The 56,284-nt window shown below is 59.4% G+C and carries 51 protein-coding genes and 1 pseudogene (1 of these 52 cut by a window edge); 23 read left to right on the top strand and 29 right to left on the bottom strand.

What is annotated here, in order from left to right:
- A protein-coding gene (gene gvpJ / locus ACVWXZ_RS07245; RefSeq protein WP_457403175.1) for a gas vesicle protein GvpJ crosses the window boundary here: on the top strand, positions 1-1,165 show its 3' portion. The gene continues 110 nt to the left of window position 1, outside the view; 1,165 of the gene's 1,275 nt are visible here — the last part of the coding sequence; its start codon lies beyond the left edge, outside the window; the stop codon is at positions 1,163-1,165.
- 124 nt (positions 1,166-1,289) lie between these two features.
- The gene (locus ACVWXZ_RS07240; protein WP_457403174.1) at positions 1,290-2,873 is read left to right on the top strand and encodes an NAD(P)H-quinone oxidoreductase subunit N; all 1,584 of its coding nucleotides are present in this window, start codon (positions 1,290-1,292) and stop codon (positions 2,871-2,873) included.
- Between the two features lie 11 nt (positions 2,874-2,884).
- Here ACVWXZ_RS07240 and ACVWXZ_RS07235 read toward each other — a convergent pair whose 3' ends face one another.
- The 14 genes from ACVWXZ_RS07235 to ACVWXZ_RS07170 all read right to left on the bottom strand — a co-directional run bounded on the left by ACVWXZ_RS07235 (position 2,885) and on the right by ACVWXZ_RS07170 (position 14,569).
- Positions 2,885-3,130 (bottom strand): alanyl-tRNA editing protein, encoded by a 246-nt coding sequence (locus tag ACVWXZ_RS07235; protein WP_202943694.1) that lies wholly within the window; start codon positions 3,128-3,130, stop codon positions 2,885-2,887.
- 7 nt (positions 3,131-3,137) lie between these two features.
- Entirely contained in the window at positions 3,138-3,593 is a 456-nt protein-coding gene (locus ACVWXZ_RS07230; protein WP_457403173.1) for an alanyl-tRNA editing protein, read from the bottom strand.
- Positions 3,594-3,653: 60 nt separating this feature from the next.
- Positions 3,654-4,466, bottom strand: coding sequence for a phosphonate ABC transporter, permease protein PhnE (gene phnE / locus ACVWXZ_RS07225; RefSeq protein ID WP_457482338.1), 813 nt, complete (start codon positions 4,464-4,466; stop codon positions 3,654-3,656).
- On the bottom strand, positions 4,466-5,275 hold the full coding sequence (gene phnE, locus ACVWXZ_RS07220; protein WP_457387130.1) for a phosphonate ABC transporter, permease protein PhnE: 810 nt from the start codon (positions 5,273-5,275) through the stop codon (positions 4,466-4,468). The genes phnE (ACVWXZ_RS07225) and phnE (ACVWXZ_RS07220) overlap by 1 nt, the downstream gene beginning before the upstream one ends.
- A gap of 69 nt (positions 5,276-5,344) precedes the next feature.
- Positions 5,345-6,157 (bottom strand): phosphonate ABC transporter ATP-binding protein, encoded by an 813-nt coding sequence (gene phnC / locus ACVWXZ_RS07215; protein WP_457441923.1) that lies wholly within the window; start codon positions 6,155-6,157, stop codon positions 5,345-5,347.
- 141 nt (positions 6,158-6,298) lie between these two features.
- Complete coding sequence (gene phnD / locus ACVWXZ_RS07210) at positions 6,299-7,276, bottom strand: phosphate/phosphite/phosphonate ABC transporter substrate-binding protein (RefSeq protein ID WP_457403171.1); 978 nt, start codon at positions 7,274-7,276, stop codon at positions 6,299-6,301.
- A 349-nt stretch (positions 7,277-7,625) separates the two neighbouring features.
- A complete protein-coding gene (gene phnD, locus ACVWXZ_RS07205; RefSeq protein WP_457403189.1) occupies positions 7,626-8,582 on the bottom strand; it encodes a phosphate/phosphite/phosphonate ABC transporter substrate-binding protein in 957 nt (318 codons plus the stop codon).
- Positions 8,583-8,839: 257 nt separating this feature from the next.
- Positions 8,840-10,072, bottom strand: coding sequence for an ABC transporter substrate-binding protein (locus tag ACVWXZ_RS07200; RefSeq protein ID WP_414356713.1), 1,233 nt, complete (start codon positions 10,070-10,072; stop codon positions 8,840-8,842).
- 211 nt (positions 10,073-10,283) lie between these two features.
- The gene (locus ACVWXZ_RS07195) at positions 10,284-10,853 is read right to left on the bottom strand and encodes a photosystem I assembly protein Ycf4 (RefSeq protein ID WP_457403169.1); all 570 of its coding nucleotides are present in this window, start codon (positions 10,851-10,853) and stop codon (positions 10,284-10,286) included.
- Positions 10,854-11,158: 305 nt separating this feature from the next.
- Positions 11,159-12,226 carry an S-layer homology domain-containing protein gene (locus tag ACVWXZ_RS07190; RefSeq protein WP_457403167.1) on the bottom strand — a complete coding sequence of 356 codons (1,068 nt, stop codon included), beginning with the start codon at positions 12,224-12,226 and terminating at the stop codon, positions 11,159-11,161.
- A 45-nt stretch (positions 12,227-12,271) separates the two neighbouring features.
- Entirely contained in the window at positions 12,272-12,586 is a 315-nt protein-coding gene (locus ACVWXZ_RS07185) for a DUF3181 family protein (protein ID WP_011433076.1), read from the bottom strand.
- Between the two features lie 65 nt (positions 12,587-12,651).
- Entirely contained in the window at positions 12,652-13,284 is a 633-nt protein-coding gene (locus ACVWXZ_RS07180) for a hypothetical protein (protein ID WP_457403166.1), read from the bottom strand.
- Between the two features lie 35 nt (positions 13,285-13,319).
- Positions 13,320-13,904: an anti-sigma factor family protein gene (locus ACVWXZ_RS07175; protein WP_457403164.1), complete on the bottom strand. Its 585-nt coding sequence runs from the start codon at positions 13,902-13,904 to the stop codon at positions 13,320-13,322.
- A gap of 2 nt (positions 13,905-13,906) precedes the next feature.
- Complete coding sequence (locus tag ACVWXZ_RS07170) at positions 13,907-14,569, bottom strand: sigma-70 family RNA polymerase sigma factor (RefSeq protein ID WP_414343224.1); 663 nt, start codon at positions 14,567-14,569, stop codon at positions 13,907-13,909.
- A 276-nt stretch (positions 14,570-14,845) separates the two neighbouring features.
- On the opposite strand from ACVWXZ_RS07170, the gene ACVWXZ_RS07165 reads away from it, so the two are divergent.
- The 4 genes from ACVWXZ_RS07165 to ACVWXZ_RS07150 all read left to right on the top strand — a co-directional run bounded on the left by ACVWXZ_RS07165 (position 14,846) and on the right by ACVWXZ_RS07150 (position 19,358).
- Entirely contained in the window at positions 14,846-15,553 is a 708-nt protein-coding gene (locus tag ACVWXZ_RS07165) for a Crp/Fnr family transcriptional regulator (RefSeq protein WP_457482337.1), read from the top strand.
- Between the two features lie 19 nt (positions 15,554-15,572).
- On the top strand, positions 15,573-16,067 hold the full coding sequence (locus ACVWXZ_RS07160) for a DUF427 domain-containing protein (RefSeq protein ID WP_011433071.1): 495 nt from the start codon (positions 15,573-15,575) through the stop codon (positions 16,065-16,067).
- A gap of 128 nt (positions 16,068-16,195) precedes the next feature.
- A complete protein-coding gene (locus ACVWXZ_RS07155; protein ID WP_457482336.1) occupies positions 16,196-18,274 on the top strand; it encodes an SH3 domain-containing protein in 2,079 nt (692 codons plus the stop codon).
- Between the two features lie 115 nt (positions 18,275-18,389).
- Positions 18,390-19,358 (top strand): energy-coupling factor transporter transmembrane component T family protein, encoded by a 969-nt coding sequence (locus ACVWXZ_RS07150; RefSeq protein ID WP_457482335.1) that lies wholly within the window; start codon positions 18,390-18,392, stop codon positions 19,356-19,358.
- 24 nt (positions 19,359-19,382) lie between these two features.
- Here ACVWXZ_RS07150 and ACVWXZ_RS07145 read toward each other — a convergent pair whose 3' ends face one another.
- From ACVWXZ_RS07145 to ACVWXZ_RS07135, 3 genes are all read right to left on the bottom strand, one after another.
- Positions 19,383-22,325, bottom strand: a complete 2,943-nt coding sequence (locus ACVWXZ_RS07145; RefSeq protein WP_457482334.1) for a GAF domain-containing protein — start codon at positions 22,323-22,325, stop codon at positions 19,383-19,385.
- Between the two features lie 350 nt (positions 22,326-22,675).
- Entirely contained in the window at positions 22,676-23,251 is a 576-nt protein-coding gene (locus tag ACVWXZ_RS07140; RefSeq protein ID WP_457403188.1) for an NADPH-dependent FMN reductase, read from the bottom strand.
- A gap of 188 nt (positions 23,252-23,439) precedes the next feature.
- The gene (locus tag ACVWXZ_RS07135) at positions 23,440-25,761 is read right to left on the bottom strand and encodes a spermidine synthase (RefSeq protein WP_457482333.1); all 2,322 of its coding nucleotides are present in this window, start codon (positions 25,759-25,761) and stop codon (positions 23,440-23,442) included.
- A gap of 183 nt (positions 25,762-25,944) precedes the next feature.
- Here ACVWXZ_RS07135 and ACVWXZ_RS07130 point away from each other — a divergent pair, with 183 nt between their 5' ends.
- Positions 25,945-26,898: an alpha/beta fold hydrolase gene (locus ACVWXZ_RS07130; RefSeq protein ID WP_457482332.1), complete on the top strand. Its 954-nt coding sequence runs from the start codon at positions 25,945-25,947 to the stop codon at positions 26,896-26,898.
- 66 nt (positions 26,899-26,964) lie between these two features.
- On the opposite strand, the gene ACVWXZ_RS07125 is transcribed toward ACVWXZ_RS07130, so the two are convergent.
- Positions 26,965-27,447, bottom strand: a complete 483-nt coding sequence (locus ACVWXZ_RS07125; protein ID WP_414357271.1) for a pyridoxamine 5'-phosphate oxidase family protein — start codon at positions 27,445-27,447, stop codon at positions 26,965-26,967.
- Positions 27,448-27,646: 199 nt separating this feature from the next.
- Between ACVWXZ_RS07125 and ACVWXZ_RS07120 the strand changes: the two genes are divergently transcribed.
- Positions 27,647-27,868, top strand: coding sequence for a high light inducible protein (locus tag ACVWXZ_RS07120; protein WP_414349692.1), 222 nt, complete (start codon positions 27,647-27,649; stop codon positions 27,866-27,868).
- 579 nt (positions 27,869-28,447) lie between these two features.
- Here ACVWXZ_RS07120 and ACVWXZ_RS07115 read toward each other — a convergent pair.
- The 3 genes from ACVWXZ_RS07115 to ACVWXZ_RS07105 all read right to left on the bottom strand — a co-directional run bounded on the left by ACVWXZ_RS07115 (position 28,448) and on the right by ACVWXZ_RS07105 (position 33,217).
- Positions 28,448-30,631, bottom strand: a complete 2,184-nt coding sequence (locus ACVWXZ_RS07115; RefSeq protein ID WP_457482331.1) for a CHASE2 domain-containing protein — start codon at positions 30,629-30,631, stop codon at positions 28,448-28,450.
- Between the two features lie 106 nt (positions 30,632-30,737).
- Positions 30,738-32,876, bottom strand: coding sequence for a polyribonucleotide nucleotidyltransferase (locus ACVWXZ_RS07110; RefSeq protein ID WP_457473827.1), 2,139 nt, complete (start codon positions 32,874-32,876; stop codon positions 30,738-30,740).
- A gap of 59 nt (positions 32,877-32,935) precedes the next feature.
- Positions 32,936-33,217: a MoaD/ThiS family protein gene (locus ACVWXZ_RS07105; protein WP_457482330.1), complete on the bottom strand. Its 282-nt coding sequence runs from the start codon at positions 33,215-33,217 to the stop codon at positions 32,936-32,938.
- Positions 33,218-33,475: 258 nt separating this feature from the next.
- Between ACVWXZ_RS07105 and ACVWXZ_RS07100 the strand changes: the two genes are divergently transcribed.
- Together ACVWXZ_RS07100 and ACVWXZ_RS07095 are read left to right on the top strand one after the other, a co-directional pair.
- Complete coding sequence (locus ACVWXZ_RS07100; protein WP_457403152.1) at positions 33,476-34,408, top strand: arylamine N-acetyltransferase family protein; 933 nt, start codon at positions 33,476-33,478, stop codon at positions 34,406-34,408.
- 71 nt (positions 34,409-34,479) lie between these two features.
- Positions 34,480-36,120, top strand: coding sequence for a 2-isopropylmalate synthase (locus tag ACVWXZ_RS07095; RefSeq protein ID WP_457387587.1), 1,641 nt, complete (start codon positions 34,480-34,482; stop codon positions 36,118-36,120).
- Positions 36,121-36,250: 130 nt separating this feature from the next.
- Here the strand turns inward: ACVWXZ_RS07095 and ACVWXZ_RS07090 are convergent, their stop codons facing one another.
- From ACVWXZ_RS07090 to ACVWXZ_RS07075, 4 genes are all read right to left on the bottom strand, one after another.
- The gene (locus ACVWXZ_RS07090; RefSeq protein WP_011433056.1) at positions 36,251-37,279 is read right to left on the bottom strand and encodes an ABC transporter ATP-binding protein; all 1,029 of its coding nucleotides are present in this window, start codon (positions 37,277-37,279) and stop codon (positions 36,251-36,253) included.
- 133 nt (positions 37,280-37,412) lie between these two features.
- Complete coding sequence (locus ACVWXZ_RS07085; RefSeq protein WP_011433055.1) at positions 37,413-37,616, bottom strand: phycobilisome linker polypeptide; 204 nt, start codon at positions 37,614-37,616, stop codon at positions 37,413-37,415.
- Between the two features lie 166 nt (positions 37,617-37,782).
- Positions 37,783-38,268, bottom strand: a complete 486-nt coding sequence (gene apcB / locus ACVWXZ_RS07080; RefSeq protein WP_011433054.1) for an allophycocyanin subunit beta — start codon at positions 38,266-38,268, stop codon at positions 37,783-37,785.
- Between the two features lie 63 nt (positions 38,269-38,331).
- Entirely contained in the window at positions 38,332-38,817 is a 486-nt protein-coding gene (locus tag ACVWXZ_RS07075; RefSeq protein WP_414331342.1) for a globin family protein, read from the bottom strand.
- A gap of 342 nt (positions 38,818-39,159) precedes the next feature.
- Here ACVWXZ_RS07075 and hslO point away from each other — a divergent pair, with 342 nt between their 5' ends.
- Together hslO and ACVWXZ_RS07065 are read left to right on the top strand one after the other, a co-directional pair.
- The gene (hslO, locus tag ACVWXZ_RS07070; protein ID WP_414328989.1) at positions 39,160-40,050 is read left to right on the top strand and encodes an Hsp33 family molecular chaperone HslO; all 891 of its coding nucleotides are present in this window, start codon (positions 39,160-39,162) and stop codon (positions 40,048-40,050) included.
- A gap of 47 nt (positions 40,051-40,097) precedes the next feature.
- Positions 40,098-41,102: a glycosyltransferase family 2 protein gene (locus tag ACVWXZ_RS07065; RefSeq protein ID WP_414349686.1), complete on the top strand. Its 1,005-nt coding sequence runs from the start codon at positions 40,098-40,100 to the stop codon at positions 41,100-41,102.
- Here ACVWXZ_RS07065 and ACVWXZ_RS07060 read toward each other — a convergent pair.
- Positions 41,094-42,356, bottom strand: a complete 1,263-nt coding sequence (locus ACVWXZ_RS07060; RefSeq protein WP_457482329.1) for a YcjF family protein — start codon at positions 42,354-42,356, stop codon at positions 41,094-41,096. The two genes, ACVWXZ_RS07065 and ACVWXZ_RS07060, sit on opposite strands and share 9 nt — an antisense overlap.
- A gap of 287 nt (positions 42,357-42,643) precedes the next feature.
- Between ACVWXZ_RS07060 and dpsA the strand changes: the two genes are divergently transcribed.
- From dpsA to ACVWXZ_RS07035, 5 genes are all read left to right on the top strand, one after another.
- Positions 42,644-43,195 (top strand): DNA starvation/stress protection protein DpsA, encoded by a 552-nt coding sequence (gene dpsA, locus ACVWXZ_RS07055; RefSeq protein WP_457403151.1) that lies wholly within the window; start codon positions 42,644-42,646, stop codon positions 43,193-43,195.
- 123 nt (positions 43,196-43,318) lie between these two features.
- Complete coding sequence (locus tag ACVWXZ_RS07050) at positions 43,319-43,597, top strand: Asr1405/Asl0597 family protein (RefSeq protein ID WP_457403150.1); 279 nt, start codon at positions 43,319-43,321, stop codon at positions 43,595-43,597.
- The gene (locus tag ACVWXZ_RS07045) at positions 43,581-44,201 is read left to right on the top strand and encodes a (2Fe-2S) ferredoxin domain-containing protein (RefSeq protein ID WP_457403149.1); all 621 of its coding nucleotides are present in this window, start codon (positions 43,581-43,583) and stop codon (positions 44,199-44,201) included. Before ACVWXZ_RS07050 ends, ACVWXZ_RS07045 begins: the two co-directional genes overlap by 17 nt.
- Positions 44,202-44,375: 174 nt before the next feature.
- Positions 44,376-45,350: a Gfo/Idh/MocA family protein gene (locus tag ACVWXZ_RS07040; protein ID WP_011433046.1), complete on the top strand. Its 975-nt coding sequence runs from the start codon at positions 44,376-44,378 to the stop codon at positions 45,348-45,350.
- Between the two features lie 312 nt (positions 45,351-45,662).
- Positions 45,663-46,949, top strand: a complete 1,287-nt coding sequence (locus ACVWXZ_RS07035) for an AmpG family muropeptide MFS transporter (RefSeq protein WP_457403148.1) — start codon at positions 45,663-45,665, stop codon at positions 46,947-46,949.
- Between the two features lie 59 nt (positions 46,950-47,008).
- On the opposite strand, the gene gap is transcribed toward ACVWXZ_RS07035, so the two are convergent.
- Entirely contained in the window at positions 47,009-48,025 is a 1,017-nt protein-coding gene (gene gap / locus ACVWXZ_RS07030; RefSeq protein WP_011433044.1) for a type I glyceraldehyde-3-phosphate dehydrogenase, read from the bottom strand.
- A 187-nt stretch (positions 48,026-48,212) separates the two neighbouring features.
- Between gap and surE the strand changes: the two genes are divergently transcribed.
- The gene (surE, locus tag ACVWXZ_RS07025; RefSeq protein WP_414374912.1) at positions 48,213-49,019 is read left to right on the top strand and encodes a 5'/3'-nucleotidase SurE; all 807 of its coding nucleotides are present in this window, start codon (positions 48,213-48,215) and stop codon (positions 49,017-49,019) included.
- On the opposite strand, the gene ACVWXZ_RS07020 is transcribed toward surE, so the two are convergent.
- Positions 48,942-49,589 carry a DUF3318 domain-containing protein gene (locus ACVWXZ_RS07020; protein ID WP_457403147.1) on the bottom strand — a complete coding sequence of 216 codons (648 nt, stop codon included), beginning with the start codon at positions 49,587-49,589 and terminating at the stop codon, positions 48,942-48,944. The two genes, surE and ACVWXZ_RS07020, sit on opposite strands and share 78 nt — an antisense overlap.
- Positions 49,590-49,837: 248 nt before the next feature.
- Between ACVWXZ_RS07020 and ACVWXZ_RS07015 the strand changes: the two genes are divergently transcribed.
- From ACVWXZ_RS07015 to ACVWXZ_RS07000, 4 genes are all read left to right on the top strand, one after another.
- The gene (locus tag ACVWXZ_RS07015; RefSeq protein WP_457403145.1) at positions 49,838-50,629 is read left to right on the top strand and encodes a GvpL/GvpF family gas vesicle protein; all 792 of its coding nucleotides are present in this window, start codon (positions 49,838-49,840) and stop codon (positions 50,627-50,629) included.
- A gap of 218 nt (positions 50,630-50,847) precedes the next feature.
- Complete coding sequence (locus ACVWXZ_RS07010; RefSeq protein WP_457403144.1) at positions 50,848-52,236, top strand: homoserine dehydrogenase; 1,389 nt, start codon at positions 50,848-50,850, stop codon at positions 52,234-52,236.
- 118 nt (positions 52,237-52,354) lie between these two features.
- Positions 52,355-53,890, top strand: a complete 1,536-nt coding sequence (gene hemG, locus ACVWXZ_RS07005; protein ID WP_457403143.1) for a protoporphyrinogen oxidase — start codon at positions 52,355-52,357, stop codon at positions 53,888-53,890.
- A 53-nt stretch (positions 53,891-53,943) separates the two neighbouring features.
- Positions 53,944-55,122, top strand: coding sequence for a DUF3326 domain-containing protein (locus ACVWXZ_RS07000; protein ID WP_457482328.1), 1,179 nt, complete (start codon positions 53,944-53,946; stop codon positions 55,120-55,122).
- 13 nt (positions 55,123-55,135) lie between these two features.
- Here ACVWXZ_RS07000 and ACVWXZ_RS06995 read toward each other — a convergent pair whose 3' ends face one another.
- Complete coding sequence (locus ACVWXZ_RS06995; protein ID WP_414349674.1) at positions 55,136-56,023, bottom strand: leucine-rich repeat domain-containing protein; 888 nt, start codon at positions 56,021-56,023, stop codon at positions 55,136-55,138.
- Between the two features lie 188 nt (positions 56,024-56,211).
- Between ACVWXZ_RS06995 and ACVWXZ_RS06990 the strand changes: the two are divergent.
- Positions 56,212-56,284: pseudogene (locus ACVWXZ_RS06990) on the top strand (IS607 family transposase); the annotation flags it as partial.

Raw genomic sequence — 56,284 nt, 5'->3', positions numbered from 1 at the left:
TGCTCAGCTAGAGCCGCTGCGTCCTGCTTTTGACCGTCTGCGCCCGCTGATCGAGACCGGCTGGGAGATGCCTCTGTTGTTGTGGGGGCTACAGGAAGGGATCCGGGAGGAAGACTTGCGCCAAGACTGGCCGGGCTGGCGTCAGCAGTTGTTGCAGCAGTCAGGGATCCCTGCCCTCTCTCTAATCCAAGCGTTGGATCGGGTGCGGGATCGCTGGATTGCAGAGGATCTGCAGGGGTGGCTGGGGCTGCACCGGTTTTATCCGGGGGTGGCGGCCTGGATGCGCCAGCTTCAGGCTGCCGGGGAGCCGCGCTTGGCCATCCTCAGCACCAAAGAGGGACGGTTCATCCAGCAGCTCTTGGGCCGAGCAGGGATCCAACTGCCACGCCACCGCATTCTGGGCAAGGAGGTGCGCGCCCCCAAGGCCACCACTTTACAGCGGCTACTGGCTGCCGCCCAACTGCCGGCTGAGGAGCTGTGGTTTGTGGAGGATCGCCTGCAAACGCTGCGCCAGGTGCAGAGGGTGCCGGAGCTGGAGCAGGTTCTCCTGTTTTTGGCCGACTGGGGCTACAACCTGCCGGAGGAAAGGGAAGAGGCCGCTCGGGATCCCCGTCTCCATTTGCTCAGCCTGGAACAGCTTTGTCAGCCCTTTGACCGTTGGATTGCTTCTCCTCCCCCGCCGCGCCTTTCGATTAGTCCCGCCAGCTCGGAAGACTTGAGCCAGACTCGGCCCACCCCTGGCCGGAAACGCCCGGAAGCCGGTTTGGCCTCTCTGGTGCTGACCTTGGTAGAGCTGTTGCGGCAGTTGATGGAGGCGCAGGTGGTGCGGCAAATGGAGGCCGAGCGCCTTTCTGCAGAGCAGATTGAGCGGGCCGGCAGCAGCCTACAAGCCTTGCGGGAGCAAATTCGACACATCTGCAGCCTGTTGGAGATTGACCCGGCGGATTTGAACCTGGAGCTCGGAGATCTGGGCACCCTCCTGCCCCGCCAGGGGGACTACTACCCCGGACAACCCCACCGCGAGGGATCCCTGCTGGAACTCTTGGATCGGCTGATCCACACCGGCATCGTCATCGATGGGGAGATCGACCTGGGGCTGGCGGACTTGGATCTGATCCACGCCCGCCTGAAGCTGGTGCTCACCTCCAGCGCCAAGCTCTACTGAGCCCGTGGATTGAGAGTGCTGATGGAGACGATTGGGAGAAGAGATGCCTGAAGCGGGGAGAGAGACCAGAAATCGCGGTATGCTGGCTGTGGATCCCCTTAATCTCTCTTCATAGTCTTCTCCTATGGATGTCTTTGCCCCAACCGGAAACCTGTATGCCGGTGCCATTTGGCCAGAAGTGGTGGTTACCCTCACCCTCTTGCTCGTCTTGGTGGTGGATTTGGTCGGTGGTTCGGCGGCGCGCAAAAGTCTTCCGGCCCTCTCCATCTTTGGCTTGATCGGGGCCTTGGTGACCTTGGTGTTGCAATGGCAGCAGCCCCAGTTGGAGAGCTTCTTGGGCAGCTTTGCAGCGGATCCCGTCAGCATTCTCTTCCGTGGCCTGGTGGTGGGGACGGCGATACTGACCGTGATGATGGCGGAGCGCTACATCTCTCAGTCCGGAGCGCCCACAGGCGAGTTTTATGTGTTGCTGCTCACGGCCACCTTGGGGGGCATGTTCCTCTCCGGGGCGACGGACTTGATCCTGGTGTTTGTATCTCTGGAAACCCTGGGCATTGCCAGCTACCTGATGGCCGGCTACACCAAGCGGGATCCCCGTTCTTCCGAGGCAGCCCTGAAATATCTCTTGATCGGGGCCAGCAGCACAGCCATTTTTCTCTACGGCATGTCGCTGCTCTACGGCCTTTCGGGTGGGCAAACGAAGCTGGAAGCCATTGCCTCCTCTATGGGGGATGCCGGCTTGGCAGGGATCATCGCTTTGGTGCTCTGCATTGGTGGTATCGGGTTTAAGTTGGCGGCAGTGCCCTTTCACCAGTGGACTCCTGATGTCTACGAGGGATCCCCAACGCCGGTGGTGGCCTTTTTGTCAGTGGGATCCAAAGCAGCAGGCTTTGCCTTGGCGGTGCGCTTTCTGGCCACCGTATTTCCGGCCATGACGGAAGAGTGGCGGGCGGTGCTCTCGGTGCTGGCCATTTTGACCATGGTGCTGGGGAACGTGGTGGCCATTGCCCAAACCCGCCTCAAGCGGCTGCTGGCCTATTCTTCCATTGGACAGGCGGGCTTCGTTTTGATTGGCTTGGTGGCGGGCACCGAGGCAGGCTATGCCAGCTTGATCTTTTACTTGATGGTCTATTTGGCCATGAACCTGGGGGCCTTTTTGTGCATCACCCTGTTCAGCCTGAAGACCGGCACCGATGAAATTAGCGAGTACAGCGGCCTCTACCAGAAGGATCCCTTCCTCACCCTTTGCTTGAGCATTTGTCTGCTTTCGTTGGGTGGGTTGCCCCCTCTAGCAGGCTTCTTCGGCAAGTTGTACCTGTTCTGGGCCGGTTGGCAGGCAGGGGCCTATACCCTAGTGTTGGTGGGGTTGGTCACCAGCGTCATCTCCATCTACTACTACGTGCGGGTGGTGAAAACCATCGTGGTGAAAGAGCCGCAAGAGATGTCGGTTTCGGTGCAAAATTACCCCGAGACCAACTGGCAGGCAGAAGGTATGCCTGCTCTGCGGGTCGGTATGGTGTTGACTCTGGTGGCCACCATCTTTGCCGGGATTCTCTCCAACCCCTTGTTTACCTTGTCCATCCAGGCGGTGGAGCAAAGCCCGTTCTTAGGGTTCCCGACAGCACAAGCGCCCATTCCAGAGTCCGCGAGTCTTCAGGTGGCAGTCGATGGATCTTTGGGTTCATTGACTCAGCCCAGCCAAGGGTAGTCTGTAGTTTTTCAGGGATCCACCAAGCTGACCACAATGCGTCGGTTTTGCTTGCCTTTGCTTTCGATCTTGCTCACCACCAACTTGCCAATTTCTCCTGTCGCCCGTACATGAGTGCCGCCGCAGGGTTGCAAGTCCACATTCTCAATTTCCAGCAAGCGCACTTGCCCCTGTCCGGTGGGGGGCTTGACCGACATGGTGCGCACCAGGCTGGGATTGGCTTTTAGTTCTTCATCGCTAACCCAGCGGGGGTTCACGGCGTGGTTACCTTGTACCAAAGCATTGAGACGCACCCGTCAGGGTTTCTTTGTCGGGTTTTTCTCCAGGGATGTTAAAGTCCAATCGGCTTTTGCTTTCACCCACCTGACCCCCCGTAACGCCACCTTCTACCACTGCACAGAGCAGGTGTAGAGCCGTATGCATGCGCATGTGCCGATAGCGACGTTCCCAGTCGATGCTGGCGCTGACTGACTCCCCCAGACTGAGGGGTGGGGATCCCTCTGCCGGGATGTGGAGGATGCCCGTTTCCCCCTTTTGGGTATCGACAATCGGGATGACACGACCGTCCGATGTAATCAGGGATCCCGTATCGCCGGGTTGTCCACCGCCGGTGGGATAGAATACCGTCCGATCCAACTGGATCCCGTTATCCACAAGGGCAATTACCCGAGCCTGGCAGGTGGTGAGATAGGCCTCCGCCCGAAACAGTTCTTCCGTCATGAGTCATACAGTTGTGCTGTTGCAAACTGCCCTTCACCGTAGCCTATCCGGATCCCTGGGCTAAATCAGAGCTTGCCGGGCCTTGGCGGAGATCCACTCGCTGATGAACACAGAAACGAAGATCACAAGCAGGATCATGCTCACCTGATTCCAGCGCAGGGTGTTGATGGAAGCATCTAGCTGTAGGCCAATTCCACCGGCACCGACCAATCCAACCACCGTAGACTCTCGCAAATTGATATCCCAACGGTAAACTGTTACCCCGAGGATGTTGGTGATCACCTGCGGCCAAATGGCATAGCTCAGTACCTGGGCACCGCTAGCCCCCGTGGAACGGATCGCTTCTACTGGTTCTTCGTTAATCTCTTCGATGCCTTCATAGATCAGCTTGCCCATAAATCCGACAGAGCGTAGGGCAATGGCTAAGGTTCCGGACAAGACCCCTGGCCCAAGAACAACCACCAGGATCAAAGCCCAAATCAGGGAGTTAACCGAACGGGTGCCGACGATGATGAACAGGGCGATGTAGCGCACCAGCAAATTGGGAGTGGTGTTGCGGGCTGCCAAAAAGGCCACCGGCACCGAAATCACAAAGGAAAGGGCCGTACCCAATGTGGCAATGGTGAGGGTATCCCAAAGGGGGCGCCAAAGCTGTGACATGTAGTCCCAACGGGGCGGTACCCCCCGCGAGAGCATTTCTCTTCCCTGGCGCGGTGCATCCAGCACAAAGCCCCAGGTGGTACGGTCTGCAATGAACTTAGCGCAGGCAAACATCAGTAACAGCAGAGCCAACCAGAAGGCATACTCAAGCAAAGTTTGCTTTTGATTGCGCCACTGCCAGGTCTTGATCCCACTGCTTTCCAGAACAGGCATTATTGCACCCTCTTGCGAATCCAACCAGAACTCAATTCCACCACCATCACCAGAGCGATAATCACAAGGATGATGGCAGAGGCCGTGTCATAGTCGTAGCGACGTAAGGAGGTGTTCAGGGTAGAGCCAATCCCACCGGCACCGACAATCCCCAGAATGGCCGCCTCCCGAATGTTGATGTCGAAACGATACAGAGTCAAGCCGATCATGCGGGGCAACACCTGCGGCACCACCGCGTAGCTGACCATTTGGAGCCAAGAAGCCCCCGTGGAGCGAATCGCCTCCACCTGTACTGCATCAATTTCTTCGATGTCTTCTGCCAAAAGCTTGCTGAAAAAACCCAAACTCCCAAAGGTGAGGGTGAGCACTCCAGCAAAAGGCCCAAAGCCAAACATGACCACAAACAAAATGGCGATGATCACCTCTTGGAAGGTGCGCGACAGGGCAATCAGGCCACGACAAACCAGGTAGACCGGCATTGGCACCAAGTTGCGTGCGGCCCCAAACCCCACCGGAACCGCGACAATAAATCCTGCCACGGTGGAAATGGCGGCCATGGTCACACTTTCCAGCATCCCGGTGAAAATCAAGTTGCCGCGGGTGGTGAAATCGGGATGCAAAAAGGCCAACAAGAGACGGCCACTACGCTGCATACCGCGGGCTACCCGGGCTGGATCGAAATTGAGAGTAGAAAGCGCAAAGATCAGGTAAATGACCGCCCCAAGAATCAGTCCCCAGCGAACCCAAGGATTTTTAATCAAAGGTGGTGGCGACCATTGGCGCCCGCTCAGTGTCGTTGCCTGTGCCATGGGTGTGCTCCGCACTACTGACTTCTATTGACTTCTACTGACTTCTGCAAGGGATCCCTTAGTGGGTGGCTACTCCAGCCGAGACGGCTTCGTTTTCTTCGGAGTCTTGGGCTGGGCCAGAAGCATTCCAACAGAAGCATTCCAATCTTCTTCGCCGTAGATTTCGTTTAAGACGCTGGGGGTGAGGCGATTGGGGGGGCCATCATACACCACTTCCCCAAACCGCAAACCGACGATCCGCTGGGCAAACATTTGCGCTAGAGGCACATCGTGAATGCTGATGATCACCGATAGGCCCCGCTCTGAAGCCAGCTCGTTGATCAGGCGCATAATTTGGCGGGAGGTTTTCGGGTCCAAACTGGCGGTCGGTTCATCCACCAATAGCAGCTCTGGGTTTTGCAGGAGAGCCCGGGCGATTCCCACCCGTTGCCGTTGCCCCCCAGACAAAGCATCTGCCCGCTTATCGGGAAAGTCCGACAATCCCACTCGATCCAGTAAGCGGAAGGCTTCGTCGATGGTGGCTTGGGGAAACTTGCGGAACCAGCTTTGCCAAAAATTGACGTAGCCCAACTGACCCGAAAGAACATTTTCCATCACGGTCAGGCGCTCCACGAGGGCATATTCCTGAAAGATCATGCCGATTTTGCGTCGTGCTTGCCGCAACTCCCGGGTGTTCAAGCGAGTGAGGTCGATTCGATTGAGCCAAATGCTGCCACTGGTCGGCTCCACCAAGCGGTTGATGCAACGGAGCAGCGTACTTTTCCCAGCACCCGAAGGACCAATCAAGGCCACCACCTGCCCATCGGGAACTTCTAAGGTCACCCCTTTCAGGGCCATATCGCCTGTGGGGTAACGTTTGCTGAGGGAGTCGATACGTAGCATCTTGATAACCTACTTGAAGTGGACATTTGCAATTGCGGGCCTTCTAGAACCAGATGTTTGCAATCTTGAGAGAATTTTGAAATCAGAAGGGATCCCCTATGGCTTGCCCTGAACAAGGGATCCCGATTCTGTTCAGCCCACCTATTGGGGAGGGGCATTTTCTTGAATCAGCCGGATCACTTCCCAATCTTCCTTGTAGGTGATGGGAGCAAAGGAAGCTCGGTCAAAGGCTTCTGCCAACTTAGTGCCTGCAAAGTCAAAGGTATAGAAGGCCTCGCGGATTTTCTCCTGCAGCTGTGGATCCAAATTGTGAGCATAGCCAAATGGGCCGCTGGGGAAAGTAGCCGATTTGTAGAGGGTACGAAACTGATCGCACTGCACTTGTCCGGCGATGCACATGCGGTTGAGCACATCGTTGGCAATGGGGGCCGCATCGTAGTCTCCGTTGAACACACCCAAAATGGAGTTTTCGTGCCCCCCAGAGAAATTGGCTTCGTAGTCCACACCGTCCTTAAAGCCAGTTTCCGCCTCGATCAAAATACGGGCGCTGATGTAGCCGGAATTGGAGGAGGGCTGGGTGAAAGCAATGCGGCGGCCTTTGATGTCTTCTAGTTTTTCCAAGTCACTATCGATGCGAGTGATCACTTCCATTTCGTAGCCAAAGCTACCATCTTCCTTGGCAAAAACGGCGAAAGGCACATAGCCTGCTTGGTTCACAGCGCGGGGGGTACAGCCGGTGCAGGTGCCCATGATGTGTAAACGTCCGGCCCGCAGTGCCTCGGTTTGGGCGGCCTCGGAATCAACTGGCACAAATTGCACATCTTTACCGGTCACTTGCTTGAGGTAGTCGGTAAATTCCTGCCAGGTTTCTGAATAAACGGCGGGATCCTCGGAAGAAGTGTAGGAGATGAGCAAAGTGTCAGGATTGACAATTTGAGCGGGATCCGTCGGAGTATCCGCCACCAGATCCCCATCGGCATCACAATAGCGCTCATCCATGCCTGCCGGACGAGGGCAAGATTGAGCTTGAGCAGATTGATAACCCACTAGCACAGCAACCAAACCAGCCAGGGCAAGGCTTTTGGATAACAGACGAGCCACAGAGCAAAACGCCAACATTGCAAAAACCCCCGAATGCAAGATGAAGCAAACCGTTATCAGCTAAAAAACACAAAAGTGGGCGAGAAGATCCAGCTAATCAAGAGACTTGATGTGAATTCATAAGCTACAGAATCCAAAGAAGAGCTGCAAAACTCACGTCGCCTAACGAAACTTAATAATATAGTAGCGCTGTTTGACCCCTGTAGAGTTAAGACAGGTTTAATAGGAAGTTAAGAGTGGGTTATCACATACTCGTCGAGATGGGGTATGGACGGAACCAGCCAGTGCGATTTCTCTAGATTCAGCTCTAGATTCAGAACTATGTAAATCAGGGATCCTCTCTGGGCAGGGGATCCCTGAGGACTGCCTAAAGCGTATATTCCACGCCCTCTTCTTCCTGAATGCGACGGATGATCTCCCAGTTTTCTTGATAAGTAATCGGTGCAAAAGCTACCCGGTTAAAAGCTTGTCGCATGGCTGTGCCCTCAAACTCAAAAGTAAAGAAGGCTTCTCGGATCCTTTCTGCCAGCTCAGGGTGGAGATTGTGGGCATGGCCGAAAGAGCCGCTGGGGAAGGTCTCCGATTTGTAGAGGCTGCGGAACTGGCTACAATCCACTTGCTCGTTGAGGCACATGCGATTAAGCACATCGTTGGCAATGGGGGCGGCATCGTAGTCTTCGTTGAACACACCCAAAATGGAGTTTTGGTGGCTGCCAGAAAACTCGGCGATGTAGTCTCCTGCCTCATCATCCAAGCCTGTCTCTTGTTTGATCAAAATGCGAGCACTGATATAACCGGAGTTGGAGGAAGGATGGGTAAAAGCTACACGACGACCGGCAATATCATCGAGGGCTTGAATATCGCTATTCACATGAGTGATCACTTCCATCTCGTAGCCGATGGATCCATCTTCTTGTTGGAAAATGGCAAAGGGCACAAAGCCGGCAACATTCACGGCTACAGGAGTACAGCCTGTGCAGGTACCCATAATGTGTAGACGTCCAGCGCGCATTGCCTCGTACTGAGCAGCCTGAGAATCGGCAGGGACAAATTGCACCCGTCTACCGGTGACTTCCTCTAAGTGAGCGGTGAATTCAGCCCAGGTATTGGCATAGACAGCTGGCTCTTCTGAGGAGGTATAAGACACCAACAGCACTTCCGGATCTACCCACTCCGAGGGATCCTCCGGCAAATCGGCAACCAGATCCCCCACCCGATCACAGTAGCGGGCATCCATTTGAGGAGGGCGGGGACAGTCTAGACGAGCCTGAGAAAGGCTGCTGCCCAACCCCAAGGTGACAGCTCCCGCCAATCCAGCTCCCATCACCAGCTTTCCCAACGGGATCCGAGTTCCAAAAGAAGATAGTGTCATCATGAATAAAAGCTCCCAACTATGGCAATCAACAAGAGCATCTGACGAACCCAGAAGAGGTAAAAATTCCTCCTCTAGGCCCTAGAAGTCTTGCCTGAAAAGCAAAAACCATCTCAAATTCATTGAGATGGTTCATTCATTTGTATTTATGTCATATTACAGTTAATAAATTTTTAAGAAGAGTCTAGGATCTCGTTAAGGTTGCTCCATTAGCGCCCGCCAATCACAGCGATGTAGTTGGTCACCCATTCGTAGTAGGGCACGCAATCCATACGTCCATCGCCACAATCGGCCACAGGAGTTTTCCAGAAGAAGATGCGCTCAAAATTGTCGATGCCATTGGTCTTGCATCCCTCTGGCCCCAGCAGCTCGCTGGCCTGACAAGCGGCGGGCACCACCGGCACCGAGCCAAACCAAGCCGCCAGATCCCCCTGCACCTTCGGGTTCAGAGAATGTTCCATCCACAGGTAGGCACAGTTGGGGTGTTTGGCGGTAGCGCTGAGCATGGTGGTATCTGCCCAGCCGGTGGCTCCCTCTTCCGGTATCACACTGGCGACAGGTTGACCTTCGGATCGCAACAGATTGACCTGGAAGGGCCAAGAGCTGGAGGCCACTACCCCTTCGTTGACAAAGTCATCCACCTGCACCGCCGCATCGTGCCAGTAGCGTCCAACCAGTTGCCGCTGCTGTCGCAATAGAGCTAGAGCAGCATTGAACTGTTCGCGGGTCAGCTCGTAGGGATCCGTGATGCCCAATTCTGGGCGGTGGGCCTTCAGGTAGAGGGCGGCATCGGCAATGTAGATGGAGCCATCGTAGGCTTGGATGCGGCCCTTGTTGGATTTGCCGTCTGGCAGGATTTTTTCTTCAAACACCACATCCCAACTGGTGGGGGGTTCCGGGAAAACCTTTGTGTTGTACATCAACACGTTGGATCCCCATTGATAGGGCACGCCGTAATGCTTGCCATCCACGGTATGCCAGGGAGCATCCCGCAGGCGCGGGTCGATGGTCTCCCAACTGGGGATCAGGCGGGGGTTAATCTGCTGTACCCGTTCCCCTTTGATCAGGCGTAGGGTGGCATCGCCGGAGGCCGTCACCAGATCAAAGCCGCCCTCATTCATCAGGGCTACCATCTCATCGGAGGTTGCCGCCACCTTAACGCTGACTTGGCAGCCGGTTTCTTTCTCAAACTCGGTCACCCAGTCATAGGCGGGATCCGTTTCTCCCCGTTCGATATAGCCTGCCCAGGCCACAATCGAGACCGCCCCCTCTGGGCGGCCCAAGCGATACAGGGGCCCGCGAGCAGCATGGGCGGAATGGGAGGTCAGCAGCAGCGTGAGCAAGGCCAAGCCCAATGAGAGCAGAAGAGTTAGCCAGAGGCGAAACAGAATAGACCCCAGCTTCTTGGCCTGTAGGGGAATGAAGGGGTTCAGGTTGGCCATCACAGGCTTCTCCCAGGCAACAACTGCGCTGGCATCAAGGGTAGATCATTCCTCGAAGAGATCCCGCTACATTGAAAACAATCTCGACAACTCTCTATTCGACTCCACAGTTCTGGATCCCCCTCAATGGTTTCACTGTTGCCCAAGGATGGGATTCCGTCTCGCTCAAGCGACCAGCAGGGCGGGGTCAAAGCAATGGCACCGCAGGGAATCAAATGCCCTCTAGGCTGACGTTGAGAAAGCGGGCGATCTCGGCTGCTTGGTTTTCGATCTCCATCAGGGGGGGAGGCTGGCCCACTCCGGTGAGGGGGATGTCACCGCGTCCTTTCACCCGCAAGTAAATGGCTCGGCGGGGGTTAAGCCCCTCTCTCAGCTCCACCCGCAGGCTCTGCACCTCGGCAAAGTCATACTCCAGGCGGACTTCACGGTTTTTGCCCGGAAAGCCTCGCCGTACCAGAGTTATCTTCTGCGTGCGCCGGTCGAACTCGTTGTAGCCGCCCCCCAGGTTCCAATACAAACTCAACCATTGGTACAGTCCCGCCAGGGATCCCAGCACCCCGTAAAAGAGCATGGCAATGCCTTGGGGAATAAACACCAGGCTGGCGGGATCGGAAAAGGGGAGCAAATTGCGGTGGAGATAGCTGGAAAGGCCAGCCAAGGTAAAGCCCAGCCCTCCCCCCGTCAGCGCCACCGCCCAAAAGTACACGCTGGGCCGCCGCGACCCAATCACGGTGTAGCGCAGCAAATCGGCAGAACGGATTTCAGGAACAATGGCGGACACAGTTGGGATCCCTGCGGGTTTTCCAAGGTTGGCTTCTCTCATTTTATTAGGTGGCAAGGGCTCTCCCCGGCAGAGGGGCGCTCAGGGGACTGTCAAGAGCTAGAGCCGCCTGGGGAATGGGGGCGGAAGTCCTCTGCGCTGTACAGCCCCTCTCCCGAAGGGAGTTAGGGATAGTTTTTATTGTTATGGCTCCTTTTGCTCCTTGTAAGAGCCGTAGCAGGGATCCCTGCTGGAGCTCTGAGGTGTTCCATCTGCTGATAAAACCTGGACAGTATACGCCGATGGGATCCTCGCTCACTTCAGGGTTAGGGCTTACCCGGCGTGACGATCCTACCCTCTCCTGGGGCGACTTCCGGGGGGTTGGGTCGGGTCTGCCCAGGGGGCTCATCAACGGCATCCGAGGGAGAGGCAGGGGTGGGATCCGGCTCAGGAGAGGCCGTTTGTTGCGGTTCTGCGGCAGGGGGAGAAGGCTGAGGCTCAGGGGTTGGGTCTGGCAGGGCTGGCGGCTGGGGTAGGGCGTCTTGGGCTGTTCGTTCCCCAAAAGCCGATAAGGCAATGGCAGCTTCCCCGCGGCTGACCGGCTCGAAGGGGTTGAAGGTGCGGATGGGGCCAAAGGTGCGCAGCACGGTGGAGGCATTCTCCAGACTGCGATCCGCTACCAGAGCAGGAACAACCTCAGGAGGAATTTGCGCCGCATCGGTAAACCCCCAGCGCTCCTCCAGCTCTGCTCGGGATCCCTTGATCTGGCCGGGAGGTAAGTCCAGGGGCACCTTCATGCGGATTAACTCCGCCCGGGACAGCAGGCTGTTGGGGCGAAACTCTCGATTGGCATCTCCGGCAATTATGCCGGCAGCTCCCAGGGCTTGAATGTAGCGAAAGTTGGGATCCTCTTCCGGCACATCCAAAAAGAGGGGGCGTTCCGAGGGGGATCCCAGGCGGATCTGCCGACTGGGCTCGTCGGCGTGGATGGCGTTGTTGGCCAGCACCAGCCAACGGGCAAATTCTCCGCGACGAACGCTGCGCTGCGGCTGAAATTCGCTGCCGGGGATATCGGCAAAAACTCCCAACCGATCTAGGTATCCCACCGAACGGGCCACCAGAGATCCGGGCTCCAAGTCTGTAAAGCGGCTGCTGTCCGGGCTGGGCAGAGGTGAAGAGGGGGCGGGAGCAGTGGGGATCGAGATAGAGGGTGGGATGGATCCCGGCAAAGGTTGAGGCGAGGGAGATGCCGGCAGCTCAGGTTGGGCTGTGGGCAGACCTACTGGGCGTACAGCGCGCTCTAGCTGTTCTCCCCACTCGGTTCCCTGACAGGCCGACAACAGCCAGAGCAGCGGAATAAGGCTGCCGAGCTTGAGCCAGGGGCCAGGCCGCATAGGTTTAGACTGATGATGCACCGCTCTACCTTTCTCTATTGGTCTCTATTGAGCCCATTTGCGGCTAAACTCCTCCAGCACGTCCAGCAGGTTAAGCAGGCTTTGCATCGGCAGGAGATCGGCCAGGGGCAATTCTTTGCGCCCACCCCCCACTTTCACCGGGATCCCTTGCAAGATCTCTGTGACGGCGTCCTCATCCACCTTGCCTGCCATCACCTGGGGTGCCAGTCGCTCCGCCAAAAGGGTATGCAGGTGGGCATCGCGCAGGTAAAGATGCCAGCGGGCCACATCGATGTAAACTTCTTTACCAATGGCAGCGGCCAATTGCTCAATGTCTGGGTTGCTGGGCACTTTGGCCATCCCTCAGCTCCGTTGGTGGTTGCGTCTGCCCCTCCCTCAGATCATAACCCGAACCCAAGGACTCCTCAGGGAGGGCTGGCAGCAGAGCGATTGGGTAGAGGTAGGGCGAAGTTCTCTTGCAGCTGCCGCAGCATCAACAGGTGTTCCAGAGCTAGGCGATCCCGTTCTGTCCGCAACTGGCTCAGTTGGGCCTGAATTTGGCGGATATCGGCCTCGTTGGAGTCCCAGGTTTGCAAAAGGCGGTAGAGGCGCTCTTGTTGGTCGGCAATTTGCCGGTTTAGGCGGGCTAGGCGGCGGCTGAACTCCACATCCATTTCCTCTGCCAGCTCGGAATCCGGCAGCAGGGCCAGGCGATCCCAATGGATGCCCAGGTCGGCCAAGCTTGGCGGGGACGGATCCAACTCCTTGAGGAGGGGGAAATCCGGAAAAAGCAATGGATCTGTTTGATCGGGGGCGGGGGGTTGAGAGCGAGCCACCGGAGGGGTGAGACGGGATCCGGGTGAAGGCAGGTTCGTGGGTTGGGGGGCAGGCTCCTGTCCACTGGGAGAGGAGTGCAACTGCTTCGGACTCCGTCCCGCCGGCGCGGACGGCGTTGCCAGATGGCTACTGCTGGGATCTGCCTGGGCCGACAGGGATCCCAGACTGCATAGCCAAAGGCAGACTCCTAGCCCACAAGCCCAGCGAACTGCTTTTTCCACCCTGCGCTCCTCAGTCTTTCTCAAGCCTGCTCAGGTCATTCCCAGCCCACCTCGGCCCTGGTCGCGTTGGCGGGGCGAGATCCACGGTCGGGCATTGCCTCAAACAAAATCGAGTAGGCATCTTGCTTTTGCCCCGGCTCGAAAAGATAGCGTTGGGCAACACGAGCAGAGGCAGGCACGATGGCCACACGCACCGGCGGATCTTCCAGCGATACCAAAGGCTGGGGATGAGACCAACGCCATCCCGCCCAGCCCGCCCCTGCCAAGGCCACTACAGCCGCTGCCACCCGTCCCCAAGGGGTGCCCTTGCGTCGCCGCCAGCCCAGGTCGAGCATTGGCCTCCGATCCAGCTCATCGAACACACGGCTAATCAACAGCTCCGTCTGGATGGGATCCAAGGTGGGGGCCTTGAGGTTGGCCAAACCGGCCTGTAAAGCTGCCAGTTGGCTGTACAGTTGCCGCGCTTGGGGATCGCTGGCCAGCCAATCTTCCACCTGCCGCGCCTCTTGAGACGACAATTCCCCATCCAAGTAGGCGCTCAACTGTTCAAAGCGCTCATCCACCACCGGCAGCTCTTGCTGGGGATCCCTGGGGTCGGGGTTGGGGTTGCCGCGAACCATGGTCATTCACCATTAAGGTAGGGTTTTAGGGTGGATTGTAGGCGGGCGCGGGCGCGCGCAATGCGAGACTTAACAGTGCCCAAAGACACCCCTGTGATCTCGGCAATTTCCTCATAAGCCATTCCCTGAATTTCCCGCAGCAGGATTGTCTGGCGAAAGGCCTGCGGCAAGTCGCGGACGGCTTGGTGCAATCGCTCGTAGAACTCGCAGGTGGCGAGGTGCTCATGGGGACTGGGGCTCTCGCTGGGCAGCTCCCATTCCATCTCGCTATCCCGCATCTGAATCGGCGCATCCAGAGAAAGGGGCTGCTGCTGTCGTTTGCGCTTGCGCAGCTCGTCGTAAAACAGGTTGGTGGCGATCCGCCCCAGCCAGCTGCGAAATTTCGCCGGCTCCTGTAGGCGTTTCAGGTGGCGGTAGGCCCGGATCCAAACTTCCTGGGCCAAGTCATGCCGGTCCTGCCAGTCCGGGGCAAGATGATAGAGCACCTTGTCCACATGGGCCTGATGGCGACGCATCAACTCGGCAAAAGCCTCCCGATGGGGCTGGGATCCCTGCTGACAGATCAGCACCAGATCCACATCAGCGAGCTTTTCGGGCCGCACAGGCACGTTCTTCACCAAGACGGACCAGCGCTGGCCACTGATGTCGCTGAGGGCAGCATCCATAGGCATCCATAGGTTGTAACAACAGCAACAGCGGAGGGATCCCCTCCCAGACAGAACCTCTGTTGCCCAGACGAAATGGCAGAGTTTGGGTTCCCCCCACCCTCAACCGCAGGGTAGCTCTAGAGGCTCTGAGGGCCATACCGGCAAGACTCCACAGCAAGACCACCTCCTCACTAGATCTTGGCGCACATGGCGGGGTGGTGGATTGCAGGATAGCTCTTGAGTTGGTAACTGGGCTACAGTGGGCTTGCGGTATGGTGAAACGTCCGACCCGCCATGGCTTCCGATGCTCCTGTTGCCGTCCTCTCCGAGCTCAAGGCGGTGCCAATGTTGGCCGAACTTTCGGCGACGTCCTTGCAATGGCTGGGATCCCAGGTCAAGCTGCGGGATATCCCGGCGGGACAGGCCCTCTTCATGCAAGATGCCTGGGGCAGCGTAGTTTATCTGATCCTCGCCGGCTGGGCTAAGGTGCGGCGGGCTTTGCGGGCGCAAGACAGCACCAAAACCCTTGCCTTGCTGGGGCCGGGCGCTTGGGTGGGGGAAATGGCGGTACTGGACGAAGCTCCCCGCTCCCGAGATGTGCTGGCCCTAACCCCGCTGCGGGTGGCCGGGATCCCGGCGGCAACCTTCAAAGCGCTGATGTTGCGGGAGCCGCAACTGTGTTACCAGCTGGCCTGCAGCCTCTCCCGTCGCCTGCGCCTGGCCAACTTGCAGGCGGATCTTGACCAGCAGAGCCCCCCGCTGCGAGTGGTGCATACGCTGGTGCAACTGGCGGAAGCTTTTGGCGAGAAGACCCCCCAGGGGATGCGCATTGTCTACCCTCCCCCCCAGGATTTGGCCGATATCAGCCAGGTTAGCCGGGAGACAGCCCTGGCGGTACTGAGCCGTCTGCAGCAGCAGGGGGTTATTCAGCCGCTGCCGGAGCAACAGTCTTTGCTGCTGATCCAGTACGCCAAACTGGTAGAGGCCACCCGTCTGCTTTAGATATTGAAGATATTGACCCATGTCTCCCCAACCGATTTCTCCCCATCCAGGACAAGAATCTGTCTGGGACTATCCGCGCCCACCTCGTCTGGAGCCCACCACAGAACTGGTGGAAGTTCTCTTCAATGGCGAGCTCATTGCCCAAAGCCGCCGTTGCTACCGCGTCCTGGAAACCAGCCACCCGCCCACCTACTACATTCCCCCCACCGACGTTCGACTGCAGTATCTCCGCCCCAGCTCTCGCACCTCTTTCTGTGAGTTCAAAGGGGCTGCCTGCTACTGGACAGTTCAGGTCGGATCCCAAACAGCCGTAGATGCCGCCTGGAGCTATCCGGATCCCAGCCCGGCGTTTTTGCCCATCCGCGACTACCTTGCCTTTTATCCAGGCCGTGTGCAGGAGTGCCGGGTAGGTGGAGAACGAGTCCGGCCTCAACCCGGAGATTTCTACGGCGGTTGGATCACCTCAAAGGTCGTAGGCCCTTTCAAAGGAGAGCCGGGTAGCTGGAACTGGTAGGGGCGGAGCAGCGATTCCCGAGGGGGGATCCCTTTTACCCACGAAAAGGACTACAGTTAAGTCGATGCGGGTCAGTTGTCCAAGGACTCCGTCCCGCTGGCACGAATCGGAGAGCGCGGACAAAAACCATGACGGTGCGGGTGCCCCTCGACTATTATCGGGTTTTGATGCTGTCGGCACGGGCAGATGAGCATCAGATTGAGCAGGCATACCGGGAGCGGATCGATCTCAAGCCGGGCGAGCGCTCCTGGCTGTCGGGGTTCTCGCCACAGGCTGTGGAAGCTCGCGCCCAGATGATCCAAGAGGCGGCTTCTGTGCTGCTTAACCCTGAGGCACGGCGAAACTACGACGAACATCTCATGCCGGCGGATCCCACCTTAACGGTGGAGGAAACACGCTTGCCGGGAGTGCTGTGCTTGTATTGCGAAGCCGGAGAATACCAAGCTGCCTTGGACTTGGCTCAACATATGCTGGAGCAGGGCCACCCTGCTCGTTCCGATGCCATTTTGGCGCGGGCCATCGCTCGTCTGACACTGGGTCGAGAAGCCTGGCAACAGGGATCCTATGAAGAGGCGGCGCGTTCCCTACAGGCGGGCTTGGCGGAGCTGGAGGAGTATCAGGCCTTTCCGCAGATGCAAGCGGAGATCCGTATCGATTTGGGCAAGCTGCGTCCCTATCGCATTTTGCAACTCCTCAGCCAAAGTGCTCCCGCCCAAGCTGGAAGACACACCGCTGATGGGAACGGGGAGCGACAGCAGGGACTGGCTCTCCTCAAAGCCATGCTGGACGAACGGGGCGGCATCGAGGGGATGGGGCAAGATGGCTCTGGCCTCAGCACCGAAGATTTCCTGCGCTTTATCCAACGGGTACGTCGCCACCTCACCCTCAAAGAACAGCAGGAGTTGTTCGAGCGGGAGGCTGAGCGCCCCTCGATGGTGGCCGCCTACTTGGCCGTGCAGGTGTTGCTGGCGGCAGGTTATCTGGAAAACCGCCCGGCTCTGGTGCGGCGTGCTCGCGGCTACCTGGCTCGTCTGGCGCAGCGGCAGGATGTGCATCTGGAGCAGGCCATCTGTAGTCTGTTGCTGGGGCAGACCGAAGACGCGCTCGCCCATCTGCGCTCCACCCAAGAAGTAGAGGCCTTGCAGTTTATCGAAGAACACTCCGCCGGTTCTCCCGACCATCTGCCGGGTCTGTGCCGCTTCACAGAAAAATGGTTTCAGGAGGAGGTGTTCCCGGAGTTCCGCGGTCTGGAAGCCGCCCAAGTGACGTTGCAAGCCTACTTCGACAACCCCCAAGTACAAGCTTACCTGGACGAAATGCCCAGCCGCGAAGACCCGCCGGCAGGGATGCTCTCTCCCAGTGCTCCGCACCGCTGTCGCGAACAAGCCCCCCATCCCCCACCTCATTTGCCTGCCGTGGTGGGTCCTGAGCCAACCCAGGAATTGTATCGCCCACCCGCCCCTTGGCAACAGGGGGTGCCAGAACCCCCGCGCCTCTCGGATTTGCCCTCCTACCGGAGCACCCCCAAGGCGGGCGTCTCTGCTCTTGCGGATGAGAGTTCTAGTGCTCCGCACCGCTGTCGCGAACGCGCCCAAGACCGTTCCCCTCAGGGGGACGGAGTCCAGAGCCTAAGGTCCGCTGGCGCGATCGGTTTGCAGGATGTGGAGCGTTACCGCCGCAGCCGCTTGGGGGGCCGTAAGCGTCCTACCTTTCCCGCTGGCGTTCGTTTGGGCTCCGCACCGCTGGCGCGAATGGCCGGGGTGGTCGGTGTGGGCATCCTCTCCCTATTGGTCATCTGGCAAATGTTGCGGGGCCTCTTCACGCCGCCGCCGGCACCACCGCTGGAGCAACCCCAGGTGCAAATTGAGCAGCCGCCGGTTGACATATCGCTACGCGACGCCTCCGCGAACGACAATCCCGGCCAGACGGAACTCACTCCCCCGCCTGAGCTAACTGGCCCTCTGGCGGAGTGGCAAGGAGTACAACAGGTGCGGGTGATCTCCAACGATGGCCTCAACATTCGCCAGCAACCCAGCCTGACAGGAGCCATTGTCGGGACAGCCCCACGCCAAGCCCTGCTGCGGGTGGTGGAGGTGCAGGCTGGGGAGGGACAGGTGCCCGTCTGGCTGCGCATTGAGCGAGATGGCGCGCCCGGGGGATGGGTCGCCGCCCAGTCGGGCTCTACCCGTCTGGTGGAACGGCTCTAGCTCTCCCTTGCTGCCAGCTGTTATTGCTCCGCAACGCTGCTGCGACCGCGCTACGGGGACGGAGTTCTCGGTCCCGCCCTTTTAAGGGGTATAGTCTGCTTCCTTCTCAACTGTTGTGGATATTCTGCGCAATGCCCCGCTGGGGATTTATCTGGAAGAGCCTCGCACCTGGCTACATTGCCTGGATCCGCGGGTTAAGCTGGCCTGGCTGCTCAGCTTTCTCCTCAGCCCCATTTTGGCCGGCAATGGTTGGCGCTTGGCCGTGGTGGTGGCTCTTCTGCTGCTAACTGTGGCGGCCCGTCTGCCGCGCCGGGTTTGGTCAGGCCAACTCTCCCTGGTGCTGGCCCTGAGCCTGCTCACCTTTGGGATCACCAGCTTGGCGCCGGATGGATTGGGGGTTTTTCCCCAACCGCAACGGCAGGATATGCAGGTGGTGGGCTATGGGCTGATTCCCGTTAGCGGTGCAGGGCACTTCGACTTGGCTGTAGAACAGGGATCCCCAGACCGTGCCTGGCGGGAGCAAACCCGTGCTTGGCAAACCCCTTACCGCTACCGCCTTGTTCAATTTTCCCTGTTGGGGCGAACCTTTCAGGTCTCCCGCCGTTCTCTATCGGTGGCGCTGCGGCTGGGCACCCTCATTTTTACGTTGCTCTACGCTACCCATTTGTTTCTGTTGACCACGGCCCCCGAAGAAATTGCCGAGGGGATCGGCCAATGGTTGCAGCCTCTCAAGCGTTGGAGATGGCCGATTGCCGAAGTAATTCTCACCCTCACCTTGGCGCTGCGCTTTCTGCCTTTGGTGATGGAAGAGGTGCAAAACTTGGCGCGGGCGGTGCGAACTCGGGATGTGCGCTGGGGATCCCTAAGTTTCCGGGGCGGGATGCAAACCCTGCTGGCCTTGGTGGAGCGCTTTTTTGAAAACTTGCTCCTGCGTGCCGAACAGACGGCTATGGCAATGCAGGCCCGTGGGCTGACCGGCCCAGACCATCCCCTGCGCTGGCACCGCCTACAACTGCGGCGGCTGGATCGCGGCCTACTGGCTCTACTGCCCCTGTTTTGGCTGCTCAGAACCTTGTCCCCCTAAGGTGACCGGCAACACAGCTTTTTCCTACCCAGGGGGATGGGGCTCGTCGCTGCCCATCGGCAGGAGCAGCCGAGAGACACAACGCCCATCGGAAGAGAGGTAAAAGGAGAGCTGGCCCCCCATCCGCTGCACCACCCGTTGACACAGGCTGAGTTCCAGACCAGGACTTACCGATAGAGGCGACTTGAGCAGAGGATCCGCGTAGATCACCTGGTTCGGATCCAACTGAAGGGCGGCCATCAGGTGAGGGTCGAAGCTGCCCTGATCCACCACCAGCAGCTCTGCATAGCCAAAGGGCTCCGCATCGCTATCGCGAACGCTGGCTTGGCTCCACAGATCCAGCCGCCCCCCTTCCGGGCTGCGCAAAATAGCGGCTGTCAACACCTCCCAGAGCACCATCTCCAGTCGTTCGGGATCCCCCTGGACGGCAATGCTCATGTCCCCATGGGCCCGCGGCCACAGCTTGCGTTTTTGGGTCAGGGCCTCCACTCGGCGTAGGCTTTTGCGCACCAAGGTTGCCAAGGGCACCGACCGCGACTGCGGCTGCACCTGCCAAGTTTCCGACTGCAACAACGGCCCTGTGGAGACGGTCAGATCCCGCAGCCCTCTGCCGATCTCCACCACCTTTTGCCAGCGGGTGGCTTCGTCTCCGGGAATCTCCGGCACCTGACCCAGGCGGCGCAGGCTGTCCAGAAGGGCATTCTGCATGTCCATCAGGCGGCGGTGTTTGTACCAGTTCAACTCCCTGAGCACCTCCTGCTGCTCTTGCAAAGTTTGCATCCAGAGCAAGCGCCGCACCGTCCAGCCGCAGGTCTGGGCGATCAACATCACAGCCGCCCGCTCGTCGGGATCCCAAACCTTGCCCGCTTCTGCCCCCAAGATCAAAACTCCCAAAGCTCCCGCCTGCGAGGAGTTTGTCTCCCCCAGCGCCACCAGCAGCCAGGATCCCAGGCCGGCAGCAAAGTGCTCCGCACCGCTGACGCGACTGAGCCAAGTGCGGCTGGCAGGGGGGATCTGCTCCTGGGTGAGCGGCAGAGGTTCTGCCGACTGCAGCGCGTAGGCCAGTAGGGGATCTTGCAGGTCGATCTCGGTGGAGCCGGTCTCCGTCCCGGCAGCGGTAGTAAAAGGCCCCTGGAGCTGAGCCCGGCTTTCCCCCGGCTGCCAACTGACCACCAGCGCCAGAGGGATCCCCAGCAATTGGGCCGTCTGTCGGACGGTGGTGGTGTACAGATCTGACAAGGTGGCCGAGTTTTGCAAGGTTAAACAAGTGGTGATCAGGCCCTTGAGCAACTGCTCTTGTCGTTGCCGGCGTTGTTCTGACCGAATTTGCCGCAGGATCACCCCCACCTGTTGGGCGATCCCCCGCAGCAGTTGCCGCTCTTCCCGGCTCCAGGTCCGTAGCTGGGGATGCAACACCAAGAGCAGCCCTTCCACAGGTGTGGTGGCGGTACCGCCGACCCCGGTGTGGGTCAGCATCAAGGAACGAACCCCTGCCAGTTCCTGCCGCCAAGAGAGCAGGCGCAGATCTTGGTCGTAGTTTTCTGCCACGACCACCTCGCTGCGCATGAGATCCTGCCAGTCCTGGTCGCTCAGAGGGCTGAGCTGCTGTGGCAAAGTCTGCTTGCCTTCCCTGCGGTACTCGTAGAAGAGGCGGGGGATGGGGCTGTCGGGATCCACCGTCAACACGGCCACTGCACCGACTTTCAGGCGCTGGGCCAGGCCGACAACGGCTTGCTGGAGAGCCTGTTGCAGCTCCGCCGGGTTGTAAAGCGAGCGGCCCACCTGTTGCACAAACTCTTGGTCATCGGCCAACTGGCGAATGCGGCGATCCAGATTTTCTAGGGGGGCAGCCAAGGCCAACCCATTGGCGGCAGCAGCTACCAACTGTCGCTCAGCGGCTTGCCAGGTACGGGGCACATCCGATTGCACCCAGATGAACCCCAGCAGATCCTTTTCCAGCAAAATCGGGGCCGCCAAAACGGCCTGGGCCCGCAACTGCTGCATCAGCTTGGGGGGAACCTCAGAGCGAGTCGTCCCTGTGCCGCCCACCACCACCTGGCCATCGGCGAGGGTGTAGTACATGTCCCCCAATTCCCGCAGCGAAAGGCTGACCTCCCCTGTTGGCCCTGCTCCGACTTTAGCCCCTTTGGGAACAGGGGGCTGAGAGGACTCCGTCCCCCCGCTGTTGCCAACAGCTTTGGGGGCGCTTCCATGGGGGACGAACTGCCCCTGGCTGCGCTCGTGCCAATACACCTGAATGTGGACAGCGCCCAGAAAAGACTGTAACTCCTGCCTCACCAGGCTGACCCGTTCCTGCAGGGATCCCACCTGGCGCATCGCCGTTCCCAACCTCAGGAGTGGATCCTCAAGGCGCTTTTCGGTCTGCTGCTGCCAAGCGTTTTCCAACTCCTGCAGAGAGGCTGCCAACTGCCCCAGCAAAATTCCCAAGAGAGCCTTTTCGTCCTCATGGGTGGTAACCCCCCACATTTGGGATCCCAGCATCAGGATCCCCAAGCAGCGCCGCCGTCCTACTGCCGTTCGCGACAGCGGGCCGTAGGCCGAGAAGGGATAAATGAAACAGCCCTGGATCCCGCCCAGTCGCCTGGCCTCCCGCTGCCAAATGCCCATGCGCGGCTCCTGAGAGAGGTCGGGCAGGCTGATCGGTCGCTGCTCGATCACCACCTGCTCCAGGATCTCCCCCGGCTGTAGAGGATGCACCGCCCGCAGTAGGGTTTGATCCTCAAGAAGGGTCACTCCCCCCTGACCCACCAACTGGTGATTTGGATAGTCGTAAAAGGCCAGCCAGATCAGCGGCGCCCCAAACGCCGCCTTGACATACTCCAGCGTGAGCTGAACGAGGGTGTTGGCATCGCTCTGCTCCCGCATCTGCTGCAAGGTTGCTTGCAGGGCCACCAGGGGAGATATTGGCCCAGCTCTATCGGAATGAGGGGGAACAGACTGAACCATACCTGTGTGGAGCTATTCTGCGGGTTCCTCTGCAAGTCAATGCCCTCTCAGCCAGATCTCCGTCGGATCTGAGCCTTATTTGTTGCTGGGCAACGCTGAGGCAACAGGTGAGAAGAAGAGAGCCCGGACTTGTTGCTGTTTGGAACAACTTTGGCATACTCTCCGCCCCAAGGGGCAGGGATTCTCGACGTCGGGCCCCATCCTCGACGCAGTGAAAGATTTGGTTTTCATCTCTCACCCAGCCCCAGTGTAGTCTGTCTGCAGCCGTCCTTCATGGCTTCCTAACTTCCCTGGGGTTGGTCGCGGAACGCTTGGAGAGTGTCTCAATCTAGTTTGGAATGACTGTAATTTCAGGAAGGCTTCACCACTGGGATCCCGCGCAGCTTGTGAGTATGGGTCACCAAGCTCTGGACAAAGTGTTGAAAGCGCTGTTGTAGCTTCTCGTCTTTGAGATTGCCTTGCTCGTCAAAAGCGCTCCAAGCCCGACCGATGGCGATCTGCTCGGGGATCACCCAGCCATGCACCCAACGCACAATCAAGCGCATCTGGTTCAGGGTATTGCTGTTGCTCTCGCCGCCCAAAACGCTGATTAACCCAAAGACCTTGCCCTCCAGTTGCTCAAAACTCAACAGATCCAGTGCATTTTTCAGGCTGCCGCTGATGCCGCCGTGGTACTCCGGGCTGGCTAGGATGATCCCATCCGCCCGCTTCATGGTTGCTCTTAGGACTGCCACATCGGGATAATCCGCATAGGACTCCGAGCCATCCACAAAGGGCAACTTCATCTGCCGCAGATCGAGGATGTGCAACGGGATCCCCAACTTCTCAAACTCGCGCCGCGCCACCTCCAGCGCCTGGTACGTTAAGGAATTGGGCCGCAGGCTGCCCCCGATTGCCACGAAACGGGCCTCAGAGGCTTCAGCCATGGTGGTTTGAGGATCGACAGTAAGGGCTTGCAGAGGAGACATGAGCCGGGTTCCTGAGCAGACATTAGTTACGTTGCAAACAATCATAACTCATACCAACTCCGAGTTGTAAAGATTTCTTTAACTTTTCTGCTCCCCAACCCTAATGCATTCGCCGAAGCGTTGCATAAGCGATAACAGCCGGATTCCTATCCAAAACTGGGGATCTGGATACCCTTTAGCAAAGGGATCCGGGGCCAACGGATCACCTGCAGCAGGTTGGAAAAGTCATCCCGCCAGACGGGATCCCCGGCCTGGGGCAAAAGGGGCTGCCAGGGATCCAGTTCCTGCAGGACTCCAGAGTTTTGGGCCAAAGGGCTCCGCCCTGCTGAGGCGGTCGTCGAAGCGTCGCGCGGCGATAACAGCACCCAATGGGAAGGAGCCAGCCCCGCCTGGCGTTGCTCAGGGGAGAGATCCCGGTGGTCTTGGTGCCAAGCGTGAAGCTGCAGGGATCCGACCAGGCCAGCCAACAGCGGGGCCAGGTCGAGGTGGCGGTTGGTGATGTTGAAGAGCAGCCAGCCGTGGGGCTTGAGCTTGCTCAGGTAGAGGGCCAAAGCCTCTTGCGTGAGCAAATGCACCGGCACTGCGTCAGAGCTGAAGGCGTCCATCACCATCAGGTCATAGCTGCCCTCTGGGATCCCCTTGAGGCTGAGCCGGGCATCACCGAGGATGACCTGCACCCGCGCCCGCGTCTGGGCCCACCGGAGATAGGAAAAATAGCGGCTCGCCCAATCGACCACGGTGGGATCCAACTCGAAAAACGTCCACTCATCCCCTGGCTCGGCATAGGCGGCCAACGTGCCGATCCCCAGCCCCAACACCGCAATGGCGGGCGTGGGATCCACAGTCTGGGCTCTGAACGCCGCAAACACCTGCCCAACGGGCCCAGGCCGAGCGAAATAGGTCAGCGGCTCCAGCGCTTTTTCCGGATCCAAGTTTTGGCTGCCGTGTAGAGTGGTGCCGTGCAGAAGGCTGCGGAAGGATCCCTGCTCAGTTTGGTATTCCACGATCCGGTTGAGGCCGAAGGCGCTGCGCTCGCTGTGGATCACCTGCAGTCCCGGCTGCAGCCAGGGTTGCCCCAGCAGCACAACCAACCCCGCCATTGCTCCCACCCAACCGACCTTGGCCTGCCAGCCAGGGGCTCCGCTCTGCTGCTGTGAACGGCTCTCCCCTGACACCAACAGCGCCAGCACCGCCCAGCCCAACGCCAAACCCACCCCAGCGCCCACCTGCAGCAACGCCTGCGGTTGAAAGTGCAACAGCAGCAAAGGCAGGAGCAGCCCCAGCCCCAGCCACAGGCCCACCCGCCCCCCCTGCGCCCCCAGCACGGCCAGCGACATCCCCAGCAACAGGGGATATTCCAGCACCGTCTCGAACACCTGCGGTGCCAAGAGGGCAGAGAACATTCCCCCCAAACTCCCCCCCAAAGCCAGCCACAGGTAAAACTGCGTCAACTGCTTCACCGGCGGGCGACGGCAAGCTAACCGGCTGTGGCAGCCCCAGCTCACCAGCCCAAAGGTGATCAGATGCAGCGGCAGAAGCAAAAAACCGGGCCTCACCCAGCCCAAGACCTGTACCCCCACCGCCCCGCAGGCCAGAAGAGCTGTTGTTCCCAAAACCCACTCATTGGGGTGGATCCCCCCGAAAGCCAGCATGAGTGTCAGCAGATAGATCCCCAGAGGAATGGCCCACAACAGGGGCACTGCCGCCACATCGGTGGTCAACAAGGTGGTGACCGCCACCAACAGGCCCGCCGGCAAAAAAGCCAGACCCGCCCAGCGCCAACGCTCTCGCCAGGAAACAGTCAAATCCCCCGGAGCAGCGCCGGATCCCTGGGAATCTGCCCCGCGTTCTTGTTGCTCCGCAACGCTGTTGCGACTGAGCAGCAGACCCACCCCGCTTAGCAGCACCAGGGCTGCCACCAGCGCGTAGGATCCCGTCCACAGGTGAGTTTGCCCAGCCAAAGACAGGCGGGGCTCCAACAACAGCGGGTACCCCAGCAGCCCGCCCAAGCTGCCGGCATTGCTGGCCACATAGAGAAAGTAGGGATCCGGGATCCCCTGTTGTTCCGCGCCCCCTCTTGCTGCCAACCCCCGTTGCAGCAACGGCGTCGTCGCCGACAGGAGAAACAGCGGCACTCCAGCTCCCAAAGTCAAGTCTGCCAACAGAGCGAGAGGGGGCCACACTTCTTTCGGTTGGCCGGGGATCCCCAATTGAAAGGGCAAAAGCCTCAGACCGGCCAGCAACAGGATCCCGTGGATTAGCACCCCCATCCTGGGATTGAGCCCGCGCCCCAGCCGGTCTGCCCACAGGTAGCCCAGCAGCAGGGTGGCCTGAAAAAAGGCCAGGCAGGTATTCCACACCAGGGGGGATCCCCCCCACAGCGGCAACAGCAACTTGCCCAGCAGCAACTGTCCCCAAAAGAGGCAAAAAGCGCTGCCAAACAAGCTGAGGCCAACCAGCCAAATCAAAGCCGACCTACCGCAAACCCCTCAACTGCCAGTATTGCCCACTTTCTCCCGGAAGCTTGAGGTGGGATTCACAGTCATTTCAGGTTAGCTAGACCGCCGAGAAGCCCCGCACTCTATGCGTCAGCATGAGTGCAGAAGTATGTCACGATCGCAACGCTGACGCAAACCCAAACTGCACTCCCAATGTTGCCATACAGCGCTAACGCGAACACAGAGCATCGCTGGCTCTGGCGTGACCAGCCCATTCGCTACCAACAGTCGGGATCCGCAGGCCCAGCCGTGTTGCTCATCCATGGCTTCGGGGCCAGCAGCGACCATTGGCGGAAAAATTTGCCGGAGCTGGGGCAGCACTGTCAGGTGTATGCGATTGATTTGTTGGGGTTTGGGGGATCCGCCAAGCCCCTGCCGGGATCCCCTTTGCCCTACACCTTCGAGACCTGGGGATCCCTGGTGGCCGATTTTGTCCGAGAGGTGGTGGGCCAGCCAGTCTATCTGGTGGGCAACTCGATTGGGGGCATCGTGGCTTTGCAGGCGGCGGTTCTGGATCCAGCCCAGGTTTTAGGGGTAGCGATGTTGGATCCCTCGCTGCGGCTATTGCACGAGCGGAAACGGGGCCAGGTCTCCTGGCTGCGCCGCCAGTTTACCCCTTTGCTGCAATCCCTGCTGGGGTGGCCCCCCTTTGGTCGTTTCTTCTTTGCTCAGGTGGCCCAGGCTAGGGCCATTCGCAATATCCTCCTCCAAGCCTACGGGCGCAAAGAAGCGGTTACCGAGGAGCTGATCCAGCTTTTGCTCAAACCCGCTTTGGAGCCGGGGGCGGCAGAGGTCTTTTTGGCCTTTGTGCGCTATTCTCAGGGGCCTTTGGCTGAAGATCTCTTGCCTCAGCTCACCTGTCCCGTCTTGATCTTGTGGGGGGAAGCGGATCCCTGGGAACCCATTGCTCTGGGGCGGGCCCTGGCACAGTTTCCTTGCGTGGTGGGGTTCATCCCGTTGCCGGGGGTTGGCCATTGCCCCCAGGATGAAGCCCCCGAGCTGGTCAACCCGCTGCTTTTGGATTGGATCCGGGATCCCACCAAAAAACCTGAAAAAGGAGTTCGTTCCGCCGGGATCCCCTCACCCCCCCTGCAAGAGGAGAGCTAGGAAGTGGCGCAGCAGGAGCTTCCCCGTGCTGGGGAATGGCATGGGCTGCCCTTGGAATCCTCGTACCTACGCCCGACCGAGGTGCTCCAGTCGATCCAGGTTGGGGCCGCTCAGCCGGAATGCCTGGCCAAACCCCTGGATGAAGCTGCCAGCTTTGGGGATGATCTGACAGAAGTGAAAATCCGCCAAGCCCAGGATCATCTCGGCAATCTCGTACTTGGCGCGGTAGAGGGCTTCAAACCCCTGCGCCTGCGCCTCCTCGCGGCTGAGAAACTGGGCTTCTCCGCTCACCATCACCCGCGACAGGGCATGGTTACTGCGGGGATCCCCTGGGGTGGGCGGCTCGTGGATGAGCAGGCTGGCACGGGGATCTGCCCGCAAAGCCTGGGTGTGGCCAGAAAGATCGCTGATGACAATGGCAAAGCGCAAGGGATCCCGCTGCACCACAAAAGGCACCAACGACACCGCCGGGGATCCCTGCTCCAGCACCGCCAAGCTGGCCACCGGCTGGCCATCCAGCAGCATATTTAACTGTTCCAGCACCGACATGGTTGTCCTCCAGTCCCCTTGCTATTATCAGCTCCCCTGTACTGGGACAAGAGCCACAACCCTGCTTACAGGCTGTTCCTGGCCTGGTTGAACTCTGCCCGGCAGCTCGGAACATTGGGCGTCAACAACGTTGTAAATAAAACTTTACAATCCTATGCAAAGCGAGCTACGCTGGTGAAGAAAGCACAAGGAGAACCCTATGACCCGATATCGCTCCGTTGTCGTCGAAGAAGGTGGTCGGCTGAACAACTACGCCATCGAGCCGGAAATGTATGTGGACAGCACCCCCCGCGTGGGCTTCACCGAATATGCAGAGCGCTTGAACGGGCGTTTGGCAATGATCGGCTTTGTTGCCCTGATCCTGTTTGAAGCTCTGTCCGGTACCACCCTGCTCGGCTGGCTGCAATCCCTGGGCCGATAAGCCAAAGAACGCTTCCTAGGAAGAGGGCTGTCTCTAATCGCCGATTGACTGTTCGCGATAGTGGGACGGAGTCCTCACTTTGCTGCACAATTCTCTACAACCTGATGTGCAAACGCTAGGCAGTTGTGCGAGTGTGCAGGGAGCGGGTGGTTAGGTTTATGTTTCTAGACCCCAGCTACCGTTTGAAATGTACCCCAAGCTCTGGGGGAAGTGACATACTCCCATCACTGACCCTACGGGTACAGTGTGGGCTTCTCGCTTCATTGGGGAGCCTACGCAAGAACCCTCTGCGAGCAGACACGGGATGTCCCACCGCGTAGCTGCACCAGATTCCGGCAAAAGCCGTTTTGTGCAACTACTCTCACCATACACCATGTGGGGGTATCTGTATCCCGACACTGACGCTACGGGTACAGTGCGGGGCTTAGCTAACCCCACACCCCGACAAGCTAACGCCTGTGGAGACTCCTCTGGCGGGGTGGTAGGTCTAAAACCTACCGCTAGTCAAGGGTTGCTGAAGCAGGAAGAAAGCAACAGCGCTGAGCAAAAATCTGTTCTGTTCAGTGCTGTGTAGGTCTTTCAGAGCGGCATCTCCCAGTGCAGCTCGACATGGGTATGGCCTTCTGGGGTGCGGGTGCGATGCCAGGATCCCTTGGGTAGATAGCGGGCGATGGTGTTCATGGCCTTGCTGCCGTAGCCGCCGCTGAGGCCGGGAGCGTACTCGATGCCGTCATTGACCACAGAAAGGCAGCAGTGGCGATTCGTTTGGGCCAGCGACACTCTGACAAAGGAAGCATTGCCTTTGGGGGGTTGCACGTGGGCGATGACATTGCCGATGGCCTCTCGCAAGAAGCGCAAGATGTCTTCTCGCTGATCAAACCACTCGCCGGTGTTGGGCTCCTGCAGAGGTTGCAGTTGGCGCTCCACAGACAGCGTCAGGCTGCCCGCTTGGATCAGCTCGTCCAGATAGATCTCGATGCCGCGATGCAACCCCTCTCGCAAGCTGGGGGAGATGCGCAGCTTGGCGGCTAGGGTGCGCACATCGTTGAGCTGATTCCGGATCCCGCGTCCGATCCTCTCCAGTTGCTCGAGCAGGTGGTCGTAGACGGTGGGATCGGGAGCTTTTCCCTGGTGCTGCTGCCATTGCAAGCTCTCCAAGTTGTCCATCACCACCTTCAGCTCCTGCAGCTCGCGATCGTGAATGTCGGTGGCTACTCGGTAGAGCAGCTTGCGAGCCTGGTCAATGGCGGCCTCCTGTTCGGCTCGGCGCAGGCGCTCCAATTCCTGCTGTTGGGCCAAGAGCCGTTCTTGATTCTCCACAATGACCAAAGTGAGCAGCAGGCTCACCCCCGTTAGCCCACTGACCAGGGCCGGCAAGACGAGAGGCCAAACCCAACGCCCCAGTAGAAACTGGGCCACAGCCCACCCTTCGTAAACGGCAAGCCCTACCATGGGTCGCAGGAGAAACTGCTGTTGCTTCCAGCCCCAAGGGCTCAAAAGTGCTCCGCACCGCTGACGCGAACGTAGGGGGGGACGATAAAGCACCAAGAGCAGTCCCGTTCCCACTCCCAGCAGCAAAACCACCGCAGCCGCCACCCCCTCTGGCACAGATTGGTAGACCTCTCCGGTGAGCAGGCTGGAGAGGATTTGCGCCTGCAACTCCACCGCCGCAATCTGGGATCCATCCGCAGTCCGCACTGGGAAGGTTTCGGGGTAGCCGCCCACAAAACCCACCAGGACAATTTTGTCCCGCAATTGGTCGGCAACTTCGGGATCGAGGGGAGGGATCCCTTCTTGGCCGCGGCAGGCTTGGCTGGGGTTGATCATCGGGGCAACAGACCCGGATCCTGCCTGGAGAACAGCTGGAGGGCAAACCCGTTCGATGGGGATGATGGGGATCCCGTGCTGGGAGCCGAGGGGGTTGAATTGAATCGGCTGCAAACCCCGTTCTCGAAACCAGCGGCTGGCCCGCTCCGGGTCGTATTTGGCAAAAGCCAGAGCCTCGACCGAGGCGAACATCTGCTCCTCTTGGCTGTCGCGGCGCAGGTAGAGCCCCCGCAACTGGGCCTGGCGCAGGATCCCGGCCCTATCCACCCGATATTGCACCACCCCCTGCACATGTTCTGGCGGCACCAAGTACTCCAGCCGCAGAGAAGAGAAGGGCAGAAAATGGTTGTAGATGTTAATCTCGGAGCGGCCAAAGCTCTCGCTGCTGCGGGTGGCCAGGACCAAGCGATCTGGGTAGCGCTGTACCACCTGACGTAGAGGGGCATCTAAGTTCTCGTTGCCCAGGTTTTGCGGCACCACAAAGCTGCTGGGCAGGTTCAGCACCACCACCCTGGCCTTGGCTTCTTCCAATAGACGCAAGGTCAGGCCGGCGTAGTTGGCCCGTTCCAGAAGAAAGTCAACCTTTTGGCCAAGGTGCTCTGCACCACTGGTGCGGCCATTGCTTTCCCCCTGTCCGCTGTTCCCGTTAGCGGGAACGTGCTCCGCACCGCTGTCGCGATCGAGTCCTATACGACCATCAATGCCGACGATCACCACCTCGGGAGAAGGCTGCTGAGGGCCACGCCAAGCGTACAGCCACTCCTGGGCGTCGCTCTCCATCCGCACCAACAAAGGATGCTGAGCAGAAAGGTTGAGCAGAGCAGCCCAACCCAAGCCCCAAGCCAACGCCCAGCCCAGCCGCCGCCGGGAGGGGGATGGTCGAGCCGGAGAAGTAGGGCTTTGGCCAGCGAGCAAGTGGGGGATAGAATCCGGCATACTGCAAAGTGCTCCGCAACCCCGACGCGAACGGCACTGCAGACGCGGAGCTAGTTGCCATTCTGGCAGCTGCCGAGGCCCCCGTTGCTGGGGGAAAACCGCAGCCTCAGTGGTGATGGTTGCGCACCCGCGCTGCTTCCTCAGGGCTAATGCCGAGGCGAGTGAGGTTGATGCGGCCTTTGTGATCGATGCTGCGCACCTTGACCACCACCTCATCCTCCACAGCCACCTCATCTTCCACCCTGCCGACGCGGTACTCCGCCAGTTGCGAAATGTGGATCATGCCTTCTTTGCCGGGCAAAAACTCCACAAAAGCGCCGATGGGGATGATGCGGGTCACCTTGCCCAAATACACCTGCCCCTCTTCCACCCGCCGCACTAGATTTTCGATCATCTCCCGAGCGGCTTCGGCTTGCCCCCCCACCGAGGAAGACACGGTGATCGTGCCATCGTCGCTGATGTCCACCTTGGCCCCCGTCGCTTCGGTGATGCCGCGCACCGTCTTGCCGCCAGGGCCGATAATCTTGCCGATATCCTCGGGATCCACCTTGAACGTGAGCAGACGGGGAGCTGTTTTGGCCAACTGGGGTCGAGGGGCGGCAATGGTCTCCAGCATCTTGTCGAGGATGAACTCGCGCCCGGCCTTGGCTTGCCGAATGGCCTGCTCCACCACGTCAACGGTGATGCCGGTGATTTTCATGTCCATTTGCAAAGCAGTGATCCCCGCCCGCGTACCGGCCACCTTGAAGTCCATGTCCCCCAGAAAGTCCTCGATCCCCTGGATGTCGGTGAGGATGCGCACCTCATCCCCCTCCTTAATAAGGCCCATGGCCACCCCGCTGACCGGCGCTTTGATCGGCACCCCGGCATCCATCAGAGAAAGGGTAGAGCCACAGACGGATCCCATCGAGGTGGAACCATTGGAGGAGAGCACTTCCGACACCACCCTCACCACGTAGGGAAACTCCTCTTCCTTGGGCAGCACCGGCACCAAGGCCCGCTCCGCCAGCGCCCCATGACCGATCTCCCGCCGTCCCGGCGAGCGTGAAGGCCGCGTTTCTCCCACCGAAAAGCCCGGAAAATTGTAGTGGTGCATGTAGCGCTTCTCATCCACCGGGTGCAAGTCGTCCAGCTCCTGGGCATCGCCGGGGGTGCCGAGGGTAGTGATGGAAAGGACTTGGGTGAGGCCGCGATTGAACAAGGCACTGCCGTGAACCCTTGGGATCAAACCCACCCGGCAAGAGACCGGTCGCACCTCGTCCAGCTTGCGTCCATCCACCCGCACCCCCTCTTGCAGGATTTGCTGGCGCATCAGCTTCTTGAGCAGAGCCTTGAACTGGTTGTCCAACTCTTTGGGGTTTTCCAGAAGATAGAGCCGCAAGGGATCCCCCTCTGGCCGTTCCTGGATTTGGGCCTCCAGCTTGGCCTTGAGCTCCTCCAGTTGCTGTTCCCGGCTGGTCTTGTCCAAAAACTGCCTGAGAATGGAGCGAATGCCCTCCTGAGCCTGCTCTTCTACAAAGGCAATCAGCTCCTCGTTTTTGGGGGGAGGGGGCAGCTCTACCGGGGTGATGTTGAGATCCGCCAGGACTTGCTGTTGGGCTTTGAGCAGCTCCTGGATGGCCTCAAAACCAAACTCGATGGCCTCCACCACATCCTTTTCCGGCAGTTGGTTGGCCCCGGCTTCCACCATGATCACGCCATCGGCACAGCCGGCCACCACCAGATCCAGATCGCCCACCTCAATTTCGGCATAGGTGGGGTTGAGGATAAATTCATCCTTGACCAAGCCCACCCGCACCGCCGCCACCGGGCCGTTGAAGGGGATGCGAGCACCGTGAATGGCCAACGAGGCTCCCAAAATACACAACACATCGGGCGGCACCGTATCATCTACAGAGAGGGTGGTGGCCACCACCTGCACATCATCCCGCAGCCATTCCGGGAACAACGGACGAATGGGTCGGTCTATTAAGCGAGAGATCAAAGTGGCCCGTTCCGGTGGCCGGCCTTCTCGCCGCAGATATCCCCCTGGGATCCGCCCCGCTGCGTAGAGGCGCTCTTCGTAATCCACCAACAGGGGCATAAAATCAACGCCAGGCCGGCCTGGCTGCCGTGTGGCGGTAACCAAAATCGAGGTTTCGCCCGAAGTCAGCCAAACCCCGCACCCCGCCTGGGGGGCCATCAGCCCAATATTGATGTCAATTTCCCGCCCATAAAAGGAAATCGACCGAGTGTATTCTGCCATGTAACGCTTCGCCTTCTTTTTTTCTTGCCGCTATCGTAGCATTCTCCTTTTGCTCCTTTTCAGCCCCCGCTGACCGGAGGGATCAGAACGACTTCGTCTCCCGCCGATAGGGGAGTGTCGGCAGCTACAAAATTGAGGTTGAGACCGAAACGGGTTTGGGAGCGCCAAGGAGCCAAGCTGGGGTAGCGCTGGATCAGTTGATCGCACAGCTGCCCGACGGTGGTACCAGGGCTCACCTGCAGGCACATTTCAGTTTGTCCGATTACTTCTTGATAGATGGCAAAGAGCTTCAGCGTGATGGGAAAAAGCTCATCGGAGGGCAAATTTTGGGCAGCAGCCATCGGTAGCGCTCCCACCTGCTTTGGACGGTCTTGTAAACCATCTTGGGCAAGCTTGGGCCTGGCCGTCCACCAGAATCCTCTGCCCATCTCCTACTCATCAGGGATCCCTACAGCCACAGAAAAATCGGCTCCGGGGAAAAGATGCCGTCTTTCAGATTCCAGTGAACTGTTCTTTTAGCTCTGGCCGGGGATCCGGGGCAAGGCTAGGGTAGGTCAAAAGCTTGCTTTGCAGTTTGCAGCCAAACGGTTTCTGTGCTGATGCTAGAGCCACTGACCCCCTCCCAAATCAGGGCCTACTTGGATCGGATTGGCTACGTTGGCCCCACCCAGCCCACCCTGCAAACCCTCCGCCAGATCCACCGAGCCCACCTGCTGTGGGTGCCGTTTGAAAATCTGGACATTCATCGGGGTCGCGCCATTTGCCTGGAGCGGGATTTCTTGTTCCAAAAAATCGTCCGAGAGCGGCGGGGCGGCTTTTGCTTTGAGCTGAACAGCCTGCTGGCCGCTGCCTTGCAGGGAATGGGGTTTTCGGTACACCTACTCTCAGGACAGGTGAGCCGCGCCGTTCGCGCTACTCCGACGGAGTCCGATGTCCGCTTTGGACCTGAGTGCGACCACTTGGCTGTGCAGGTGAACATCGGCGATGAAGCCTGGCTGGCAGATGTGGGGTATGGGGAGGCCTTTCGCGAGCCGTTGCGGCTGGGGGATCCTGGGGTTCAGGCCCAGGCTGAAGGACGCTACCGCCTCACCCCTTGGCCAGGGGATCCCACCGCTCGTCGGTATTGGCTCGTTCAGCAGGAACAGCCGGATCACACCTGGAAAACTCTGTTTCTTCTGGATCGGATCCCACGCTCCCTGCAGGAGTTCGAGCCCATGTGCCACTTTCACCAAACTTCGCCAGAATCGATGTTTACCCGGCTGCGCCTTTGCACCCTGGCCACTCCGACCGGACGGGTCACCCTCACCGCCCGCGCCAATGGCTCTTTTAAGTGGATCGAGACCACCCCAGAAGGCCGCTGGGAACGCCCTCTCAGGGATGAGAAAGAGTATAAACAACTGCTCGCCTGCGCCTTCGGGATCTGCCTTCCCCCATCTCCTGCCGCCGCTGGGGATCCCAGGGGAAAGGTTGCAAGACCCAAGCCCAATGACGTCTCAACAGAGCCCACCCAAATCTTCCCCAAACAAGGCTAGAACCCCTGCCAGTTAATGTCCCAGTTAATGTCAGAATAATGAGGTAGTGTTTCGTTATCCCAGTAACCGTTATGGATGCTGCCGCGGTCGCCGGGTTTGATGGCCAAGCTTTGGATCATGTACTCATTTTCGACACCACCCTGCGAGACGGGGAGCAGTGCCCCGGCGCCACCCTCAACACCGAAGAAAAGCTGGCCATTGCCCGGCAGTTGGCCCGGCTGGGCGTCGATATCATCGAAGCGGGGTTTGCCTATGCCAGCCCCGGTGACTTCGAGGCTGTGCAGAAAGTGGCCGAGCAGGTGGGAACGCCCGATGGCCCCGTGATTTGCAGCCTGGCCCGCGCCCTCAAGCCGGACATTGAGGCAGCCGCTGCAGCCCTAAAGCCCGCTGCCAAGCCCCGCATCCACACCTTCATCTCCACCTCCGACATTCACCTGAAGTATCAGTTGCGCAAAACCCGCGCTGAGGTGCTGCAAATTGCCGAAGAGATGGTGGCCTACGCCAAGTCCTTCGTGGACGATGTGGAGTTCTCCATGATGGACGCCACCCGCTCTGACCCAGAGTTCCTATACCAGGTCATCGAGGCGGCCATTCGGGCGGGTGCCAAAACCATCAACATCCCCGATACCGTCGGCTACGTCATGCCGGAGGAGTTCGGCCAACTGATCAAGGGCATCCGCGAGAACGTGCCCAACATCAAGCAAGCGATCCTCTCTGTGCACGGCCACGACGATCTGGGCGTCTCGGTGGCCAACTTCTTGGAAGCGATTAAGCAGGGCGCCCGTCAGGTGGAAGTGACGGTCAACGGCATTGGTGAGCGGGCCGGCAACACAGCCCTGGAAGAGTTGGTGATGGCCCTGCATGTGCGGCGCAGCTACTTCAACCCCTACTTCGGCCTGCCGGTGGACTCCGAGAAGCCCCTCACCCACATCAAAACTCAGGAGATCTATCGCACCTCGCGCCTCGTCTCCAACCTCACTGGCATGTTGGTGCAGCCCAACAAGGCTATCGTCGGCTCCAACGCCTTTGCCCACGAATCTGGCATCCACCAGGACGGCATGTTGAAGAACCGCCAGACCTATGAGATCATGGATGCCCAGACCATCGGCCTGCAATCGAGCACCTTGGTGTTGGGCAAGCACTCGGGCCGCAACGCCTTTCGCACCCGCCTCAAAGAACTGGGGTTCGAGCTGTCGGAGCAGGATCTGAACAAGGCCTTCTTGCGCTTCAAAGAGCTGGCTGACAAGAAAAAAGAAATCTCCGACCTGGATCTGGAAGCGATTGTTAACGACGAAACTCGCCCGGTGCCCGAACTCTACCGCCTGGAGCATGTCCAAGTGGTGTGTGGCAATCGAGAGGCTCCCACTGCCACGGTGCGCCTGGTAACCCCGGAAGGAGAAGAGCGGGTGGACGCTGCCGTGGGCACAGGCCCGGTGGATGCGGTGTACAAGGCCATCAACCGCATCGTCAATATCCCCAACAAGCTGATCGAGTTTTCTGTCCAATCGGTTACTGCCGGCATCGACGCCATTGGGGAAGTCACCATCCGCCTGCGCCACGAAGACCGCATCTTTTCCGGCCATGCCGCCAACACCGACATCATCGTCGCTTCGGCCCAAGCCTACATGAATGCCCTCAACAAGCTCTACTCTGCGCTGCATGCGGCACGCTCGACGGCTGACCAGCGCGAGGCTGCTGCCCAGAAGATCTGAGGGAAGGGTTAGGGAATCCCAGTCGTTTCCAACAAAGCTGGGATCCTTCGCTGCTGACCCTCACCCCCAGCCCCTCTCCTCTTGGGGAAGAAGGGAGCCCACGCTCAACCTAACCCTGTTGCAAATGACCCTATGGGCTGGCCGAAGGGATCCCATCCGCAAACACCCGCCCGATCACTTCCTCGATGGGCGGGTCGGTTACCGTTAGATCCAGCACATCCAGCTCTGCCAAGAGCTTGGCCACCGTTTGGGTGAGCTGCTCCCGCTGCACCCACAGCCGCGCCTCACAGCTGCCCGGATCCCCGTCCGTGCGCACCTCTCCATAGAGCTGCAGTTGGGCAACAGGGCAAGGGCGAGCCAATTTCAACCTCACCTCTCGGTAGGGGGCAAAGCGCTCCAGCAATGCCTCGAGGTCGCCATCGTACATGAGCTGCCCCGCGTTGATGACCAGCACCCGTTGGCACAGCGCAGTAATATCGGCCATGTAATGGCTGGTCAACAGCACCGTTGCTCCATAGCGGCGGTTGTAATCCCGCAGAAATTGCCGCACGCCGGCCTGGGCGTTGACATCCAACCCCAAGGTGGGCTCGTCCAAAAACAAGATCTGCGGGCGGTGCAACAGAGCCGCCAACAGCTCCGCCTTCATCCGCTCCCCCAAGGAAAGCTTGCGCACTGGTTGCTTCAGCTTGCTTTCTAGGTCGAGCAGCTCCGCCAGCTCCCCCACCCGCTCCCGAAACTCCTTCTCAGGGATCTCGTAAACGGCAGCGTTGATGCGCAAAGAGTCCATTGCCGGCAGATCCCAAATGAGCTGCTGCTTCTGCCCCATCACCAGGGTGATCTGCCGCAAAAACGCCGGCTCCCGGCGGTAAGGCACATGACCCACCACTTGCACCGTGCCGCCGGACGGATAGATCAAACCAGTCAACATCTTGAGGGTAGTGGTCTTGCCCGCCCCGTTGGGCCCCAAAAATCCCACCATCTCCCCCGGCTGAACTTGAAAGCTCACGGACTGCACCGCCGGGATGTGGCGATAGGTGCGGCGAAAAAAGTGGCGCAGGGTGCCAACCACTCCGGGATCCTTGACGGCCACCGGGTAAACCTTGCTCAGGTTGTGGGCAGCGATGATTGGCTCCAACCGGGTCGGCACATCAGGCAACATCTACCCCCACCCCTACAAAACGGCCAGATCCGCTACCCCAACCCCAAGAACAGAGCTTCCAGAGCTGGGCATACCGGATCTGCAGAGGGCTATTTCTCAGTATCCGAGGGAAAGCAACGAACGAATAGGGGAACTACAGCAGTCCTACGTCCATCCCAGGCTTACCCGTGGCCAGCTCCACCTTCAGGATGCGGCCACCCGATTTCTGGATGCGCTGCTGTTCCCGAAACCAGTTCTCATAGGGCACCAGCTTGGTGAAGTAGGTATTTTGCAGCTCCCGCTGGGTGCGAATTCGGGTTTGGCTGGGCACACAGGCCGTGATCTTGAACATGCGCATGATATGGGATCCCCGCTCAACAACAAAATGGGCTATCTTGACCAGCAAAACAGGCGACTCACCCCAGAAAGCTCGCGTACTTCAGCTAGCACACCAGATCCCTGTGGCAAATCGCCCGCCGTGCTCGTTGAAGAATGCACCTCCCCTGAGGCAATGACGCCGGGAGTTAGCTCAGGCCAGAGCAGATGTAATCGAAGTACACCCCCATTTCCTTGCCGGCCTCAGCACCCACCAGAGCGGCAGTTACCTCTTTCATGGCTTGGATGGCCTGGATGGTTGCCCCAATGGGCACTCCCAGGGAATTGTAGGTCTCCTTGAGCCCGTTCAGCACCCGCTCGTCCAGAATGGAGGGATCCCCGGCCAGCATGGCGTAGGTGGCGTAGCGCAGGTAGTAGTCCATGTCGCGGATGCAGGCAGCATAGCGACGGGTGGTGTACATGTTGCCGCCAGGACGGGTGAGATCAGAGTACAGCAACGCCTTGGCAGCAGCATCCTTGACGATGGTGGAGGCATTGGCCGCGATGGTGGCAGCCGCCCGCACCCGCAGCTCGCCTGTGGCGAAGAAGGCTTTCAACTTCTCCATGGCCGAGCTGTCCAGATACTTGCCTTGAACATCGTAGCTGTTGATTACAGCAGTAATTGCGTCTTGCATGATGAGCTTCCTAAATCCAAATCGACGAACAGCAAAGGGTTGTGCGGCAAAAACAATGAGGGATTAGCTCATTGCCCCCACCACAAAGTCGAAGTAGTAGCCGGCTTCAGCCGCATCGTCAGGAGAGAGCAGACCCATGGCCACCTGCTTCATTTGACGAATGCTCTCGGCCACCGCCGGAATGGGTGTGCCCAGGGAGTTGTACATCTCGCGAACACCCACCAGGCCGATCTCTTCGATTGGGGTGACATCGCCGGCAATGACACCATAGGTGATCAGGCGCAGGTAGTAGTCCATATCCCGCAGGCAAGTCGCCGTCATCTCTTCCCCGTAGGCATTGCCCCCCGGAGAGACAATGTCAGGGCGCTTCTGGAAGAGCTGGTCGGCAGCTTGTTTGACGATGCGCTCACGAGACTCGGTTAAGACTTGAGCAATGCGCAACCGCTTCTCACCCGAGGCAACAAAGGACTTGATCCGATCCAGTTCCCCCGGGCTGAGGTAGCGGGCCTCCGCGTCCGCGTTCACAATCGATTTCGTAACAACACTCATGGATATCCATCCTCAAGTCGATTTTTTAAAGAGTATGACGAGCATACCCGCAAGTTATTTTCCGATATGCTTGCCGTCTGCCATCTCAGATCTTCACACTTCTTAAAATCTCTCCCAGAAAAGGGACAGTCCCATTCCCGCCCCGACAGGGCAGTTCCCTCCCCAAAGTCCGGCAAGAGAGGGGCTACAATCTCACTTAGACTCACTTAGAATGAAGGCTGAGTCGCCAGGGGATCCCTGCAGGCTTGGTTTAAGACATGCGTTGAGGTTGCGATGACGGATGCCTCTGGGTCAGAACGATTGAAGCGAGCGAAAGGTATTTCTGAGGGTACGCCCTCATCTCTGCCGGATCACCTCATCCGGGCCACGGCGGCAGAAGGCAAAATCCGAGTGGTGGGCTTGGTGGCCACCCAGGCGGTACAAGAGGCAAGGGAGCGGCACAAGCTCTCCTATGTGGCGACAGTGGCCTTGGGGCGGGCCATGAGCGCAGCCCTGTTGCTGGCGGCCAACTTGAAGCGACGCCAGGCGCGGATTAACCTGCAACTGAAAGGGAATGGCCCCTTGGGCAACATCTGGGTGGATGCCGGCTTGGATGGCACGGTACGCGGGTATGTGAGCAACCCCGCCATTGAGCTTCCTCTCACTGCCGAGAGCAAGTTGGATGTGGGCCAAGCCGTTGGGCGCTATGGCTACCTCCATGTGCTGCGGGATCTGGGGTATGGCCAGCCTTACACCAGCGCGGTGGAGCTGGTTTCGGGAGAGGTGGGAGACGACATCACCTACTACCTCTCCTCCTCAGAGCAGATTCCCTCGGCAGTCCTTCTGGGAGTAAATCTCGACTCACAGCGGGTACGCGCCGCCGGCGGAGTGTTGTTGCAGCTGATGCCAGGGGCGCCGGCCAGTCTGATCCCAGAGATGGAGGCCCGTTTGGCCAAAGTGGAAGAATTTAGCCCGATGTTGGCTGGTGGCGGCGGCTTGCGGGAGCTGTTGCAAATCTGCCTGGGCGACTTGGATCTGAAAATTGCGCCGGAAATGCGCACCATCCGCTTCTACTGCAAGTGCAATTCCGACCGAGTGAAGGGGGCCCTGCGCATGCTGGGGCGGGACGAGTTGCTCGATATGATCCACACCGACAAGGGGGCAGAAGCGGTTTGCCAATTCTGCAACGAGGTCTACCGCATCTCGGAAGACGAGCTGCGCTCGATTGTGGCGGAGATGTCGGCCACCCCCTGATGGCACAATGATGGCCAACTACGGGATCCCGATTCTGACACCTCTCGATGTTGTCTGAGCCCCCGGTTGAGTTGGTTGAATTATCGGTTGTTGTCCCCTGCAAAAATGAGGCGGACAACCTGGAACACCTGTTCGAACGCCTGCAACTTACCTTGGAGCCGCTGGGGATCCCCTACGAGATTATCTGCGTCAACGATGGCAGCCAAGACAACACGCTGGAAAAGCTCATTGCCTTCCATCGTCGGGATCCCCGTATCAAAGTGGTGAACCTTTCCCGTTGCTATGGCAAGGAGATCGCCCTTACTGCCGGCCTCGATCACGCCTCTGGTCGAGCTGTTGTTCCCATCGATGCCGACTTGCAAGATCCGCCGGAGCTGATCCCGGAGATGCTGCAGCAGTGGCGGCAGGGCTATCAGGTGGTTTATGCGGTGCGCCGCAGCCGCCGCGGGGAGAGCTGGCTAAAACGCTTTACAGCCAACGGCTTCTATTGGTTGATTGATCAACTCAGCCAGGTGCGGATCCCGCGCAATACGGGGGATTTTCGACTGCTGGATCGGCAGGTGGTGGAGGCAGTTAAACAGCTGCGAGAGCGCACCCGCTTTATGAAAGGGATCTTTGCCTGGGTGGGCTACCGGCAAACGGCCATTTTTTACGATCGCGCCCCCCGCTTTCGCGGCAAAACCCAGTGGAACTACTGGCGGCTGTGGAACCTAGCCATAGAAGGCATCACCTCTTTTAGCTCTTGGCCGTTGCGGGTGTGGAGCTACATAGGGTTGGCGATCTCGGTTCCAGCCTTTTTGTATGGCCTTTTTCTCATCATCCGCACCTTGCTCTTTGGCTCCGATGTACCTGGCTATGCCTCTTTAGCGGTGATGATCTTGTTTTTGGGCGGGATCCAGCTGATCAGCTTGGGCGTGATTGGCGAGTATTTAGGCCGCGTTTTTGAAGAAGTGAAAGGCCGCCCCCTCTACCTGGTCGATGGCACCTTTGGGTTTGAGACCCCACGACCTTCCCCTGCCCTAGATTCAGTACCTACGCAAAAGCTAGGATGAAAAGTCATCTTTCAGAGTTTTGGATCCCGAGGCAACATAACTTTGGTACTCGCGTATAAAGATATCTTTCATCTCTTCTGGAGATAGCTGGATCCCTTGGATTTTGGCGCGGGCGATGGCCTTCATCAGCTCGATATAGGCCAGGCCCAGAGAGAGAGTGAGGGTGGCTGCCGTAGTGGATTGGATAGCGCTGCCTACAATCCCCGAGCCGGGAATCATCTTCAGCAAGTTGGACACAATCGTTCGCCCGATTGCTGTTGTAATTGTAGTGCCTGCCAAAGCGGCTATCAAAGAGTAGTAAAAAGAAGGGGAAGCCTCGAAGCCAAAAATAAAGCTGATATTGGCAATCATGCCTGCTTGGGCTGTAACCAACAGAGGGGCATCTGCAAAGGGAAGGGGCACTGCCCCGATAAACGCTGCACTGGCCACATAGCCTGATACGTACTTAAAGGCAGCCTCGGCTTTGAGATCCACCCGCAGCAATTGCTGGCGGATAAAGGCAAGGCGAGCCACTTCCGGCAAAAGCTCTAGCGTGCAGCCAATTAGGTGCTCCAGCCCGTGGGCAGGAATGGTAATTTGCCGGTTAATCGCCTTGTTGCGGGCCAAAACGGGAACAATGTAGCGGACAGGCAAATTTTGATGCTGCAAATACCGGAAAAACTCGCTTTCTTCAGGATTGGGATATTCCAAGCATTGGGTTAAGACCAAGATGACGGGAACGTCTTTGAGTTCCAACTCCTTTAGCCATTTGCGTTCAACTTCCTCCAACCGCTTCAGTTCGTGGTGGAGGCAGTACCAAACAACATGGATGTGATGTTCAGGATCCTTAAAGCGCAGCTCCTCGATAAGCTGGGAAACCTCCAGGCGAACTTGCTGATTCTGTTCACCGTCTAGTTCCATGCCAGGTGTATCGTAGATGGTGATTGGGCAACCTGGCTTGGAATACTGACGAATGTGGCGGGTGACGGGGCTGCCAACACCGGTACGGGACAGCTCATCTCTAAACACTGCATTGACCAAGGTGCTCTTGCCCACCCCGTTTTTGCCAATGACCAGGATGTTGCAGTGGCCCAACTCTGTCTGCGCCTCTAGGAGGTCCTTCTGTAGTATCTGAGACACCGAATTCCAGAAAGACTTAAAGGCTTCTGGCTTCTCGAGAGATTCAGAAGCTTCTGGGATGCCTCGGGCACGGTCAACAATTTGGCGGGTTAGGTCAGTCAGTTTCTCTAAGAAGGATGGGCTTTTCTGAGACATGCTTCTTGCTTCTTCCCCTAAGGCCGATAGCCCCACAAAGGTAGTTCAGGGCGGATCCTACTGCCAAGTTTCTTCCGATACCGGAGACTGACCTAGCCAAGAGCCAATCTGTCTGCGCCCTGATCCCACTCCAAAGGGATCCGCAACAACGGGTTTATTGAGAGTTATTCACAAGAGCCATTTTCTGCACTATGCTAGATTTGGAGGCAAACACCCAGGGATCCCAGGCCCGTTGTGGCGGGCGCTCTAGGATTCACAGCTCCTTTTAACTTGTGCTGGAGAGTTTTATGTCCGAAACTTCAACCCTGCGCCAGTCTTTCAACAGCGTGCGCGACAATCCTGTCTTGCTTGGCACTGAGATAACCCAGCCGGTTTGCGAGGGGATGAACGCCCTGCTGGCCAGCTTCCAGGGGCTGTACTTGCAGTACCAGAAGCATCACTTCGTGGTAGAAGGCACTGAGTTCTATCCGCTGCACCAACTCTTCAAAGATCACTACGAGCAGGCGAGGGAGCATGTCCACGACCTGGGAGAACGCCTAGAAGGGCTGGGAGGTGTGCCGGTAGCCAGCTTTGCCACCTTGGCCCAGCTTTGCTGCTTTACCCCTGAGCCAGATGGAGCTTTTGAGGCACGGCAAATGTTAATGAACGACCTGGCGGCAGAGCAGGCCATCATCGATCTGCTGCGGCGGCAGGCAGCCCAGGCGGAGAGCCTTGGGGATCGGGCCACCCGCTACCTCTACGAGCAAATCCTGTTGAAGACAGAGGATCGCGCCTTCCATCTCCATCACTTCCTGGCCAACGACAGCCTGGTGTTCGGCTTGATGAACGGCAGAGCCTAGCCAGAAGGTCCACAGGTGGGCTTGAGCCTGCCTGGTTTCCGACCTCTGGCTTTTTTTTGAAAAGCTATTGAGAATTTGTTTCATCTCTTCACTATTCTTTACTCTGAGGTGCTGATCCCGGCCATGAACCCCGCCTTTCTGGACTCTGAGCGCGGTTATCTTTTGGATATTCCTCTGGGCGAGCGCTGGCGCGTTGGTCGGCGGCTGATGGAATTGGGGATCCCGGCAGTTTGTACGGGAGATGGCCGTCTGCGGGTGGAGGTGAGTACTCCGTTGGCCGTTCTACAGGTGCGCAGTGTGATCCGTCAGCACACAGCGCGGCGACAGGAGTTATTGGATGGCCTAGAGGTTTGTTGGCAGCTCAACACAGAGGCTGGGGGTCAAGATGAGCAAGTTCCCTAAGCAAGGGATCCCGTTTGAGTCGGAAGGCCGGTTTTTGGGATTTCTTCCCGATAAAGACGGCAAGCTCAAGTACCTGCGTTGGCAAGCCGGAGCGGACGTTTTTTCCGGCAAGATCCCCAAGCCCCTGCGTTCTGCCCTTTACCGCACCCTCAAACCTGGCGATGCGGTGCAGATCTCGGGGGAGCGAGAAGTGGATCTGCACAAAGGGCGAGAAAAATGGGTGCTTTACCGGGTGGTTCCCCTCGGAGAGAAGGCGGAGGGTATGTCTTTGACGACAGCTCCAGCTTCCGGGGGTGAGACGGAGCCGGTTGTCCCAAAGGTCAAAGGTAAGGTGCTGGTCTGCCAGAAATCCGACTGTTATCGGCGTGGGGCCGGAGCGGTGATGCAAGCCCTGAACGCCCACTTGGCCGCCTACTCCGGTTCGATTTGCGTGCAGGGGGTGGGCTGCATGAAAGATTGTAAACGGGGCCCCCATGTGGTGTTTATGCCCGACAAGGCTCGTTATAGCGGCGTTTCCCCCCAAGGGATCCCGGCTTTGTTGGAGCGGCATTTTCCGCTTTCCTCGCCGCAACCCCAAGAGGTTGAAGCAGCAGCTTCTTCCTAACGCCCATGGGATCCCCACCGGCGAACAGCTCTGTGAGGTAGGCACAAAATCAAAGGGTGCAGCAGGAGTTTTCCGGCAAACCTAGGCGGAGCGAGATCCAGATTGCCGGGTGGTACAAAGGATCCCTCCTGTGTGATGCTACAGACAGAGGCAGGCTAGGGGAGGGAACAAACCTTGCGGGTGGGGATCATCGGCACCGGCTACGCAGCTCGCTCACGGGCCGAGGCCTTGCGCAAAGATGGGCAAGTGCAGATTGTCGCTGTTGCCGGTCGAGCTCCCGACCGGAGCGATGCTTTTGCCGCCGAGTTGGGGGCCGTCGCCTATTCGGACTGGTCTTCTCTGTTGGGCGAGCAGCGGCTGGATCTGGTTTTTGTCAGCACCATCAATCGGGATCATGCCGCCATTGCCCGTGCTGCTCTGGAGGCAGGGATCCACACCGTCGTGGAATATCCCCTCGCCCTCAGCGCTGCCGAAGCGCGTTCCTTGGTGCAATTGGCAGCCGAGCGGCAAGTGCTGCTGCACGTCGAACACATCGAGCTAATTAGCGGCGTTCACCGGTTGCTGAAACAAGAGCTGGAAGGGTTGGGCAAGCTGTTTGCCGTTCGCTACATCACTCTCACCGCCACCCACCCCGCCCCCGATCGCTGGACCTATCGGCCTGAGTTGTTTGGCTTCCCCCTCATGGGGGCCGTTTCTCGCATCCACCGCTTGGTGGACTTGTTGGGCAGGGTAGAACGGGTGAGCTGCCAACTGCGCTACGACGGGCCGGATCTGCCCCACCGCTACAGCAGTTGCTACTGCACAGCCCAGCTGAGTTTTGCCAGTGGGTTGCTGGCGGTGTTGACCTATGGCAAGGGGGATTCCCTGTGGTGCTCGCAGCGGCTACTGGAGTTCCACGGTCAACGGGGGGGCCTATTGATCAACGGCGAAGAGGCAACGTTGCTGCGGCCCGGCAGCGCCCACCCTCTAGAGACGGGATCCCGCCACGGCCTGTTCGAGCAAGACACCCGCATGGTGCTGGATCACCTGCGCCACGGCAGACCCCTCTATATCCATACTGAAAACATGCTCCACGCCCTGGCGGTGGCCGAGGCAGCCGAGCGATCTGCCCAAACCCAGCAGGTGGTTTGCGTTCAGGATTGGCCCTAAGGGAAGTCCCTCTCCCCTTGAGAGAGGGGAGCTACGCAATGGGGAGTTTCACTGGGATGTTATGGTCATTTCAGGTTAAGGTGAGACGCCTGGGCTGCTGATCGCGCCAGCGGGACGGAGTCCTTGAAAAGCCCTATAGCCTGCTGCACTCAGAGTTTTAGGTGTGGGTGCAGTGCCCTAGTTTAATTGAAATGACCATACTGGCAATACAGGGATCCCTGAAAATAGACAGGATGGCGGGGAGGGCTAGTCATGATTGAGGCGGGGGCAAGCGTCTTGAGGCGGATGTTGGGCGTCTACGGCAGCTCTAAGATGGGCGTTCTGCTGCTGTTGGGGTTTTCTTCGGGTTTGCCGCTGCTGCTGATCAACACCACCTTGAATGCTTGGCTGACCCAAGCGGGCTTGACCACCATTGCCATCGGCTTGTTTAACCTGCTCAATTTGCCCTACTCCTTTAAGTTCTTGTGGTCGCCTGTTCTGGATCGATTTCTGTTGCCGGCACCGGGATCCCTGCGGGGCAGTCGACGGCGGGGGTGGATGGCCCTGACCCAGGTGCTGTTGCTGCTCAGCATAGGGCTACTGGGTTTTCAGGATCCGACCCAAACCTGGCTGGAAGCCTTGGGATGGGAAGAGCTGGCCCAGACTTGGCCGGGCATCACAGTTTTCACCCGCCCGATCTTTCTGGTGGGGTTGCTGGTGGCTTTTTTGAGCGCCTCTCAGGACATCGCGGTGGATGCCTACCGTACCGATATCTTGGCAGAGCGGGAGATGGGGGCAGGGGTAGCGATTTTCGTATTTGGCTACCGCATCGCGCTGTTGGTCAGCAGTGGCGTGAGTTTGATCTTGGCGGACTATTTGCCCTGGTGGCAGGTGTACGGGATCATGGCGCTGCTGATGTTGATCGGGTTGATTACCTCGTTTTTGGCCCCTGAGCCGGAAAACAGCGCCCTCAAGCCTACCTCTTTGCGGTCGGCTATCCTCGAGCCGTTTCAATCTTTTTGGCGGCACCGCTTGGCCTGGGCGATCCTGCTGTTTGTGGTCTGCTTCAAGTTGCCGGATAGCTTGGCAGGGCAAATGACCCCCACATTTTTGTTGCAGACGGGGTTTAGCACCAGCGATCTGGGCATTATCCGCAGTTGGATAGGCTTGTTGGCCACCTTGGCTGGGGCTTTTGTGGGGGGGGAGTGGGTCAGCCGCATCGGCACCTACCGCTGTCTGTTCATTTTCGCAGCCTTGCAAGGGATCGGCAATTTGGGCCTGGGAGCGATTGGGTTGGTGGGGCAAAACTATCCGCTGCTGGTGGGGGCAACCGTTTTCGACAACATGGCCGGGGGCATGGGCACGGCTGCTTTTCTGGCTTTTTTGATGAGCCTCTGCGACCGGCAATTTAGTGCCACTCAGTATGCTTTGCTCACCAGTGTGTTTGCCGTGGGGGGAACCTTGGCCGGGGCTGTGTCAGGCTATTTGGCGGCTGCAGTCAATTGGCCTTTGTTTTATCTGATCACGGCGATGACAGCCGCTCCGGCAATGGTGATCCTGCTGTGGCTCGGCCCCCCTTCATCGCCTGCAACCCCGGCCACAACCGCATCTGAACCGTAACTGCCCCACCGCAAATCCGGTTCTAATAGCCTTGCCTTGAACGCAACAAGGATGGCCGCCTACAGCGCAGCCCCGATTTTGGCCGCCAGATCCACCAGCCGCGCCGCATAGCCGTACTCGTTGTCATACCAGGAGAGCACCTTCACCGTGCGATCCCCTAAGGTCAGGGTGGATCCCAAATCCACAATGGAAGAGTGGGGATCCCCGACGATATCCGCCGAGACGATCTCCGGTGGAGCAATGGCCAGGATGCCGCGCAGCGGGCCTTCTGCAGCCTCGACAAAGGCTTGGTTGACGGCTTCTCTGGTGATGGGCTGCTCGGTACGCACCACAAAGTCCACAATCGAGCCGGTCAAGGTGGGCACCCGCAGCGCCAGGCCATCCATCTTCCCTCTCAGGGCGGGCAAAACCTCGGCCACTGCCGTGGCGGCCCCGGTGGTGGAAGGCACGATCGACACTGCTGCTGAGCGGCCCCGCCGGTAATCTTTGGGATCCGGGCGATCCACAATCGCCTGGGTGGCGGTATAGGCATGGCAAGTGGTGAGAAAGCCGGTCTCGATGCCGAAGCGATCCAACAAGACCTTAGCCAGCGGCGCCAAGCAATTGGTGGTGCAGGAAGCATTGGAGACGATGTGATGCCGCTCCGGGTCGTATTGGTCGTCGTTGACCCCCATCACCACCGTCAAGTCGGGGCCTTTGGCGGGAGCAGAGATGATCACCTTTTTGGCCCCGGCTTCCAGGTGTTTGGCCGCCCCCTCTCGTTTGGTGAACAAGCCGGTTGATTCCACCACCAGGTCAACCCCCAGATCTTTCCAGGGCAGTTGTGCCGGATCCCGCTCTGCCAAAACTCGGACTTTCAGGTGGTTGCCGATTTGCAGATGCCCGTCCACCGCGCTCACGGTTTGGGGAAGGCGCCCATAGGCCGAGTCGAACTGGAGCAGGTAGGCCAAGTTGTCGGGTTCGGTCAGGTCATTGACTGCCACCACCTCCAGCTCTGGAGCTGGCTGAGACAGCAGCACCCGCAGGAAGGCCCGCCCAATGCGACCAAATCCGTTAATGGCTACCCGTGTGGTCATCGCAATCCTCCGGTATCAGTTTATACGATGGATCAGGGGACGCGGCATGGGAGACGCTGCCCCCCTAGGGATAGGGTAAAAGAAGAACGGGATCCACATCGCTTTTGCACCCAAGATCTCCAGATTTGCCACTGGGACTTGCAAAAGGACTCACCCAAGAAGTTGCCGGCAGAAGGGAAAAGTAGGAATGAAGGTATTGCTGACCAACGATGACGGCATCGAGGCTGCCGGGCTGGCCAACCTCAAGTTGGCCCTCAGCGCCCTCATCCCGGAAGAACACTGTTGGATTGTGGCCCCCCACCAACCGATTTCCGGCTGCAGCCACCAGGTGACGACGGGGCGACCTTTTCGAGCCTTGGCCCGCGGCGAGCGCACCTTTGCCGTCGAGGGATCCCCTGCCGACTGTGTGCGGGTGGCCCTATTCAAGCTGGCCCCAGCGGTGGATTGGGTGCTTTCCGGTATCAACGAGGGGGGAAATCTTGGATCGGATGTGTATCTGTCGGGAACGGTGGCGGCGGTACGGGAAGCGGCGATGCGCGGGATCCCGGGAATTGCCATTTCCCAATACCGAGCAGGGGGCCAACCCATCGACTGGGAGCAAGCCCAGCGGTGGACGCGGGAAATCTTGGCGGAGCTGATGGAACAACCCCTGCCCAGGGGGGCGTTTTGGAATGTGAACCTGCCTCACTTGCCCGCCGGATCCCCTCTGCCGGAGCGGGTCTATTGTCCCCTCTGCACCCAACCCCTGCCGCTCGATTATGCGGTGGAAGCCGAGGGAAATGGGGCAGAGTCGCTGTGGTTTCGCTATCAGGGCCGCTATGCGGAGCGCGCTCGGGATCCCCAAACCGATACCGACATCTGCTTCTCCGGTCGGGTGGCCATCACCCAAGTGCAACTGGCCAAGGACTCCGTCCCGCTAACGCGACCAGGCGTTTCCGCTGGGGGGGGTAGAAGCCAGGTTGCGGGCAATGGTTCTCAGCCGTTGCAGCCGTAGCGCCGTCAGGATAGATGCTTCGCCGCTGTCGCGAACGGTGGGATCCAGCTTCAGAACCTGTTCTATGGCATCTGCCAGGTGTTGAGCGGCCTCCTGTCGGGTGTAGCCGCGAAACTGAGCACGGCGCAGGGCAAATTCATCGGCGTCGAAATGGGCGCTCTCCCGGTTCAGGTTTTGCCAGATCTGCCGGACGGAGAGAGCTGTAATGCCACCTGCCAACAGAGCGGAAAAGGGGTGCTGCAAAGAGAGCTCCGCAACAGTGGTGATGCCCCCCATCAAGGCCAGCGATTGGTAAAACCCCGGCTGCAACCAATTGCGGTTGCCCAGCCATCCCACCTCCCGCAGAAACAACAGATCCCGCTGCGGCTGAGGGATCCCTTGCCAACGGCGAAAATCGATGGCAATTGTGCCCTGGGGCTGCCAAGGGGCTTTGCGGCGGGAGATGAGCAGGGCTTCGCCCCCGAAGTGGGGAACAATGGTGATCAAGGGTCGGAAAGAAGCGGGGAGCAGATCCCGCAACCGTTCGGTTTCTTCTTTTTCGAAGGGTTGGAAATCTGGGCGGCTGGTCATGGCCTCACCTGTTGGGGGGGTTGGGGTGGGGAGCCCGCCTAAAAACAGGCCCTGTTCCGGCCCCAGACACCCCAGCCTGTGCAGAACCGATGCGAGGTTAGTCTATCGCATCTCCAGGCTGGCCGTGGAACTCTGGCCGTGGAACTCTATAGGTGGAACCCTGTAGGTTTCAAAGATCCCAATCCTAGGTTGCGTAGACTGGGAAGGCGAGCCTACCCGTCTTACCTACTCGTCTTAAATCCGAGACCATGACCTTCCCAGCTCAGCCAGAACCCCAAGTGCTCCGTGCTGCTGACGGGGATGAGCAGAGTATCAACAGCCCCCTTTACACCTACGCCTTCTTCCCGCAGCCAGCGCCAGAACTTTTGCCCTTCATCCGGCAAACCGAGGGGATCCATCGGTCGGTGCAGGTGTTCTCCCCGGCAGGCAGCCGAATTGCCGCTGCTGTGGAGCCGATGCCGGATCCAGAGTCGCTGCAAGTCTCGGATGAGGTGTTGGTGCGCTCTGCCCTGCGCCACGACCAGGTGATCTGCCGGCTGTTCGCCCAGATGCCGGTGCTGCCCCTGCGCTTCGGCACCTGCTTCCTCTCAGCAGAAAGGCTGGGATCCCATCTGCTGTCCCGGCAAGCGGAATACGAACAAGCCCTCGCAGCCATTGGGGGGCGGGCCGAGTACTGTCTCAAAGGAAGGGTTCAACCTCAGCCCCAACCGGAGCCACAGTCCTCCCTGAGCGGGACGGCCTATCTGTTGGCCCGCAAGCAAGCTTATCTCCAGCAACGACAAGCCCAAGAGCAGCAAGAGCAGGAGCAGCAAGCCCTACAGCAGCTTTGGCCTTCCACCTGGCCTGTGCAAAGGGGGGATCCCCAACCGGGAGAGGCCTTGCGGCTCTACTTTTTGCTCACTCCTGCCGAGTGGGAAGCCGCCCTTCAGCTCACCCAAACCTGGCTGGCTCAGCACCCCCATTGGCAACTGGATTGGAGCGCCCCTTTGCCCCCTTATCACTTTGTCCGTGCCCTGCGGGATCCCCTGGCCGACAGGTGATAGATCCCAACTAAGGACGCCGTCCCGCTAGCGCGAACAAAGTGCTCTGCATGCGGATCATGGTCGCGTTAGCAGAGCGTGGATCCAAGCGTGATAATGGTGAGGGGATCCCGTCCGCTTCCTGTTTGCATTGGCGAGGCGGAGCCCTCACAGGGCAAAGGACTCCGTCCCGCTAACGGGAACAGCAGGCAAAAGGAAGAGTTGTGGTCTAAAGCGCTATGCGCCGCTACCGCGAACGAGTTGGGCTATTGGGGCTGGGCACGGTTGGCACGGGCGTTGTGCAAATTCTGCAGCAACCCCGGCATCCTCTCTTGCAGTCGGTTGAGATTGCGGCGGTGGGGGTGCGCTCTTTGGACAAGCCACGGCAAGTGCGGATCCCGCCTGAGCGCCTGACCACCAATCTGGAGCAAATCGTGTCGGATCCGGAAATCGACGTGGTCATCGAGCTGATGGGGGGCTTGGAGCCGGCCCGCACCTTGATCTTAAAAGCCCTTGACCACGGCAAACCGGTGATCACAGCCAACAAAGCGGTGATCGCCCGCCACGGGGAGGAGATCTTTCAGGCGGCAGCCCAAGCCAAAGTCTCGGTGCTCTTGGAAGCGGCAGTTGGGGGCGGGATCCCGATTCTGCAGCCCTTGCAACAGTCCCTGCAGGCCAGCCACATCCAGGCGGTCTGGGGCATTGTGAACGGCACCACCAACTTCATCCTCAGCCAGATGACCCAGGCGGCCAGCTCATTTGAGGAAGCCCTGGCCCTGGCCCAGGCCCACGGCTACGCCGAAGCGGATCCCAGCGCCGATGTGGAAGGGTGGGATGCCGCCGACAAGATCGCCATTTTGGCCAGCCTTGCTTTCGGGGTGTCTGTGAAGCGGGCAGCCATCCCCTGCGAAGGGATCCGCGGCATCAGCCCCACCGACATTCGCTATGCCCGCGAGTGGGGCTACACCTTCAAGCTCTTGGCCATCGCCCAGTTGCGTCAGCATTGCGGAGCAGCAAGGGCCCATCCTGTTCGCGCTAGCGGGGCGGAGCCCTTGGATGACGGGGAAGGGGCGGTCGCGACAGCGTTGCGGAGCAACACGATGGCCTTGGACATCCGAGTTCACCCCACCCTTCTGCCCTCTACCCACCCCTTGGCCAACATCAACGGCGTGGACAATGCCGTTTTGGTGCAGGGGGATCCCTTGGGTCAGGTGGTGCTGTCGGGGCCGGGGGCGGGGCGGGGGCCGACTGCCAGTGCCGTTGTTGGCGATCTGCTGACCCTGATTGCCCACCGGCAAACGGGGGCTGATGCCCCCAATCCGCTGTGGGGATTCTCCTGCTTCCCCGCTGCCGCCTCTTTGATCCCTCTCTCGGAATTGGAGTCGGAGTTTTACGTGCGGGTATTGGCCCAGGATCAGCCGGGGGTAATGGGGGCGATTGGCACCTGCTTCGGTCGCCACCGGGTTAGCCTGGAGAGCATTACCCAAAAGGAATGTCACCAAGAGCAGGCGGAGATTGTGATTCTCACCCACACCGTCCGGGAGGCCGACTGCCGACAGGCGCTGGCCGAGATCCAACAACTGCCCCAGGTGGCCGGGATCCCCAGCCTATTTCGGGTGCTGCGCTAGCTGCTATAGATCCAAAATGCTCCGCACCGCTGACGCGAACGCGCTGGTGGGACGGGGAGCGGCTCAGAGCATAATTGTTTGACTCTTGAGGATTGAAAACCCCGTTGGAACCCAAAAGATGAACTCTTCTGTTGAGCACTTTGGTAGGACGCAGTCCTTGCAGGCTGAGGTGGTGGTGGTGGGGGCGGGCATCAGTGGCCTAACGTTGGCCTTGCGATTACAACAGGGCTTATCCCCCAAGGATGAATCCACCCAGCCGCTGCTCCTGGCCGAGGCCAGCTCCCGCGTGGGGGGCTGTATCTCCACCCAATCCAAAGACAGCTATCGCTGGGAAGAGGGCCCCAACAGCTTTACCCCCGTCCCCGCCCTGCTTAACCTCATTGCCGAGGTGGGCTTGGCGGAGCACCTGGTGCTGGCCGATGCCCAGTTGCCCCGCTACGTTTACTGGGAGAAAGCGCTGCTGCCGGTGCCCCTGAGCCCTTCTGCGGCAATTGGCTCGCGGCTGTTGAGCGTGGGCGGCAAGTTGCGGGCCTTACGTGGGTTGTTGGGGTTTGTCGCGCCACCGCCGGGCAAAGAGGAAACGGTGCGGCAATTCTTCCAGCGGCAACTGGGATCCGAGGTGGTGGAACGGCTGGTCGAACCTTTCACCTCAGGGGTGTATGCCGGGGATCCGGATCAGCTCAGCGCCTTGGCAGCCTTCCCCCGCATTGCCGGCTTGGAAGAACGCTACGGCAGCCTCTTTGCCGGTGCTGTGCAGGCTTTGCGCAGCCGTTATCGCTACGCGACGCTCCCGCGAACCCGTCACCAGGACAGCGCCAACTCCCCCATCCAGCCTCCTCCCAAGCGGGGCCAACTGGGTAACCTGCGGCAGGGGTTGCAGCAGCTACCTGAGGCGATTGCCCAGAAACTGGGCAGTGCGCTGCGGCTGGGCTGGCGGGCTGTGCATCTCAAGCGGGATGAGACGGGCTACCGGGTGGGCTTCGTCATACACGACAGCGGTGCAGAGCACACGGCCCCAGAAGAAATCCACTGGGTGGCGGCTCAACAGGTGGTGCTCACCCTCCCTGCCTACGCTGCTGCCACCCTCCTGCAGGATCTCAACCCCCAGGCCAGCCGGCTGCTGAGGGAAATCCCCTACCCGCCTGTGGCGGTGGTGGCTTTGGCCTATCCAGAAGAAGCCCTCCCCCAACCGCTGCGAGGGTTTGGCCATCTGATCCCTCGCTCTCAGGGCCTGCGCACCCTGGGCACCATCTGGGCCTCCTCCCTCTTCCCAGAGCGGGCTCCTCAGGGCTATCACTGCCTGGTCAGCTTCATTGGGGGGGCCACCGACGCGGCTTTTGCCTGTCAGAAAGGGATCCCGCCCATTACGGCGCTCTCCCCTGACGAGCGGGCCCAAATTGTGCATGCAGAACTCAGCCAGATCCTGCTCACCCGCCCTGTCGAACCCATCCGCCTGGGAGAGCGCCTGTGGCCCCAGGCTATCCCGCAATATACGCTTGGCCACCGGCAGCGGATTGCCCAATTGCAGGCCAGCCTGGCCGACCAAACCCCAGGGGTGTGGGTGTGTGCCAACTACCTGGATGGCGTGGCCTTGGGAGATTGTGTGCGGCGGGCCGAGGCCCTAGCCCAGCAGATCCTGTCCGTCCGGCGTTAGCGGTGCGGTTCCCGTTCGCGTGTAGCAGCATAGAGTGCTGTAGACATAGCAGCATGAGCCATCCCTACACCAGCCTCCTGCTCATCCCCACCGGCATTGGTGCCCGCATCGGTGGTTTTGCCGGGGATGCCCTGCCTGTTGCCCGCACCCTGGCAGCAGCCGCAGAGCGGGTCATTACCCATCCCAACGTGTTAAACGGAGCCAGTTTGTTTTGGCCGATGGGGAACGTGTTGTACGTGGAAGGGTACGGCCTGGATCAGTTCTGTGCGGGGGTGTGGAATTTGCGGCCAGTGCGCCAAAACTGTGTTGGGGTGGTGCTGGATGCCGGGATCCCCCCCGATCTGCAACAACGCCACCTGCAGGTGATGCAGGCTGCTCAGGCCACCTTGGGGCTCAACATTGGCCCCTGGCGCTTGACCCGCCAACCCTTGGGCGTTTCCGTCAGCTTCTCCCCCTCAGGAGCCAGCCAGGGATCCCTGGCCCAGCCTGATGCTCTCTTGGAGACTGCCCAGGAGCTGGTTCGCCTGGGGGCAGAGGCCATTGCCGTGGTGGCCCGCTTTCCGGATGACTTGGACTTCAGCCAGTACGAGCAGGGAAGGGGGGTGGATCCCCTGGCCGGCGTCGAAGCCCTGATCAGCCACCTGGTGGTGCGGGAGTTGCGGATCCCTTGTGCCCATGCCCCCGCTTTCTACCCTGAGACTTTCCCCAAGCCGGTTCACCCCCGCGCTGCTGCTGAAGAGGTGGGGTTTACCTTCTTGCCTTCGGTTTTGGTGGGCCTCAGCTACGCTCCCCAGTTCGTCAAGAGCGGGGATCCCGCCCAACCGGGCGACCTGACAGCAGAGCAGGTGGACAGCGTCATTGCCCCGGCCACTGCCTTTGGGGGGCCTGGCTTGCTGCACCTGGCCAGCCGTTATTGCGGCGCAACGCTGTCGCGACCCCACCACAATGCTCCGCCGCTGACGCGAACGGACGGAGTCCTTGCCCGTCCTCCGCTTTTCATTGCCGTCGAGGAAAACACCACCGTGATGCAGGTGCACCCCCGCCAGTTGGGGATCCCTCATGTATCGGTAACCTCCTATCTAGAGGCGGTTGGAGTGGTGGTGGCCCATCGAGCAGGAGTGGCCTGGTCGTCGCTACGGCTCTCCCCCTCCACCCCGGAAAAGCTGGGATCCCACACTTGCGCCGTTCGCGGTCGCGGTGCGGAGCACTTGAGCGGGACGGAGTCCCAGTAGGCTACCGGTCGCGTTAGCGGGACGGAGTCCATGAGCAGATGGGAGCCGGCAGGGGATCCGCCGGGTTTAGGCCGGCAAACCACTCCGACAGGGCGGCCGGCAAGCAGAGGCCGGGGTTTCCCTCGATGTGCAGCCGCTCCAGTCGGGGCAGTTCTGCCAAAAAGGTCGGCAGTTCTCCCGTGAATTGGTTACGTGCCAGGCGCAGATCCCGCAACTGATTCAGCTGAGCCAGCTCGGGGGGCAGGGATCCGCTGAGGCGATTGTCCGACAGGTAGAGGTTTTCCAGGTGGCGCAGTTGCCCCAGTTGGGGGGGAATAGGCCCAGAGAGCTGATTGCGATCCAAAAACAGGCCCTTGAGGGAGCTCATCTGGCCCAGTTGGCCGGGAAGGGTGCCGCTGAGGCGGTTGTTTTGCAGGATGAGGTTTTCCAGATGGTGCAGTTGCCCCAGTTGGGGGGGAATAGGCCCAGAGAGCTGGTTGTGATCCAAAAACAGGCCGCGCAGGTTGCGCAGCTGCCCCAGCTCGGCTGGAATGGAGCCGGAGAATTCGTTGTAGTCGAGAAACAGGTTTTCCAACTGGCTGAGTTGCCCCAGCTCGGGCGGCAGGGGGCCGGAAAGTTGGTTGTGGCTGAGGGACAAGGCTCGCAACCGGCGAAATTGGCCTATTTCGGGCGGCAAGGAGCCGCTCAACCCCTGGCGATCCAACACCAGTTGGACAAGACACTGATCCGAATCAAAAAGGGCCACCTCCTCTACCTTCACCTCCGGACGGCCCAGAGCTGCCAAGATCTGCCGCAGCAAGAGGGGATCCCGACAAAGGGGAGCAGACCAGGCCCCCATCCCCCAGCTCAGCCAAACCCAGATCGCCAACAGGCCCACCGCCCACCTCTCGTGCCGAGCCATTCCCCTCTGCTGCTTCATCCCTGCTCTCCAAAGGATCTTTGCCAAGGTAGCATCCTACTCCGTCCCGCCTCCGCCGGGGTTGTTGCTATGGGCAGGGGAACCGCGACGTAGAAGAGCATGACTCTAGTCAATGATACGCTGGACTATACTGAAAATAATGTATAGCATGTTCAGTATGGCTGCTTGGTATGGCTAGGTATGTAAAACCGAGAGAAGCGGCGGATTATTTTGGGGTGTGTCTCCACACTTTGAGGCGATGGG

This window comes from Thermostichus sp. MS-CIW-38 (assembly GCF_054058415.1).
Note: the sequence above shows the minus strand (reverse complement) of the source record. Positions and strands in the feature narration are given on the sequence as shown.

Coding starts and splice junctions, on each gene's coding strand:
- ACVWXZ_RS07240 (WP_457403174.1), top strand. CDS start 1,290: ATGGATGTCTTTGCCCCAACCGGAAACCTGTATGCCGGTGCCATTTGG.
- ACVWXZ_RS07230 (WP_457403173.1), bottom strand. CDS start 3,593: ATGACGGAAGAACTGTTTCGGGCGGAGGCCTATCTCACCACCTGCCAG.
- phnE (WP_457482338.1), bottom strand. CDS start 4,466: ATGCCTGTTCTGGAAAGCAGTGGGATCAAGACCTGGCAGTGGCGCAAT.
- phnE (WP_457387130.1), bottom strand. CDS start 5,275: ATGGCACAGGCAACGACACTGAGCGGGCGCCAATGGTCGCCACCACCT.
- phnC (WP_457441923.1), bottom strand. CDS start 6,157: ATGCTACGTATCGACTCCCTCAGCAAACGTTACCCCACAGGCGATATG.
- phnD (WP_457403171.1), bottom strand. CDS start 7,276: ATGTTGGCGTTTTGCTCTGTGGCTCGTCTGTTATCCAAAAGCCTTGCC.
- phnD (WP_457403189.1), bottom strand. CDS start 8,582: ATGGGAGCTGGATTGGCGGGAGCTGTCACCTTGGGGTTGGGCAGCAGC.
- ACVWXZ_RS07200 (WP_414356713.1), bottom strand. CDS start 10,072: ATGGCCAACCTGAACCCCTTCATTCCCCTACAGGCCAAGAAGCTGGGG.
- ACVWXZ_RS07190 (WP_457403167.1), bottom strand. CDS start 12,226: ATGCGGCCTGGCCCCTGGCTCAAGCTCGGCAGCCTTATTCCGCTGCTC.
- ACVWXZ_RS07185 (WP_011433076.1), bottom strand. CDS start 12,586: ATGGCCAAAGTGCCCAGCAACCCAGACATTGAGCAATTGGCCGCTGCC.
- ACVWXZ_RS07175 (WP_457403164.1), bottom strand. CDS start 13,904: ATGGTTCGCGGCAACCCCAACCCCGACCCCAGGGATCCCCAGCAAGAG.
- ACVWXZ_RS07170 (WP_414343224.1), bottom strand. CDS start 14,569: ATGGATGCTGCCCTCAGCGACATCAGTGGCCAGCGCTGGTCCGTCTTG.
- ACVWXZ_RS07165 (WP_457482337.1), top strand. CDS start 14,846: ATGGCTTCCGATGCTCCTGTTGCCGTCCTCTCCGAGCTCAAGGCGGTG.
- ACVWXZ_RS07160 (WP_011433071.1), top strand. CDS start 15,573: ATGTCTCCCCAACCGATTTCTCCCCATCCAGGACAAGAATCTGTCTGG.
- ACVWXZ_RS07155 (WP_457482336.1), top strand. CDS start 16,196: ATGACGGTGCGGGTGCCCCTCGACTATTATCGGGTTTTGATGCTGTCG.
- ACVWXZ_RS07145 (WP_457482334.1), bottom strand. CDS start 22,325: ATGGTTCAGTCTGTTCCCCCTCATTCCGATAGAGCTGGGCCAATATCT.
- ACVWXZ_RS07140 (WP_457403188.1), bottom strand. CDS start 23,251: ATGGCTGAAGCCTCTGAGGCCCGTTTCGTGGCAATCGGGGGCAGCCTG.
- ACVWXZ_RS07130 (WP_457482332.1), top strand. CDS start 25,945: ATGTTGCCATACAGCGCTAACGCGAACACAGAGCATCGCTGGCTCTGG.
- ACVWXZ_RS07125 (WP_414357271.1), bottom strand. CDS start 27,447: ATGTCGGTGCTGGAACAGTTAAATATGCTGCTGGATGGCCAGCCGGTG.
- ACVWXZ_RS07120 (WP_414349692.1), top strand. CDS start 27,647: ATGACCCGATATCGCTCCGTTGTCGTCGAAGAAGGTGGTCGGCTGAAC.
- ACVWXZ_RS07115 (WP_457482331.1), bottom strand. CDS start 30,631: ATGCCGGATTCTATCCCCCACTTGCTCGCTGGCCAAAGCCCTACTTCT.
- ACVWXZ_RS07110 (WP_457473827.1), bottom strand. CDS start 32,876: ATGGCAGAATACACTCGGTCGATTTCCTTTTATGGGCGGGAAATTGAC.
- ACVWXZ_RS07105 (WP_457482330.1), bottom strand. CDS start 33,217: ATGGCTGCTGCCCAAAATTTGCCCTCCGATGAGCTTTTTCCCATCACG.
- ACVWXZ_RS07100 (WP_457403152.1), top strand. CDS start 33,476: ATGCTAGAGCCACTGACCCCCTCCCAAATCAGGGCCTACTTGGATCGG.
- ACVWXZ_RS07095 (WP_457387587.1), top strand. CDS start 34,480: ATGGATGCTGCCGCGGTCGCCGGGTTTGATGGCCAAGCTTTGGATCAT.
- ACVWXZ_RS07090 (WP_011433056.1), bottom strand. CDS start 37,279: ATGTTGCCTGATGTGCCGACCCGGTTGGAGCCAATCATCGCTGCCCAC.
- ACVWXZ_RS07085 (WP_011433055.1), bottom strand. CDS start 37,616: ATGCGCATGTTCAAGATCACGGCCTGTGTGCCCAGCCAAACCCGAATT.
- apcB (WP_011433054.1), bottom strand. CDS start 38,268: ATGCAAGACGCAATTACTGCTGTAATCAACAGCTACGATGTTCAAGGC.
- ACVWXZ_RS07075 (WP_414331342.1), bottom strand. CDS start 38,817: ATGAGTGTTGTTACGAAATCGATTGTGAACGCGGACGCGGAGGCCCGC.
- ACVWXZ_RS07065 (WP_414349686.1), top strand. CDS start 40,098: ATGTTGTCTGAGCCCCCGGTTGAGTTGGTTGAATTATCGGTTGTTGTC.
- ACVWXZ_RS07060 (WP_457482329.1), bottom strand. CDS start 42,356: ATGTCTCAGAAAAGCCCATCCTTCTTAGAGAAACTGACTGACCTAACC.
- dpsA (WP_457403151.1), top strand. CDS start 42,644: ATGTCCGAAACTTCAACCCTGCGCCAGTCTTTCAACAGCGTGCGCGAC.
- ACVWXZ_RS07050 (WP_457403150.1), top strand. CDS start 43,319: ATGAACCCCGCCTTTCTGGACTCTGAGCGCGGTTATCTTTTGGATATT.
- ACVWXZ_RS07045 (WP_457403149.1), top strand. CDS start 43,581: ATGAGCAAGTTCCCTAAGCAAGGGATCCCGTTTGAGTCGGAAGGCCGG.
- ACVWXZ_RS07035 (WP_457403148.1), top strand. CDS start 45,663: ATGGGCGTTCTGCTGCTGTTGGGGTTTTCTTCGGGTTTGCCGCTGCTG.
- gap (WP_011433044.1), bottom strand. CDS start 48,025: ATGACCACACGGGTAGCCATTAACGGATTTGGTCGCATTGGGCGGGCC.
- surE (WP_414374912.1), top strand. CDS start 48,213: ATGAAGGTATTGCTGACCAACGATGACGGCATCGAGGCTGCCGGGCTG.
- ACVWXZ_RS07020 (WP_457403147.1), bottom strand. CDS start 49,589: ATGACCAGCCGCCCAGATTTCCAACCCTTCGAAAAAGAAGAAACCGAA.
- ACVWXZ_RS07015 (WP_457403145.1), top strand. CDS start 49,838: ATGACCTTCCCAGCTCAGCCAGAACCCCAAGTGCTCCGTGCTGCTGAC.
- ACVWXZ_RS07010 (WP_457403144.1), top strand. CDS start 50,848: ATGCGCCGCTACCGCGAACGAGTTGGGCTATTGGGGCTGGGCACGGTT.
- hemG (WP_457403143.1), top strand. CDS start 52,355: ATGAACTCTTCTGTTGAGCACTTTGGTAGGACGCAGTCCTTGCAGGCT.
- ACVWXZ_RS07000 (WP_457482328.1), top strand. CDS start 53,944: ATGAGCCATCCCTACACCAGCCTCCTGCTCATCCCCACCGGCATTGGT.
- ACVWXZ_RS06995 (WP_414349674.1), bottom strand. CDS start 56,023: ATGGCTCGGCACGAGAGGTGGGCGGTGGGCCTGTTGGCGATCTGGGTT.